The 57,671-nt window shown below is 70.0% G+C and carries 47 protein-coding genes (1 of these 47 cut by a window edge); 20 read left to right on the top strand and 27 right to left on the bottom strand.

Features of this window, described 5'->3' with window-relative positions; genetic code table 11:
• The 4 genes in view from RT323_RS02350 to RT323_RS02335 are tightly spaced (at most 49 nt apart) and all read right to left on the bottom strand, a layout consistent with a single transcriptional unit that may run on beyond the window.
• Positions 1–484: the 5' portion of an ABC transporter ATP-binding protein gene (locus tag RT323_RS02350; protein ID WP_313404666.1), read on the bottom strand. Its footprint begins 311 nt before the window's first position; the window shows 484 of its 795 coding nt (coding positions 1–484); it begins with the start codon at positions 482–484; the stop codon falls past the left edge of the window.
• Complete coding sequence (locus RT323_RS02345; RefSeq protein ID WP_313404665.1) at positions 481–1,332, bottom strand: ABC transporter ATP-binding protein; 852 nt, start codon at positions 1,330–1,332, stop codon at positions 481–483. Before RT323_RS02345 ends, RT323_RS02350 begins: the two co-directional genes overlap by 4 nt.
• Positions 1,333–1,381: 49 nt before the next feature.
• Positions 1,382–2,377 (bottom strand): branched-chain amino acid ABC transporter permease, encoded by a 996-nt coding sequence (locus tag RT323_RS02340; RefSeq protein ID WP_313404663.1) that lies wholly within the window; start codon positions 2,375–2,377, stop codon positions 1,382–1,384.
• A gap of 3 nt (positions 2,378–2,380) precedes the next feature.
• Positions 2,381–3,718: an ABC transporter permease subunit gene (locus tag RT323_RS02335; RefSeq protein WP_313404662.1), complete on the bottom strand. Its 1,338-nt coding sequence runs from the start codon at positions 3,716–3,718 to the stop codon at positions 2,381–2,383.
• Positions 3,719–3,931: 213 nt separating this feature from the next.
• On the opposite strand from RT323_RS02335, the gene RT323_RS02330 reads away from it, so the two are divergent.
• A complete protein-coding gene (locus RT323_RS02330) occupies positions 3,932–4,531 on the top strand; it encodes a GNAT family N-acetyltransferase (RefSeq protein ID WP_313404660.1) in 600 nt (199 codons plus the stop codon).
• 31 nt (positions 4,532–4,562) lie between these two features.
• Positions 4,563–7,226, top strand: a complete 2,664-nt coding sequence (polA, locus tag RT323_RS02325; protein ID WP_313404658.1) for a DNA polymerase I — start codon at positions 4,563–4,565, stop codon at positions 7,224–7,226.
• Between the two features lie 6 nt (positions 7,227–7,232).
• On the opposite strand, the gene RT323_RS02320 is transcribed toward polA, so the two are convergent.
• Complete coding sequence (locus tag RT323_RS02320; RefSeq protein ID WP_313404657.1) at positions 7,233–8,465, bottom strand: polysaccharide biosynthesis protein; 1,233 nt, start codon at positions 8,463–8,465, stop codon at positions 7,233–7,235.
• Between the two features lie 48 nt (positions 8,466–8,513).
• Here RT323_RS02320 and RT323_RS02315 point away from each other — a divergent pair, with 48 nt between their 5' ends.
• Positions 8,514–10,190, top strand: coding sequence for a hypothetical protein (locus RT323_RS02315; protein ID WP_313404656.1), 1,677 nt, complete (start codon positions 8,514–8,516; stop codon positions 10,188–10,190).
• On the opposite strand, the gene RT323_RS02310 is transcribed toward RT323_RS02315, so the two are convergent.
• From RT323_RS02310 to RT323_RS02300, 3 genes are read right to left on the bottom strand one after another with little or no spacing between them, the layout of a single operon-like run.
• On the bottom strand, positions 10,151–10,903 hold the full coding sequence (locus RT323_RS02310; RefSeq protein ID WP_313404653.1) for a decaprenylphospho-beta-D-erythro-pentofuranosid-2-ulose 2-reductase: 753 nt from the start codon (positions 10,901–10,903) through the stop codon (positions 10,151–10,153). The two genes, RT323_RS02315 and RT323_RS02310, sit on opposite strands and share 40 nt — an antisense overlap.
• A gap of 7 nt (positions 10,904–10,910) precedes the next feature.
• Positions 10,911–12,254, bottom strand: coding sequence for an FAD-binding oxidoreductase (locus tag RT323_RS02305; RefSeq protein ID WP_313404650.1), 1,344 nt, complete (start codon positions 12,252–12,254; stop codon positions 10,911–10,913).
• On the bottom strand, positions 12,251–13,120 hold the full coding sequence (locus tag RT323_RS02300; protein ID WP_313404649.1) for a decaprenyl-phosphate phosphoribosyltransferase: 870 nt from the start codon (positions 13,118–13,120) through the stop codon (positions 12,251–12,253). Before RT323_RS02300 ends, RT323_RS02305 begins: the two co-directional genes overlap by 4 nt.
• A 119-nt stretch (positions 13,121–13,239) precedes the next feature.
• Between RT323_RS02300 and RT323_RS02295 the strand changes: the two genes are divergently transcribed.
• Positions 13,240–13,383, top strand: a complete 144-nt coding sequence (locus RT323_RS02295; protein WP_313404647.1) for a hypothetical protein — start codon at positions 13,240–13,242, stop codon at positions 13,381–13,383.
• Between the two features lie 83 nt (positions 13,384–13,466).
• On the opposite strand, the gene RT323_RS02290 is transcribed toward RT323_RS02295, so the two are convergent.
• Entirely contained in the window at positions 13,467–14,567 is a 1,101-nt protein-coding gene (locus tag RT323_RS02290) for a glycosyltransferase family 4 protein (RefSeq protein WP_313404645.1), read from the bottom strand.
• Between the two features lie 97 nt (positions 14,568–14,664).
• Between RT323_RS02290 and RT323_RS02285 the strand changes: the two genes are divergently transcribed.
• Together RT323_RS02285 and RT323_RS02280 are read left to right on the top strand one after the other, a co-directional pair.
• Positions 14,665–15,405 (top strand): class I SAM-dependent methyltransferase, encoded by a 741-nt coding sequence (locus tag RT323_RS02285; protein ID WP_313404643.1) that lies wholly within the window; start codon positions 14,665–14,667, stop codon positions 15,403–15,405.
• Complete coding sequence (locus RT323_RS02280) at positions 15,366–19,229, top strand: alpha-(1->3)-arabinofuranosyltransferase family protein (protein ID WP_313404642.1); 3,864 nt, start codon at positions 15,366–15,368, stop codon at positions 19,227–19,229. The genes RT323_RS02285 and RT323_RS02280 overlap by 40 nt, the downstream gene beginning before the upstream one ends.
• Here RT323_RS02280 and RT323_RS02275 read toward each other — a convergent pair.
• Both RT323_RS02275 and RT323_RS02270 read right to left on the bottom strand, forming a co-directional pair.
• Entirely contained in the window at positions 19,169–20,329 is a 1,161-nt protein-coding gene (locus RT323_RS02275) for an acyltransferase (RefSeq protein ID WP_313404640.1), read from the bottom strand. The two genes, RT323_RS02280 and RT323_RS02275, sit on opposite strands and share 61 nt — an antisense overlap.
• Positions 20,326–21,891, bottom strand: coding sequence for a hypothetical protein (locus RT323_RS02270; RefSeq protein WP_313404638.1), 1,566 nt, complete (start codon positions 21,889–21,891; stop codon positions 20,326–20,328). The genes RT323_RS02275 and RT323_RS02270 overlap by 4 nt, the downstream gene beginning before the upstream one ends.
• A gap of 305 nt (positions 21,892–22,196) precedes the next feature.
• Between RT323_RS02270 and RT323_RS02265 the strand changes: the two genes are divergently transcribed.
• The 4 genes from RT323_RS02265 to rpsA all read left to right on the top strand — a co-directional run bounded on the left by RT323_RS02265 (position 22,197) and on the right by rpsA (position 29,242).
• Complete coding sequence (locus tag RT323_RS02265; RefSeq protein WP_313404637.1) at positions 22,197–23,198, top strand: DUF3068 domain-containing protein; 1,002 nt, start codon at positions 22,197–22,199, stop codon at positions 23,196–23,198.
• 64 nt (positions 23,199–23,262) lie between these two features.
• Positions 23,263–24,519, top strand: coding sequence for a M18 family aminopeptidase (locus RT323_RS02260; RefSeq protein WP_313404636.1), 1,257 nt, complete (start codon positions 23,263–23,265; stop codon positions 24,517–24,519).
• A gap of 15 nt (positions 24,520–24,534) precedes the next feature.
• Entirely contained in the window at positions 24,535–27,654 is a 3,120-nt protein-coding gene (locus tag RT323_RS02255) for a PQQ-dependent sugar dehydrogenase (protein ID WP_313404634.1), read from the top strand.
• A gap of 124 nt (positions 27,655–27,778) precedes the next feature.
• Positions 27,779–29,242 carry a 30S ribosomal protein S1 gene (gene rpsA, locus RT323_RS02250; protein ID WP_313404633.1) on the top strand — a complete coding sequence of 488 codons (1,464 nt, stop codon included), beginning with the start codon at positions 27,779–27,781 and terminating at the stop codon, positions 29,240–29,242.
• Positions 29,243–29,310: 68 nt separating this feature from the next.
• Here the strand turns inward: rpsA and RT323_RS02245 are convergent, their stop codons facing one another.
• Positions 29,311–29,457: a hypothetical protein gene (locus tag RT323_RS02245; protein WP_313404632.1), complete on the bottom strand. Its 147-nt coding sequence runs from the start codon at positions 29,455–29,457 to the stop codon at positions 29,311–29,313.
• A gap of 84 nt (positions 29,458–29,541) precedes the next feature.
• Between RT323_RS02245 and RT323_RS02240 the strand changes: the two genes are divergently transcribed.
• The gene (locus tag RT323_RS02240) at positions 29,542–30,498 is read left to right on the top strand and encodes a helix-turn-helix domain-containing protein (RefSeq protein ID WP_313404630.1); all 957 of its coding nucleotides are present in this window, start codon (positions 29,542–29,544) and stop codon (positions 30,496–30,498) included.
• Between the two features lie 3 nt (positions 30,499–30,501).
• Here RT323_RS02240 and RT323_RS02235 read toward each other — a convergent pair whose 3' ends face one another.
• Positions 30,502–31,830, bottom strand: a complete 1,329-nt coding sequence (locus RT323_RS02235; RefSeq protein ID WP_313404628.1) for a class I adenylate-forming enzyme family protein — start codon at positions 31,828–31,830, stop codon at positions 30,502–30,504.
• A gap of 100 nt (positions 31,831–31,930) precedes the next feature.
• Between RT323_RS02235 and RT323_RS02230 the strand changes: the two genes are divergently transcribed.
• Positions 31,931–32,821 carry an SH3 domain-containing protein gene (locus tag RT323_RS02230; protein WP_313404627.1) on the top strand — a complete coding sequence of 297 codons (891 nt, stop codon included), beginning with the start codon at positions 31,931–31,933 and terminating at the stop codon, positions 32,819–32,821.
• A 10-nt stretch (positions 32,822–32,831) separates the two neighbouring features.
• Positions 32,832–33,431: a dephospho-CoA kinase gene (coaE, locus tag RT323_RS02225; RefSeq protein ID WP_313404625.1), complete on the top strand. Its 600-nt coding sequence runs from the start codon at positions 32,832–32,834 to the stop codon at positions 33,429–33,431.
• A gap of 49 nt (positions 33,432–33,480) precedes the next feature.
• On the opposite strand, the gene RT323_RS02220 is transcribed toward coaE, so the two are convergent.
• Positions 33,481–34,098 carry an NAD(P)H-dependent oxidoreductase gene (locus RT323_RS02220; RefSeq protein WP_313404622.1) on the bottom strand — a complete coding sequence of 206 codons (618 nt, stop codon included), beginning with the start codon at positions 34,096–34,098 and terminating at the stop codon, positions 33,481–33,483.
• Between the two features lie 326 nt (positions 34,099–34,424).
• Here RT323_RS02220 and RT323_RS02215 point away from each other — a divergent pair, with 326 nt between their 5' ends.
• Together RT323_RS02215 and RT323_RS02210 are read left to right on the top strand one after the other, a co-directional pair.
• Positions 34,425–35,339, top strand: coding sequence for an NAD(P)H-binding protein (locus RT323_RS02215; RefSeq protein WP_313404620.1), 915 nt, complete (start codon positions 34,425–34,427; stop codon positions 35,337–35,339).
• Positions 35,340–35,457: 118 nt separating this feature from the next.
• Positions 35,458–36,843, top strand: coding sequence for an NAD(P)/FAD-dependent oxidoreductase (locus RT323_RS02210; protein WP_313404618.1), 1,386 nt, complete (start codon positions 35,458–35,460; stop codon positions 36,841–36,843).
• Between the two features lie 4 nt (positions 36,844–36,847).
• On the opposite strand, the gene RT323_RS02205 is transcribed toward RT323_RS02210, so the two are convergent.
• From RT323_RS02205 to RT323_RS02175, 7 genes are all read right to left on the bottom strand, one after another.
• A complete protein-coding gene (locus RT323_RS02205) occupies positions 36,848–37,750 on the bottom strand; it encodes an ABC transporter substrate-binding protein (RefSeq protein WP_313404616.1) in 903 nt (300 codons plus the stop codon).
• 14 nt (positions 37,751–37,764) lie between these two features.
• A complete protein-coding gene (locus tag RT323_RS02200) occupies positions 37,765–38,448 on the bottom strand; it encodes an ABC transporter permease subunit (protein WP_313404614.1) in 684 nt (227 codons plus the stop codon).
• A complete protein-coding gene (locus tag RT323_RS02195) occupies positions 38,445–39,125 on the bottom strand; it encodes an ABC transporter permease subunit (RefSeq protein ID WP_313404611.1) in 681 nt (226 codons plus the stop codon). The genes RT323_RS02200 and RT323_RS02195 overlap by 4 nt, the downstream gene beginning before the upstream one ends.
• Entirely contained in the window at positions 39,122–39,934 is an 813-nt protein-coding gene (locus tag RT323_RS02190; protein WP_396171757.1) for an ABC transporter ATP-binding protein, read from the bottom strand. The genes RT323_RS02195 and RT323_RS02190 overlap by 4 nt, the downstream gene beginning before the upstream one ends.
• A gap of 196 nt (positions 39,935–40,130) precedes the next feature.
• On the bottom strand, positions 40,131–41,027 hold the full coding sequence (locus tag RT323_RS02185) for a sigma-70 family RNA polymerase sigma factor (RefSeq protein WP_313404711.1): 897 nt from the start codon (positions 41,025–41,027) through the stop codon (positions 40,131–40,133).
• Positions 41,028–41,129: 102 nt separating this feature from the next.
• Positions 41,130–43,262 carry a S9 family peptidase gene (locus tag RT323_RS02180; RefSeq protein WP_313404609.1) on the bottom strand — a complete coding sequence of 711 codons (2,133 nt, stop codon included), beginning with the start codon at positions 43,260–43,262 and terminating at the stop codon, positions 41,130–41,132.
• Positions 43,259–44,596: a DNA polymerase IV gene (locus RT323_RS02175; protein ID WP_313404607.1), complete on the bottom strand. Its 1,338-nt coding sequence runs from the start codon at positions 44,594–44,596 to the stop codon at positions 43,259–43,261. Before RT323_RS02175 ends, RT323_RS02180 begins: the two co-directional genes overlap by 4 nt.
• 112 nt (positions 44,597–44,708) lie before the next feature.
• On the opposite strand from RT323_RS02175, the gene RT323_RS02170 reads away from it, so the two are divergent.
• The 3 genes from RT323_RS02170 (at position 44,709) to RT323_RS02160 (ending at position 48,613) form a co-directional block, all read left to right on the top strand.
• A complete protein-coding gene (locus RT323_RS02170) occupies positions 44,709–45,683 on the top strand; it encodes a DUF4192 domain-containing protein (protein WP_313404604.1) in 975 nt (324 codons plus the stop codon).
• A gap of 61 nt (positions 45,684–45,744) precedes the next feature.
• On the top strand, positions 45,745–47,220 hold the full coding sequence (locus RT323_RS02165) for a glutamate-cysteine ligase family protein (RefSeq protein WP_313404602.1): 1,476 nt from the start codon (positions 45,745–45,747) through the stop codon (positions 47,218–47,220).
• A 103-nt stretch (positions 47,221–47,323) separates the two neighbouring features.
• On the top strand, positions 47,324–48,613 hold the full coding sequence (locus tag RT323_RS02160; protein WP_313404600.1) for an RNA polymerase sigma factor: 1,290 nt from the start codon (positions 47,324–47,326) through the stop codon (positions 48,611–48,613).
• 173 nt (positions 48,614–48,786) lie between these two features.
• Here the strand turns inward: RT323_RS02160 and RT323_RS02155 are convergent, their stop codons facing one another.
• Positions 48,787–50,028: a polysaccharide pyruvyl transferase family protein gene (locus RT323_RS02155; RefSeq protein WP_313404598.1), complete on the bottom strand. Its 1,242-nt coding sequence runs from the start codon at positions 50,026–50,028 to the stop codon at positions 48,787–48,789.
• Positions 50,029–50,132: 104 nt separating this feature from the next.
• Here RT323_RS02155 and RT323_RS02150 point away from each other — a divergent pair, with 104 nt between their 5' ends.
• A complete protein-coding gene (locus RT323_RS02150) occupies positions 50,133–51,668 on the top strand; it encodes a phospholipase D-like domain-containing protein (protein ID WP_313404596.1) in 1,536 nt (511 codons plus the stop codon).
• Between the two features lie 67 nt (positions 51,669–51,735).
• Here RT323_RS02150 and RT323_RS02145 read toward each other — a convergent pair whose 3' ends face one another.
• Positions 51,736–51,969: a hypothetical protein gene (locus RT323_RS02145; RefSeq protein ID WP_396171754.1), complete on the bottom strand. Its 234-nt coding sequence runs from the start codon at positions 51,967–51,969 to the stop codon at positions 51,736–51,738.
• On the opposite strand from RT323_RS02145, the gene RT323_RS02140 reads away from it, so the two are divergent.
• On the top strand, positions 51,968–54,136 hold the full coding sequence (locus tag RT323_RS02140; protein ID WP_396171752.1) for a type IIA DNA topoisomerase subunit B: 2,169 nt from the start codon (positions 51,968–51,970) through the stop codon (positions 54,134–54,136). The genes RT323_RS02145 and RT323_RS02140 overlap by 2 nt on opposite strands.
• A gap of 54 nt (positions 54,137–54,190) precedes the next feature.
• On the opposite strand, the gene RT323_RS02135 is transcribed toward RT323_RS02140, so the two are convergent.
• From RT323_RS02135 to RT323_RS02120, 4 genes are all read right to left on the bottom strand, one after another.
• Positions 54,191–54,685, bottom strand: coding sequence for a carbonic anhydrase (locus RT323_RS02135; protein ID WP_313404592.1), 495 nt, complete (start codon positions 54,683–54,685; stop codon positions 54,191–54,193).
• On the bottom strand, positions 54,682–56,391 hold the full coding sequence (locus RT323_RS02130; protein ID WP_313404590.1) for an MFS transporter: 1,710 nt from the start codon (positions 56,389–56,391) through the stop codon (positions 54,682–54,684). Before RT323_RS02130 ends, RT323_RS02135 begins: the two co-directional genes overlap by 4 nt.
• A gap of 7 nt (positions 56,392–56,398) precedes the next feature.
• A complete protein-coding gene (locus RT323_RS02125; RefSeq protein WP_313404588.1) occupies positions 56,399–57,088 on the bottom strand; it encodes an LppX_LprAFG lipoprotein in 690 nt (229 codons plus the stop codon).
• A gap of 4 nt (positions 57,089–57,092) precedes the next feature.
• On the bottom strand, positions 57,093–57,671 hold a 579-nt coding region (locus RT323_RS02120; RefSeq protein ID WP_313404586.1), incomplete at its 5' end, for a DNA gyrase C-terminal beta-propeller domain-containing protein.

Here is a 57,671-nt window from a genome sequence, read left to right as displayed (position 1 = left end):
CGCCCGACAGGGAGCCCGCACGCTGCTTGGCGCGCTGACCCAGGGTCGGGAACAGGTCGGTGACGAACGCGAAGCGGTCCTTGAACTTCGACGGGTCCTGGTAGCAGCCCATCTCGAGGTTCTCCTCGATCGTCAGGCTGGGGAACACGTTGTTCGTCTGCGGGACGAAGCCGATGCCCCGGCTGACGAGCACGTCGGCGCGCTTGTTGGTGATCTCCTCACCCTTGAGCGTGACCGTGCCCGAGTGGATCTTCACCAGGCCGAAGAGCGCCTTGAGCAGCGTCGACTTGCCGGCACCGTTCGGGCCGATGATGCCGACCAGCTCGCCGGGCTGGCAGTACAGGTCGGCGCCGTTGAGGATGTTGACCCCCGGCAGGTAGCCCGCGATGAGGTTGTCGGCACGCACGACGGCGCCGTCGGCGCCCTCGCGGTGCTTCTGCCGCTCGGACTCGGGCGTCGTGGGAGTGGGGACGGCGTCGCTCATGAATCGGCCTCCTCGGCCTTGATCTCGGCCTCGACCGCGGCTTCGAGCGCGGCTTCGTCCACGGCGCTGAGGTCGGTGTCGTGGTGGGCGCCCAGGTAGGCGTCGATGACGCGCTGGTCGGCCATGACGGCCTCGGGCGTGCCTTCGGCGACGATCTGGCCCTGGGCCATGACGATGACCCAGTCCGAGATGTCGCGGACCATGTCCATGTCGTGCTCGACGAACAGGACGGTGCGGCCCTCGTCGCGCAGCGACTTCACGTGCCCGAGCAGGGACTGCTTGAGCGCGGGGTTCACGCCGGCCATCGGCTCGTCGAGCATGATCAGCTCGGGATCGACCATGAGGGCGCGCGCCATCTCGAGCAGCTTGCGCTGGCCGCCGGACAGCGATCCGGCGAAGTCCTCACGCTTGGCGTCGAGCTTGAACCGCGCGAGCAGCTCGTCGGCGCGCTCGGTGATCTCGTCCTCCTGGCCGCTCCACAGCGACTTGACGATCGCGGGGAAGAACTTCTCCCCACGCTGCTGCGTGGCACCCAGCCGCATGTTCTCGATGACGGTGAGCTTCGAGAGCACCTTGGTCAGCTGGAACGTGCGCACCATGCCCAGGCGCGCGACCTTGTAGGCCGGCACCTTGGCCAGGGAGTTGTCGTTGAACGCCCATGATCCGGAGTCGGGTACGTCGAAGCCCGTCAGCAGGTTGAACAGCGTCGTCTTGCCGGCGCCGTTCGGACCGATCAGGGCGGTGATGACGCCGCGCTGGATCTCGATGTGCTGCACGTCGACGGCCTTGAGGCCGCCGAACGTGCGGGTGATGTCGCCGCCGACGACGATCGGGTCGGGCTTGGACACGCCCGGATCGTTCGGCAGGTTGCGGAGTGCCTCTCTGGCACTGGTGATGTCAACGGGCATCGATCGCGATCTCCCTTCGGTCGCCGAAGATCCCCTGGGGTCGGAAGATCATCAGCAGCATGAGGCCGAGGCCCATGAGGATGTAGCGGATGAGGCTGGCCTGCGTGTCGGTCATGATCGACGCGGGGATCATCGGATCGACACCGCTGGTGGCCTGGCTGAAGAACGAGCCGAGGCCACTGATGAGGAACCAGAAGATCATGGAGCCGACGACGGGGCCGAGCACCCGGGCCGCGCCGCCGATGAGCAGTGCCGTGTAGGCGAAGAACGTCAGGTTGGTGCTGTAGTCCGACGGGACGACCGACGCCTGCTTGAGGGCGTAGAAGATGCCGCCCAGGCCGCCGATCGCGCCACCGAGCATGAGCGCCTGCATCTTGTACAGGAACACGTTCTTGCCCAGCGAGCGGACCGCGTCCTCGTCCTCGCGGATGGACCGCAGCACACGGCCCCACGGGCTGCGCATGAGCGCCCACACCAGCAGGCAGCACAGCGCGACGGTGGCCCAGCCGACGGTCATGGCCCACAGGTCGTTGCGACCCCAGGACGCGATGCCGATGTCGAGGCCGCCCGTGTACGGGTTGAGGTTGTTCCACGACTCGGTGAAGCCGTTGAGGCCGTTGGACCCGCCGAAGACCTCCTTGGTCTCCACGGCGCCGAACACGAGGCGAAGGATCTCGGCCGCGGCGATCGTGACGATCGCCAGGTAGTCGGCCCGCAGGCGCAGGGTGGGGACACCCAGCACGAGCGCCAGCAGCAGCGAGGCGATGATGCCGAACGCGATGCCGACGACGAGCGGGAGGTCCAGCTGGACCATCGCGACGGCCAGGCCGTAGGCGCCGACCGCCATGAACCCGGCCTGGCCGAAGTTCAGCAGGCCGGTGTAGCCGAAGTGGACGTTGAGGCCGATGGCGGCGAGCGCGAACACGATCGCCTGGGGGCCGAGGGCGTTGGAGAACGCCGCGTCGATGATGCTTCCGAAGTCCATGGGTCAGCCGATCCTCTCCGCGCGGCCCAGGATGCCTTGCGGCCTGATGAGCAGGATGAGGATGAGCACGACGAGCGCGCCCACCTCCTTGATGGAGCTCGGCACGCCGAAGAGGGGGCCGACCTCGGTGATGATGCCGATGATTAGAGAGCCCAGCACGGCGCCCCAGACGGTGCCCAGACCGCCCAGGACGGTCGCGGCGAACACCATGAGCAGCAGCTGGTAGCCCATCATGAAGTTGACCTGGCTGTTCACGCCGAGCAGGACGCCGGCCAGCGCGGTGAGCGCGGTGCCGAGGATCCAGACGTTCGAGATCACGCCGTCCACCCGCATGCCCGAGGACGCCGACAGGGCCGGGTTGTCCGACACCGCCCGCATCGCCTTGCCCAGGCGGGTGCGCGACATGATCGTCACGACGATGCCGATCGCCACCGCGGCGATCACCATGATGGCGATCTCCTTGTTCGACAGGTCGAACAGGCCGAAGTCCTTGGCGCGCTGCGAGGTGTACTCGGTGTAGGAGCGGGTGCTGGCGCCGAAGAAGTACTGGAAGAGGTTGCGCAGCAGCAGGCCCAGGCCGATCGACACGATCATCATCGCGATGATGCCGGTGCCGCGACTTCGCAGCGGGCGCCACAACCCGCGGTCCTGGGCCCAGCCGAACACGCCGCCCGCGAGGACGGCCAGCACGCCGGCCAGGATCAGTGGCATCCCCAAGGTCACGTTGAACAGGTAGGCCATCACGCCGCCGAAGGTGATCAGCTCACCGTGGGAGAAGTTCGTGAGGCCCGTCGTGCCGAAGATCAGCGAGAGGCCCAGGGCCGCCAGCGCGATGATCAGGCCGTACTTGAGGCCGGACACGAGGCTGTCGACGAAGCGCTCGGCGAACGGCGTGACCTCGACGACCTTGCCGTTGAGCGGGAACGCGACGTTAAGGCCCGAGGTCAGGTTGACCGTGACGTCGAGGCTCTTCTTGCCCGTCAGCTTCACGCCGGCGGGCAGCGTCTTTTCGTCGATGTTGACCTCGTACGTGCCCTTGCCGGGGATGGCGACGGCGGCGACGCCCATGTCGTTGGTGACGGCCGTGCCGACCTCGGTGCCCGAGTCGTCGGTCACCGAGACCGTGACGCCGGGGACGGGGGGAGGGTTGTCTCCGGCCTTGCCGCCCTGCTGGTCCAGCAGGCGTACCCGGATTGCCGGTCCGGTCACGGGGGCGTCGGGGGCCGGTGCGGTGGCACTGGGTCCGGGGGTGGGGGACGTGGTCTCGGCGAAGGCAGGATTCGCGATGAAAACGAACCCGGCGAGGATCACCGAGAGCAGCGCCGCTGTTCGCAGTCGCACACATTCTCCTGTCGTGTCTGCGCACCGGGGTTGGGCACGCCAGAGTCGATCCCGTTGAGCATAGTCATGGAAACGCTGTGGTGACGGCCTGATGAACCAGCAGTTGGTAACAGTTCGGTTTCGATTCTGGGTCGCCCGGTCCGTTCCCCTGGGAATCGATCGGGGCGTAGGCTGTCGCCCGTCCCACCCGTTCCCCCCGGAGGTGCCAGGCCGATGGCCTTGCGTCAGCCAGTCGAGATTCGCGATGCCGTGGCCGATGACGCCGCACAGCTGATCGATCTGTGGGAGGCGTGCGCGCAAGCGGCCGGCGACGAGGGCTCCGAGACGTTCACGCAGCCCACGCTGTGGCGCCGGCCCACCGAGTCCGAGGCGCGCGATGCGATCGCGTTCAACGCCACGTCGCACCACCGCAGGCTCCTGGTCGCGTTCGTCGGGGGCCAGCTCGTCGGTGCCGCCGCCGTGGACCTGACGACGCTCAACCCGATCTGCATGTCGAAGGTCGTCATCGTGTCCGACCTCCAGGTCGACCCGAGGCACCGCAGGCGGTCGATCGCCTCGAACCTGCTGGCCGTGATCTCGGCGTACGCCGCCGAGCAGGAGTGCGAGCTCGTGCTGGCGTCCGCCGCCGCCTACGCCAAGGATCCGGCGCGCTACCTGACGAAGCTGGGCTTCAACCAGATCGCGGTCCTGCGGGCCATCCCGGTCGGCAAGCTGAACGCGCGCCTCGCCGCGAAGGCGTCCGGCTCGCGTGAGACCGGGCGACTGCTCGCGGTGCGTCGCTCGCTGCGTCGCCGCGCCTCCGTCGGCGGCTGACCTGTCGGACCGGCCCACTAGGGTCTTCGGTGTGAACCGACTCCTGCTGATCGACGGTCATTCGGTGGCGTACCGCGCCTTCTTCGCCCTGCCGGTCGAGAACTTCGCGACCACGACGGGCCAGAGCACGAACGCGGTGTTCGGGTTCACGTCGATGCTCATCAACGTCCTGCGTGACGAGCAGCCCACGCACGTGTGCGTGGCCTTCGACCTGTCGCGCCAGTCGTTCCGCACCGAGGAGTACGCCGAGTACAAGGCGAACCGCTCCAAGTCGCCCGAGGAGTTCTCCGGCCAGGTCGCCCTGGTCAAGGAGGTGCTCGACGCGATGGACATCAGGCACGTCGACAAGGCGGGGTACGAGGCGGACGACATCATCGCCACCCTCGCGACCCGCGCCGAGGCGTCGGGCATGGAGGTGTTGGTCTGCTCCGGCGACCGCGACGCGATCCAGCTCGTCACCGAGAAGGTCACCTTGCTCTACCCGCGCAAGGGGGTCTCCGACCTCGCGCGGATGACGCCCACGGCGGTGCAGGAGAAGTACGGTGTGCTGCCCGAGTTCTATCCCGACATCGCCGCGCTGGTCGGCGAGACCAGCGACAACCTGCCCGGCGTGCCCGGGGTGGGACCCAAGACGGCGGCCAAGTGGATCAACTCCTACGGCACGCTCGAGGCCCTGATCGGACGCGTCGACGAGGTCTCGGGCAAGGCGGGCCAGTCGCTGCGCGACCACCTCGACGACGTGCTGCGCAACCGCCGTCTCAACGCGCTCGTGCGCGACCTCGACCTTCCGCTCGGCCCGGCCGACCTCCAGCTCGACACGGCGTTCGACCGCGAGAAGGTGCACACCGTCTTCGACTCCCTCGAGTTCACCGCCCTGCGCGAGCGGCTGTTCACGACCTTCCCGGCCGCGTCCGACGAGGTCGAGTCGACCGAGGCCGGCTTCGACCTCGACGGCCGCGTGCTGTCGGCGGGCGAGGTCGGCCCGTGGCTCGACCAGCACGGCGCGGGCACCGTCGGACTGCACGTCCAGGGTTCGTGGGGCCGCGGCGGCGGCGACGTCATCGCCCTGGCGCTGGCCACCGACGAGGCTGCGGCCTGGATCGACACCGCCCAGCTGACCCCCGAGGACGACGCGGCGATCGCGGGCTGGATGACCGACCCGCAGCGCGCCAAGGTGCTGCACGACGCGAAGGGCCCGATCCTGGCGCTGGCCGAGCGTGGCTGGACGTTGCGAGGCCTGGCAGCCGACACGGCGCTCTCGGCCTACCTCGTCCGGCCCGACCAGCGCTCCTACGACCTGGCGGACCTGTCCGTGCGGTACCTCAAGCGCGAGCTGCGCGACGACAGCGCGGCCGCGGGCCAGCTGTCGCTGGACACCGACGACGACGCCGAGATCGCGATGCTCCGTGCGCGCGCGACGCTCGACCTGGCGGCCGCGCTGGCCACCGAGGTCGAGCAGTCCGGTGGCACGGCCCTGCTGGCCGAGGTCGAGCTGCCCCTCGTGTCGACCCTGGCGCGGATGGAGCAGGCGGGCATCGCGATCAACGACGACGCCCTGCTCGAGCTCGAGTCCGAGTTCGCCGCGCGCGCGACCGAGGCGGCCGACGGTGCGTACGCCTCGATCGGTGGCAAGGAGATCAACCTCGGCTCGCCCAAGCAGCTGCAGGTCATCTTGTTCGATGAGCTCGGCATGCCCAAGACCAAGCGCACCAAGACCGGCTACACGACCGATGCCGACTCACTGCAGCAGCTGTACGTCAAGACCGGGCACCCGTTCCTGGAGCACCTCCTGGCGCACCGCGACGTCACCAAGCTGCGCCAGACGGTCGAGACGCTGCGCCGCTCGATCTCCGACGACGGTCGCATTCACACGACCTACGCGCAGACGATCGCGGCGACGGGTCGGCTCAGCTCGAACGACCCGAACCTGCAGAACATCCCGATCCGCACCGCCTCGGGACGCCGGATCCGCGAAGCGTTCACGGTGGGCGAGGGGTTCGACGTCCTGCTCACGGCCGACTACAGCCAGATCGAGATGCGCATCATGGCGCACCTGTCCGAGGACGCCGACCTGATCGAGGCCTTCAACTCGGGCGAGGACTTCCACACGGTCATGGCGGCCAAGGTGTTCGAGCGCGATCCCGAGGACATCGGGACCGAGCTGCGCGCCAAGATCAAGGCGATGAACTACGGCTTGGCGTACGGGCTGTCCGCCTACGGGCTCAGTCAGCAGCTCTCCATCACGACCAGCGAGGCCCAGGGCCTCATGGACGACTACTTCCAGCGGTTCGGTGGGGTGCGCGACTACCTGCGCGGGCTCGTGGCCGAAGCCCGCCAGACCGGCTTCACCGAGACGATCATGGGCCGCCGCCGCTACCTGCCCGACCTGCAGAGCGACAACCGCCAGCGCCGCGAGATGGCAGAGCGGATGGCGCTCAACGCCCCGATCCAGGGCTCGGCCGCCGACATCATCAAGGTGGCGATGCTCAACGTCGAGCGTGCGATCGACGAGGCCGGACTGACCTCACGGATGCTGCTGCAGGTCCACGACGAGCTCGTGCTCGAGGCCACGCATGCCGAGTTGGACGGCCTGACGGCGCTCGTCCGTCGCGAGATGGCCGCGGCCGCCGACCTCTCGGTGCCGCTGGACGTCTCGGTCGGCATGGGCCGGACGTGGCACGAGGCCGGCCACTGAGCCGGGTCAGTCGGATGCGGGCTCGCTGACCCCGAGGTCAGCCTGGGCGGGCGAGGCCTTCAGCAGCGGCCACACCAGCAGGACGGCCGCCAGCACCGCCGAGGTGACGGCCATCGTCGTCACCAGTCCGACGATGTCGATGCGATTGAAGTAGGCCACGGCGAAGACGATCGCGGCCGCCACCCACACGAGGATCGCGACGCCGCCCTCGCGCCGGGCCAGCGCGTCGAACACCAGCAGGTACACGATCGCGAGGAACGTGCCCGACACGGCGAACAGCCACAGGTCGCCCGCGATCTCCTCGTACTGCTCGCCGCCCACCAGGATCAACGCCAGGTCGGGCAGCAGGGCGGTGCCCGCGACGACGGCGAGGCCGAGCACGGCCACGAGGCCGGCGGCCCGCAGACGAGTCCGGTGGCTCGAGTCCCGGGCGAGGCTGGGGAAGAACACGACGCTCACGAACTGCGGCAGGAACAGCGTCGACTTCGTCAGGATCAGGCCCGAGGCGTACAGGCCGCTGTCGTGCGGCTCGAAGCCACCACGGGCGACCAGCGCGTCGACGTTGCTGAAGGCGAAGTACGCCAGCAGGGTCGCGGCCGAGGTGACGGTCTCGAACACGAGGGGCCGGCGGCTGTGCGGGTCCTCGTCGGCGTCCGACTTGAGCAGGCCGGCACCGAGCAGGACGGGGAGCCACGCCCCGATCGCGAGCCCGGCCATCGCGCTGGTGGCGGACGCGTCCACGAGCAGCCCTCCGACGCCGCCGAGCAGGCGGCCGAAGCCGTTGCCGACGAAGAGCACCGAGAGGCGCTTCCAGCGAGCGGTTCCCTGGGCGACGCCCATGAGCGCACCGGTCAGGGTGAGCGGAACGATCATCGCGCCGCAGAAGATGACGGACCACATCGAGCTGAAGTCGAAGGCGGGCGTCAGCACGACCGTGGTCGCGGCGCCGGCGGCACCCACGGCCAGGGCGAGGGCCAGGGAGACGCGCGAGGCTGTGTGGATGATCGACAGCGTGTGCTGCGGCGCGACCGAGATGCGGCGCGCGATCGCGGCCTGCAGGGCCAGCGCCACGACATTGGCCATCAGGATCAGGCTGAGCAGCGCCGTCAGCGCACCGAACTCCGCCGGCACCAGCATGCGGGCCGCCACGAGGTTGAAGCCGTAGGTGACGACGTTCATCACCATCATCGCGACGGCGACCACCGACATGCTGGTCATTGCCTTCTGGTGAGTACGCACCCACGGCACAATAGTCAAGAATTCGACTTTGTGACGGAGGGGCCGCTCATGTGTCCATCGCGGCCATCCGCCGAGCCCGGCCGCGCCCTGCGACTGCTGTTGCTGGTGTGGATCGTGGCGCTCTCGGCACTCATCCTGGGCCCCACCCTCGCCCCCGGATACGTGCTCAGCTACGACATGGTCTGGGTGCCCGACCTGTCCGTCACGCGACCCGACCTGTGGGGGCTGGGCAGCGGTCTGCCCCGCGCCGTGCCGTCGGACGCGCTCGTCGCCCTGCTCGGTGTGATCGTGCCCCAGCAGCTGCTGCAGAAGGCGATCCTGCTCGGTTCCCTGGTCGCGGCGGGCTGTGGCGGTGCACGGCTGACGCGGGGACTCGGGACGCCGGCGCAGTGGGCGGCCGCCACCGTGCTGGTGTGGAACCCGTTCGTCGCCGAGCGCCTCGGGATCGGGCACTGGCCGCTGCTCCTGGCGTACGCCGCCGTGCCCTGGCTGGTGGTGGCGGTGCGTGAGCGCCGGTTCGCCGCCGGTGCCCTGCTGCTCGCGGTCACGGCACTGACACCGGCATCGGGCGTCATGGGACTCGTCGTCGCGCTCGTGATGGGTCGCCTCCACGACGCGTGGCGCTGGATCCTGCTGGCCGTCGCGGTGAACGCACCGTGGATCGTGGCGTCGCTCGTCTCGCCCGCGTCCCTGACCAGTGACCCGTTCGGCGTGGCCGTGTTCGCGGCGCGCGGCGCGGGCACGACGCCGGTCTGGCTCGAGGTCGCCACGCTCGGTGGGGTCTGGAACAGCGACGTCCGGCCACCGTCGCGTGAGTCCGTCGTCGCCACCGTGGTCGCCGGTCTCGTCCTGGCGCTGGTCGTCTTCGGTCTGGTGCGCCTGTGGCGGACGGGCGGAGCCGGGCTGCGGCCGCTCGTCGCCCTGTGGGGGATCGGCTTCGTGGCCGCGCTGGCCGGCGTGGTCGCGCCGTCGCTGCTCGCCGAGCTGGTCGGGACGATCCCCGGCGCGGGACTGGTGCGCGACGGGTCGCGATGGGTCGTGCTGATGGCTCCCGCGACGGCGATGGGCCTGGGGGCCGCGGTGGCGTGGCTGACCGAGCGCCCGGCCTCGACCGTCGTGGGATGGATGGTCGCGCTGCTCGTCCCGATCGCGATGGTCCCCGACCTCGGCTGGGGTCTCGCGGGCCGGCTGCAGGCGGTCGACTACCCCGCGGAATGGGACCACGTGGCCTCGGCGCTCGCGGACCAGGAAGGTCCGGGCGACGTGGTCTCACTGCCGTTCTCGGCGTTCCGCGCGCCGGAGTGGAACGACGGCCGTCCGGTCCTGGATCCGGCCGGCCGCTACTTCGACCGGGTCACCGTCACCGACGACACGCTGCGGGTGGGCGCCATCGCCATTGCGGGCGAGGACCCGCGTGCCGCACGCGTCGGCCTGGCCGTCGAGGCGGGGGACTGGCCCTACCTCGCGGCCGAGGGCATCGGCTTCCTGGTCCTCGACTCGTCGGCGCCCGGGCCGGAGTCCGTCGTGCGGCGCGTGTCGGCGCTGCCGTTGCTCGCGCACGAGGGTGACCTGTGGCTGTACGAGGTGCCCGGAGACGTCCGCGACCCGTCGGGCGACGGCCGCACGTCGGCGGTCGTCGTGGGGTGGAGCATCGCCGGGGCGACGGTCCTCGGGGCCGCGGTGGCTCAGATCGGCAGGCGGCGGAAGATCACGCGCGGGACGTGACGCAGGCCGGACATGACGACCCGCATCGTGCCCGGCACCCAGATCTGCTCGCGCCCGGACCTCACGGCCTCGACGACCGCGTCGGCGACGGCCTCGGGCGTGGTGGCCAGGGGCGCCTCGTCCAGTCCCTCGGTCATCTTGGAGCGGACGAAGCCGGGACGGACGACCAGGACGCGGCCACCGACCTCGCGCAGTGCCTCGCCCAGGCCCGTGTAGAAGGAGTCCATCCCCGCCTTGGTCGAGCCGTAGACGAAGTTCGACCGCCGCGGGCGCTCGCCGGCCACACTCGACAGGGCGACGATCACCCCGTGACGCTGCTCCTTGACGCGGGCGGCCAGCGCGACGCCCACGGTCACGGCGCCGAGGTAGTTGACCGCGGCCAGCTCGCGCGCGTGGTCGAGGTCGGTCCAGGCGCGCTCGGGGTCGCCGAGCAGGCCGAACGCCACGACCGCCACGTCGATGTCCTGCTCGACGGACTCGACCAGCGCCGCGTGCGCACCGGTGTCGAGCGCGTCGAAGTCGCGGGTCTCGACGGTGCATCCGAGCCCGGCCAGCTCCGCGGCGGCGGCGTCGCGCCGAGCGCCGGGTCGCGCTGCCACGACGACCGTGAGCGCGGTGGCCTCCTGCCGGTACCGGCGCGCGATCGCCAGCGCGATGTCCGAGGTGCCGCCCACCAGGAGCAGGCAGGACGGGGTGCCGAGTGCGTTCATCATGGGAGCCTCACAGGTCGAGTCGTCGGGCGAGATCGGAGGTGAAGACGCCGGTGGCGCCGACGCGAGCACGGACGGAGCGGAACTCGTCGAGTCGCGGGTAGCCGGCGGCGAGCGTCGCCGGGTCGGTGCGGGAGTCCTTCGCCAGGTACAGGCGGCCGCCGGCCGCGGTGACGAGGGAGTCGAGGTCGGTCAACAACCGGTCGAGCCCGCGACGGACCGGGAAGTCGGCGGCGAGCGTCAGCCCCGCCGTGGGGAACGAGAGCGGCGACGCGTTGGCCTCACCGAAGCGCTTCAGCACGTTGAGGCTCGAGACGTGGCCGGACTCGGCGATCTGCTCGACGATCGGGACGAGGGAGCCACGGTCGGGGACGACGCACTGGTACTGGACGAACCCGCCCGGCCCGTAGACGCGGTTCCAGTCGCCGACGATGTCGAGCGGGTGGAAGAACGCGGTGATGTCCTGCACCTCACCGCGACGGCGAGCGGGCGCCTTGCGGTACCAGAGCTCGTTGAAGGCGCGCGCGGTCCAGCGGTTGACGAAGGAGAAGGGCGGAGCGAACGGGACCGTGCCAAGCCGCGGCGCGTCGAACGCCAGCGGGTCCTGGACCCGAGCCGAGTCGAGCGACGCCAGCGGAGCGGAGTCGCCCGCGGTGAGGACCGCACGGCCAAGCCGGTCGCCGGTCGTGGCCGTGTCGAACCACGCCACGGAGTAGCGGTGGTCGTCGTCGTGCGCGTCCATCAGGTCGAGCAGCCCGTGCACGTCGGTGGTGCGATCGGTGTCGACCAGGAAGTACGAGGTCTCGACGCGATGCAGGGTCAATGTCGCCTCGACGATGACGCCCGTGAGGCCCATGCCGCCCACCGTGGCCCAGAACAGGTCGGGATCGACGGTGGGGGAGACCTGGACGAGGTCACCCCCGGCGACGACGAGCCGCAGCGACTCGACGTGCGCGCCGAAGGTGCCGTCGACATGGTGGTTCTTGCCATGGACGTCGGCGGCGATCGCCCCGCCGACGGTGACCTGGCGCGTCCCGGGGACGACGGGCAGCCACCAGCCGTGCGGCACGATCCGTCGCAGGATCGTGTCCAGGCTGTGCCCGGCCGAGACGGTGAGCCGACCGTCCTCGCGCAGGTCGAACGTCCCGGTGAGCGCGGTCATGTCCAGGACGGCGCCCCCGGCGTTCAGGGACGCGTCGCCGTAGCTGCGGCCGAGGCCACGTGCCGTGATCCCGCGTCGACCGGCGGCCGCGACCTCGCGGCGCACCACGTCGAGGTCGGTGGCCTCGGCACGCGTCGCCGGGAGCGATCGCGGAGCGCGGCCCCAGCCCGTCAGGGGGGTGCGGGACGTCATGACAGCCCCAGCGCGAAGGTGCCCAGCCACAGGGCGGCGAGGCCGAGCAGGACCCGGTCGTGCAGCACGACCTCCTCCGGCTCGCCGGCGGCGCCACGATCGATGTCGGCCCCGTAGCGCAGCATGGCGATCACGAACGGAGCGATGCTGATGGTCTGCCAGGCCACGCCCTCGGGCGGGGCCATCTCGAAGGCCCAGAGGCAGTAGGCCGTGATGGTGATGCCCGCCGCCGTGCCCCAGACGAACCGCAGGAACGAGTCGGAGTACAGCAGCAGGGAGCGCCGCGTGTGGGCCCCGGCGCCGAGCATCTGCAGCTCGGAGTAGCGCTTGCCGGCGACCATGTAGAGCGAGCCGAACGCGGCGACGATCAGGAACCACTGGGACAGTGGCACGTCGGCGGCGACGCCGCCCGCGATCGCCCGCAGGAGGAAGCCGCTCGAGACGACCGCGAGGTCGAGCACCGGCTCGTGCTTCAGTCCCAGGACGTAGCCGACCTGCAGCGCGAGGTAGACCGTGACGACGATCCCCAGGTCGCTCGACAGTGCGAAGGAGCCAGCCAGGGACGACGCGGACAGGACCACGGCGGCCGCGACGGCGACGGTCGGCGACAGCTGGCCCGAGGCCACCGGGCGGCTCTGCTTCGTCGGGTGGTTGCGGTCGGCCTCGGCGTCGGCGACGTCGTTGATCAGGTAGATGGACGAGGACGCGAGGATCATGAGCCCCACCGCGGCCAGCACGCGGGGCAGCACGTCGGCGTCGAGCAGGACTCCCGCGGCCAACGGGGCGGCGAGGACCAGGAGGTTCTTGATCCACTGGCGAGGGCGCGCGGTGCGGAGCACGGCGGAGGCCGTCGTGGCAGAGGACATGGTGCCGCCCAGACTATCGGCCCCAGAACATGCACGACGCGTGATTCGATCAAGCGTGCACGAGGTGTGTGATGTCCGCTATACTCCTGAGTAAGTTGAAGTCGAGAGAGGACGCCCTTGTGGGAACCATGACTGGTGGCATCGCCGCCCTTGCCGTTGGAGTGCTGCTGGCTGGCGCGACCGCGTTCGGTGTCGTTCAGACGCAGGCGAACGCCGGGAACGAGCCCGTCGAGGCTGCGAACGTCAGCTACGGCAACAACTGATCCAGACGTACGAAGAAGGGGCGCCGACCATGGTCGGCGCCCCTTTCGTCATGTCCTGACGCCAGCGGGCGGACGTGCGACCGTCAGGCGTGCTCGGGAACGACGAGCCCGCACACCTCGATGAGGGTCGCGAAGTGCCCCATGGCGTTGTCCCAGCTGAACTGGTGCGACATGGCCAGGGCGCCGGCGCCGAGGCGCTTGCGCTCGTCGTCGTCCTCGATGAGGCGGCGCAGCGCTGCGGTGAACTCAGCGGGCGAGTCGACCAGGACTCCTGACACGCCGTCCTCGATCGACTCGCGGGGCCCGCCCGCCGACCGGTAGGCCACCGTGGGGGTGGAGTGCGCGCCGGCCTCGCCGATCACGATGCCCCAGCCCTCCTTGAGGGACGGCAGCGCCATCACCCAGGACGCGGCCAGCACCTCGTGCTTGACCTCCTCGGAGACGAAGCCGTGGAACGTGACGTGATCGCTCACCGCGCGCTCGGCGGCGTAGCCGACCAGGTCGTCGTGCCACCAGCCGTCGCCGACGAGGTCGAGGTGCAGGTCGGGATGCTGGGGGAGCAACTCGCGCAGTGCGTCGATCGCGTGCTCGACCTGCTTGTGCGGGACGAGGCGCCCCACGACCACGAGGCGCGGCGTCGTGGAGCGACCCGCCGGGATGTAGGGGGCGGGGTCGCTGCCGTTGTGCACGATCGCGATGCGCTCACGGTCGACGCCGAGCGCGACGAGCTCGTCGCGGCTGGCGGTGGACACGGTGACGTACTGCGAGTGCCGGTAGAGCACGGGGGAGAGGCGGCTCTCGATCCACCAGCCGACCTTGCCGATGAGTCCGGGGTAGACGACGGGCCACTGCTCGCGGTGGACGTGGTGGACAAGCAGGACGACCGGGCGCCGGGTGACCAGGCGCGTGAAGAAGGGGAGCCCGTTCTGCACGTCGACGACGAGGTCGACCGCGCCGTACCGGCGGAACAGCAGGCGCAGCAGGACCTGGAGGTAGACGCCCAGCTTGGACCCTCGGCGCACGAAGCGGACTCCGTCGACGATCTCGTCGCGCGGCGCCTGCTCGTGCTCGGCGCACGCGATCGTGACCTGGTGGCCGCGAGCCACGAGCCCACGGGCCATCGCCTCGACGTAGCGCTCGGATCCGCCACCCTCGGGGTTGCGGGTGTCGCGCCAGTTGCACATCAGCACATGCACCGTGCGTCACCTCCTCCCCAACTTTTTCGGACCTGCATCGGGACAGCCTACCCGCGAGTCACTACGCGTTGGATATGTTCTGCGAGTGACCACGGACCTGAGTGCACCGACGCTGCGCCGCGCCTGGCGACTCTTCCGGGCATTTCAGGTCGAGCAGACCGATCCGGACCGTTTCTACGGAACCCTGGCCGCCGACTCGGTCTCGCAGGTGAGCCGCTTCGCGGACGTGTCAGGGGCCTGGGTGCTCGACGTCGGCGGTGGACCCGGCTACTTCGCGCAGGGCTTCCGCGGCTCCGGCGCGCGCTACACGGCACTCGATGCCGACGCGGGGGAGCTCTCCGGTCTCGGCGATCCCGAGCCCGGCAGCGTCCTGGGCAGCGGGATGGACCTGCCCTTCGCCGACGGCAGCTTCGACATCACCTACTCGTCCAACGTGCTCGAGCACGTTCCCGATCCGTGGCGGATGGCCGACGAGATGGTGCGGGTCACGCGTCCGGGCGGCCTCGTCTTCCTCTCCTACACGCTGTGGTGGGGTCCGTGGGGCGGCCACGAGACCGCGCCGTGGCACTATCTCGGGGGCCACCGCGCCGCGCGCCGCTACGAGCGCAAGCACGGTCACCCGCCCAAGAACGTGTTCGGCGCGTCGCTCTTCCCGGTGACGGCGGCCGCCGGCATCGCGTGGAGCCGGCAGCGCGAGGGCGTCGAGGTCCTCGCCGTCATGCCTCGCTACCTCCCCCGGTGGAGCTGGTGGATCCTCAAGGTGCCCGGCGTGAGGGAGGTGCTCACGTGGAACCTGGCGATCGTGCTTCGCAGAGCTTCGGACTGAGGCTCCTCGCGGGATGCGGTCTGCTGACGGCACTGGCGTTCCTGCAGTCACCGGGTTGGACGGTCACGGACACCAAGCTCGACCTCGTGGTCGACCCCGGTCGGTTCCTGTCCCGCGCCCTGGAGATGTGGGATCCCGTCGGCTACCTCGGGCAGGTCCAGAACCAGGCGTACGGCTACCTGTTCCCGATGGGACCGTTCTTCTGGCTCGGCGAGGCAGTGTCCCTGCCGCCGTGGGTCATCCAGCGCCTGTGGTGGGCGCTGCTGCTGTGCCTGGCCTTCACCGGATTCGTCGCGCTCGCCCGCGCCCTGCGGATCGGCGGCCTGACGACGGCGCTGATCGGCGGCTTCGTCTACGCCCTGTCGCCGCGCATCCTCACCGTGATCGGGCCCAGCTCGATCGAGGTCTGGCCGATGGCACTGGCGCCGTGGGTGCTGGTGCCGCTCGTGCTGGGCATGCGCGAGGGCAGCGCGCGACGCGCGGCCGTCCTCAGTGCGCTCGCCGTGGCGTGCGTCGGCGGTGTCAACGCGGCCGCCACCTTCGCGGTCATCCCCCTCGCCGGGCTCTGGATCCTGATGAACAAGGGTCCGCGCCGCACGACGATGCTCGTATGGTGGCCTCCGCTGGTCCTCCTGGGCACCCTGTGGTGGATCGGTCCGCTGTTCCTGCTCGGGCGCTACAGCCCGCCTTTCCTCGACTTCATCGAGAGCGCGTCCGTGACGACTCGACTCGCGTCGATCGACGGAGCGTTGCGTGGCGTCACGAACTGGGTGCCGATCGTCTCGGGACAGGCGCGTGCCGGCGTCGTCTACTTCACCGAGCCCGTCGTGATCGCGAACGCGGGACTGATCGTCGTTGCCGGGCTGATCGGACTGACGTTGCGGGGGCTCCCGGCACGGCGCTTCCTCGTGGTGGGACTCTTCCTCGGACTGGTGATGGTCACGCTAGGTCACACCGGGCCCGTCAGTGGCCTGTGGGGCCGCGACCTGCAGGAGCTGCTCGACGGGGTGCTCGCGCCGCTGCGCAACACCCACAAGTTCGACCTCCTCATCCGGATTCCCGTCACACTCGGGTTCGTCCATGCCCTGCACGTCGCGGCACGTCGGATGGCGGATCGCCCGCAGCGTCTCGGCCTGGGTCTCGCTCTGGGCTCCGTCCTCGTCGGCGCGACGTTCCCAGCGTGGGCCGACAGGCTGGCCACGAGGGGCACCTTCGACGACATTCCCCAGTACTGGCAGGACACGACCGCATGGGTCTCGGACAACGCGACTCCCGGCCGCGGTGCCCTGCTGCTGCCGTCCTCCGCGTTTCCGGACTACCTCTGGGGCAGCACTGGGGACGAGCCGATCCAGCCATTGTCGACGGGCAGCTGGATCCTGCGCAACTCCATCCCGCTCACGCCGGCGGGCACGATCCGCGCCCTCGACGCGATCTCCGACAGTGTGTCGTCCGGACGTGCGGACCCCTCGCTGGCCAACAACCTGGCGCGCAGCGGCGTCGGCTATGTCGTGATCCGCAACGATCTGCAGGTGCAGGTGTCCGAGGGGCGCAACGCCGTCGCCCGCGAGACGCTCATGCGGTCGCCGGGCGTCCAGCTCGTCGCGTCGTTCGGCCCGAAGGTCGGCGGTTCCGGCGTCGCCGTCATCGACGGTCAGCGTTCGTATGCGCGCGGAGGCTGGGCGTCCAAGGCGCCCGCCGTGGAGATATTCCGGGTCAACACGCGCGCCATCAATCGGGTCAGGCCGACCACGGTCGTCGGCTCGGCGGCCGACGTGCTGGGCCTGCGCACATGGGGCGTGCTCAGCGGTGACGCGGTGCTCGCGTCCGACCAGGGCGACCAACCGGTTCGCGATCTCGTGCTGACGGACGGACTGCGCAAACAGGAAGCCGCTTTCGGCGCCGTCGACCGCGTCCGTTCTGCTACGCGGCTGCCAGGCCAGGACTGGAGTCTCGACCGACCCGTGCACGACTACCTCGGCGAGGGGCAGTCCGATTGGCTGACGACGGCAACCCTGACGGGTGTGAGTGGCGTGCGCGCGTCCTCCTCGCGCGCGGACGCGTCATCGCTGCAGCTGCGTCGCACGGATTCGTCGCCATGGGCGGCTTTCGACGATTCCCTGCTGACAGCGTGGCGTGCCGACGGCAAGCGTGGCTGGATCGAATTCGATCTCGATCGGGCTCGCGCGGTCGCGGACGTCACCTTGCGAGGAGGGCTGCCGCCGGGCCGGGTGCAGCAGGCGCTCGTGGTGATCGACGGTGAGCGCCAGGAGGTGACGCTGGCGGGCAACGACCCCGTCGTCGTCCCGCTCGGCCTGGTCAAGTCGGTGCGCATCGAGGTCAGTCGCGCCAGCGGCGACGCGCAACTCTCCGACGTGCAGCTGTCCGGAGCGGGGATTGAGCGACGCCTCGAGTTGCCGATGACGCCCGAGGAATGGTCGGACCCCGACGAGGTCGTGCTGGGACTCGGTGCCGTCCGCCGCCCCGGCTGCGTCGAGTTCGACGACGCGCTGCGCTGCCGCGCCGGCCAGGAGGACCTCTCCGAGGACGCCGGTGGCATCTCGCGTGGCTTCGCCCTGCAGGACCGACAGTCGTGGCAGTTGACCGCCACCATGCGCGCGGTGGCGTCCGAGGGGTTCGAGCGCTTGGCCCAGCGTGGCCGTGCCGTCCAGGTCTCAACGTCGTCCAACGCGACGACCGACCCGGGAGCATCGTCAGTCCAGATGCTCGACGGGTCCAGTGGCACGGGGTGGACCGCGGACCCGCAGGACACTGAACCCACGATTCGGGTCCGCTGGCGCAGGCCCGTGGAGGTGGCCGAGCTCGAATTGACTACCCCCATCAGCCAGCCGGCGTCCAAGGTCGAGCGCGTCATCGTCCGGGCGGGAGACGTGCGGTTCAGTGCCGCGGTGGAGAACGGCCGGGTCGTGTTTCCCCGGCCGATCACGTCCAGCGAACTGTTGATCTCACTCGTCTCGGCCGAGGATGCGCGTGACTATCGCAGCGACGGAACGTTCGGAACGCTCCCTGTTGGTGTGGCCGAGTTGACGATCGGGGAAGCCCTACCGCGGCTGGACACTGACGAGCCGGTTGAGATGACGTGCGAGACTGACTCTCCGCTCGTCGTCAACGACGCGCGGATCCCGATGCGGGGGGCCACGACGCTCGCCGCCCTCTTGCGAGGCGAGGCGTTCACCATCTCGTCGTGTGATCCGGTCCAGACGCTGGCGGGTCGCCAACGGGTCGACTTCTCCCCGATGGCTTCGGTCGTCCCGGAGTCCGTTCGCTTGAGCCGGGCCAGCACGAGGGCCGAGGCCGGGTTCAGCCTCGACGTTCGCCGCTCGAACTTCAATGCGGCTTGGACGGATGCCGGGGGGGCGCCGCCTGCCGTCGTCAACGGGTGGCAGCAGGGATTCTGGACACCGAATCATGCACAGCCCCAGTACGCGGCATCCGGAACCTACACCCTCGCACTGCGGATCGGAGCGGGAGCGGCGGGGCTGTTGCTCCTGATCATGGTCGTCGTGGGCAGCCGGCGCCGGCTCGTGGCAGGGCGCAGCTGGGCGCCGCGCTGGTTCGTCGCAGTCGCCCTGGCGACGGCTGCCGTCACGTTCGCCGGGATCGGAGGCACCGTTGCGGCGCTCGCCGGTTTCACGATCGCTTCGCTGCCGCGAGCCTGGGCCCCGGCTGCCGTCGTGGCGGCGGCCATGAGCGGGTCGCTCGCGGTGACGATCGCCGATGGCGAGATCGTGTCGGCGGGCGCGTCTCAGTTGCTGGCGGCGGTGGCCCTGGGCGCGGTGGCCCGGGCGGCTTTCGCCCGACGATGAACCGCGTCTATCACCGGCTTCTCGATGACGCGGTAGAGGATCTCGGCCACCCCGAGGCTGACCGCCAGCACCAGGACGAACAAAGGGACGGCCGGTGCCCGGAACAGTTCGTAGCCGACGCCGTCCACCACGAGCTCGAGCACGATCATGTGGCAGCAGAACAGTGCGTACGAGGTGTATCCGAGGTGCCGGAACCACGGATGCGAGAGTATGCGCGCGGTGCCGTCGTCGGTGACGAAGACGCAGGGCGCGACGATGAGCACCGCGATTGCAGCGTAGAAGAGGTGGCGCATCACCGACTCCGATGGGGTCAGCGCCACCAGAAGCGGCGAGCCTCCCAGCGGAGTCGAGATGATCACGAAGAGTCCGAAGGCCAGCACCCAGCAGGCGACGCGGTCTGATGCCCAGCGACGCAGGGCACGCACGAGACGGACCGAGTCGCGGTCGATCTCGATGACGGCGAGTGCGATGCCCATCGCAAACCACAGCGCGTAGGAGGGCAGCCAACGCGCCACCAGGGCGTGGTCCTGGGCCGTGAGGCCCAGCCAGACGATTCCCAGCAGGCCGACGCACAGGAGTCCGACGAGCAGCGCGGTTGGTCTCCAGGAGCGCGCGAGCACGGTGATGCCGATGAACGGCAGGACGATGTAGAACGATGCCTCGACCGACAGGCTCCACATCTGGGTGAGCCCGAACGGCAGCTGGCTGTGCACGAAGAAGTCGGTGAGCGTGATGTTCAGGAAGAACCGGTCCCAGCCGAGATCGTCATTGCGTGACAGCAGGATGAACGCCGCCACCACGGTCACGAGGTAGACGGGCATGATGCGGCCGACGCGCTTTAGCGCGTAGATCTGGACCGAGTCCGTCCTCGTTCCCCGTCGGGCACGCATCAGGTAGGGCCGCGACAGCAGGAATCCGGACAGTACGAAGAAGATCGCCACGCCCACCTCGAGCCGCTGGGTGGCGGCGCCCCACGTGCCCTTGGTGTAGACGCCGGCCCAGAAAGCGGTGTGGGTCGCCACGACCATGATGGCCGCGACCGCGCGAATCGAGTCGAGCTGGGCGAACCGGTGGGCCGGCGAGATCAATGGCGTGGTCACGGTACCTCCAGTTGCGCGCCGACACGGACGGATTCGGGGCAGATGGTCGTCGACTCGTCCTCGCTCACCAGCCAGACACGGTCGAATGCTCCGACGGTCCGGAAGGTCAGCCGATGCCGACCGGAGGGTACCTCGAACTCGTGTCGTGCTGTGCCGGCAGTGACGTGCACAGTGGTGCTGGCGTCGAACGATGCGCTGACCGTCGCCCAGAACGGATAGTCGAGTGTCGCCGACTCGAGCATCAGTCGACCAGAACCCACGAAGCACTTCTCGCCGGAGACGTCGAGTTCCATGTCGGCGCTGGCCAGTGCTGGCACTGGTCGACCGAACGGATCAAGAACGTCCAGGTCCACGCCGCCGTCGACTCCTCGCACCTGCCCGGGAGAAGGAGCGAACAAGTAGTTGGGCGTGTTGCTGGGAAACAGGAAGGACGACATGACCGCCCCGGGCGCTGGGTCATTGGCGACCACGAGCTCAGCTCGGGCGTCCGCGGCCTCGGCCAAGGCCGTCGTGACGAACAGCCGCGCAGGGTAGTCCGTGTGCCACGGCTCCACGTACGAGACGGTCGTGGTGAAAGACCCGACGATGTACGCGGCACCGATCGCGAGCACCAAGGGCGGCCGGACGGACGTGGCTTCGGGGGACCGCCGCCGGCGGACCTCAGGAAAGCCGGGAATCGCCATGATCGTCACCCCGAATGCGAGTACCAGATAGGGCAGCGTGTCCGCCCAATAACGGGGCTCAAGAGCCAGGAACGGGAAGCTGGCCGTCCGCAGGCTCGACATGGCCAGGAAGGTCGCGATGAACGCAGGGGCCAGGAAGAGCAGGGGTAGCCACGCGTTGTGCCAGCGCTGAACGGCGAAGGCGAAGGCGCCGACGACCGCGGTGAGTGCCAGGGCCACTCCCAGGTCCGAGGCGTCGGCCAACTGGCGCGGGAATCCACCCACGTCGATCCACGTCCATGGTCCTCCGACCAGCGCTGGAACGAGGTTGCGCAGGACCAGATTCTCGAACAGATCGCTGGCACTGGCCTGGTCCTGGGGGCCGCTGCCAGTTCGGGTCTGCATGAGGTAGGCCGCACCGGTGGCAGCGCCGATGACCGTGTAGACACACCAGACCGGCCACCATCGCCTGACGGCAACCCAGATGCGGCGCGCAGGGCCCCCCGCATCGAGTGCGTAGCAGGCGGTGAACAAACCCAACACCGCGGCAACGACGAGACCCTTGGCGTAGACGCCCGAGACGACCAGCAGCATCAGCGCGATCAGGACCAGCCAACGACGCTCTCGTGTGCGCAGGTACTGCACGTGGCTGCCGATCACGACGAACAAAGGGGCTTGCACTGCGACGAGATTGATCGCCGCCGCCCACCACGTGATCGCCGGTAGCAGGAGGGGACTGAACAGATAGAACGTCAGCGGGGCGATGATGCGGGGGTTCGCCCCGAACACTCGGGTGAGCATCCACCAGCAGGCGACGGCGCCGAGCGCATAGAGGATGGTGATCTCGAGAGCGGCCGCCCACCAAGCGAACCCGCCGAGCAGGGCGACGGGCGTGACCATGAGCAGGCTCAGCGGCATGAAGTGCACGTTGTGCCGGGTGAAGTACCACTCGAGGTCGTTCTCGCCGCGAGCCACGGTGGACAGGAAGTAGAAGTCGTCCTCGTAAAACCACGACCCCGCGACAGCCCAGGCCTTGACCAGGACGCTCACCGCGATGAGCACCATGGACACCGAAGTGACTGGAAAGGCAGGTGATGCCTGAGGGGTCCCAGGGGCCCGCCGTGCCCCGATGGTGGTGTCTGTCACATCGAAAGCCTACTCGGTGGTAGCGTGTGGCCGATCACAGACTGGGAAGGGAGCCCCTGGTGGGTAAAAAGTTCGGAGTTTTCTTGGTGGGCCTGGGCGCATTCGTGCTCGTGCTCGGCCTGTTGTCGAAGTTCTACATGTACGACCGGCTGGCCGTGGTGCCTCTCAACCAGAACACCACGAGCACGTCCGAGACGCTGCCCGGCGCCGATGCCGAGTACCTCGACGTCGCCAACGGCCTCAAGATCACGACCGGACCGCTGCGCTCGGTTCGTGTCGTCACCGGTGACGTCGATCTGTCCAAGGAAGCGTCGGACGAGCTCGACCAGGACGTCGCCGTCTGGAACAGCTACGTCTGTACCGACACGACGTCCTTCGACTGCAAGGAGGGTGTGACTCCGCTCTCGGGAACGAACGACACCCTGGCGTTCGACCGTCACTCGGCTGAGGTCGTCAGCTGGAGCGGCAACGTCAGCGAGTCCGGAGGCGAGACCACCGAGGACCCGTTCCAGGGCCTCTACTTCAAGTTCCCGTTCGACGTGCAGAAGAAGTCGTACCCCTTCTGGGACGGCACGCTGAAGAAGGCCACGCCGGCCGAGTTCGAGGAAGAGACCGACATCGACGGCCTCAAGGTCTACAAGTTCACGCAGACCATCGACCCGATCAAGTCCGGCGAGATCGACGTCCCGGGCAACCTCGTGAACCGTGACAAGGGTGAGACGGTCACCGCCGACCGGATCTACTCCAACGTCCGTACCCTCTACGTCGAGCCGACCACCGGCGCGATCATCAAGGGCGGCGAGGCGCAGGACTCGTACCTCGAGGTCGACGGCGAGCGTGGCGCGACCACGACGAAGGCGACCCTCGAGTACACCGAGGACTACGTCGCGGACAACGTCGAGGAGTACAAGGGCACGGCCTCGCTGCTGTCGCTCGTGAAGACGACGATCCCGCTCGTGGGCATCATCCTCGGCCTGATCCTGGCTGCTCTCGGCGCGCTGCTGATCGCTCGTGGCTCGCGCCAGGACGACGAGGCGAAGTCGGAGTACGCCACCGTCTGATCGACGCAACCCTTCCGCCTGACGCCGCCCCTTCGGGGGCGGCGTCAGTCGTTACAGTGGCGCCATGTCGCCAGCTGCCGCCGACCTGTGCCGTTTCGTCGATGTCTCCCCGACGCCCTTCCACGTCGTCGCCACGGTCGCGACCGCGCTCGAGCGGGGCGGCTTCACTCGGCTGACCGAGACCCAGGCCTGGCCGACGGACGGCGGCGACCACTTCGTCGTGCGGGGCGGGTCGCTCGTGGCGTGGCGCTCCCCGTCCGAGGGCGGCCCCAGCGCGGGTTTCCGCGTGGTCGGCGGGCACACCGACAGTCCCAACCTGCGACTCAAGCAGCACCACGACGCGAAGCGTCAGGACTTGGGTGTCCTGGCGCTGGAGCCGTACGGCGGCCCGATCCTGTCGACCTGGCTCGACCGTGACCTGACGATCGCCGGCCGCCTCGTCACCCGGGACGGGGTCGAGCACCTCGTCGACGCCGGCCGCCCGGTGGTGCGGGTGCCGAACCTGGCGATCCACCTCGACCGCGACCAGGACTCCGCGCCCGACCGCCAGCGCCACCTCGACGGCCTGTGGGCGCTCGAGCCGGCCGAGTTCCTGCCGTGGCTCGCGTCGGATGCCGGCCTGGACCCGGCGACCGTGGTCGGCTTCGACCTGATGACCGCGGACACCCTCGCGTCCGCGCTGGTCGGCGCCGACGGCGAGTTCGTCGCGGCGCCCCGCCTGGACAACCAGGCCACATGCTTCGCGGGACTGCGCGCACTCCTGGACGCCGAGCCGTCGGCGAACGGCCAGATGCTGGCGCTGTTCGACCACGAGGAGGTCGGCAGCACCTCCGAGCGCGGCGCGCAGTCCGATCTGCTGGCGACCGTGCTCGAGCGGATCGTGCTGGCCGCCGGGGGAGGGCGTGAGGACTACCACCGTATGATCGCGGCGTCGGTGTGCGCCTCGGGCGACATGGCCCACGGCACGCACCCCAACCACGTCGAGCGGCACGAGCCGCTGCACCGCATCACGCTCGGCGGCGGACCGGTCCTGAAGGTGAACCAGAACCTGCGCTACGCGACGGACGGTCGCGGCACCGCGGCCTTCGCCGAGGCGTGCGACCGCGCAGGCGTCCCGCTGCAGCGCTACGTGCACCGCGCCGACCTGCCCTGTGGCTCGACGATCGGCCCCCTGAGCGCCGCCCGGACCGGGATGCTGACGGTCGACGTGGGCGCGCCCCAGCTGGCGATGCACTCCGCCCGCGAGACGATGGCGTCCGCCGACGTCGGCCTCTACCACCGGGCCCTCTCGGCGTTCTTGTCGGTGGAGGGCCGTCGGTGACCTAAACTTCGCCTCATGCCTGCACTTCTCTCGGGGCTCAAGGCATGTCTTGCACTGGTCATGGTCCTCGCGGGCCTGACCGTGGTCTCGGCCCCGGCCGAGGCGGCTCCCGCGTCCGTCTCCCTGTCTCGCTCCACCGCGATCGCGAAGGAGACCGTCACCGTCACCGTCCGGGCCGGTCAGCGGCTCAAGCGACCCGTCCGCCTGGAGTACAAGAACGGCAGGACGTGGAAGAAGTGGCGCACGGGCAGGACCAACGCCGCCGGCGTCAAGAAGTTCCGCGTGGCGACCGCCCGTTCCTCCATCGCGATCCGTGCGCGCTTCCCGAAGGCGAAGGTCAAGGGCACGACGCGTCCGGCCCGCAAGAGTCGTGTCGTCGTGCTCCGCACGGTGCGCCAGGCAGTCGCCGTCCAGGTGACCAAGGACGCGGGGACCCGTACCGTCTCGGCGTCGGTCACGAGCACCCCGGCGCGTCAGGGCCGCAAGGCCTCCCTGCAGCGGCGTGAGCCGAACGGCACGTGGCGCACGATCGTCGCAGGACGTGCCACGGACGCTCGCGGGCGCGTCACGTTCGCGCGCTTCGCGACGGACCTCGAGTCCGACGAGCGCCAGTACCGGGTCCAGCTGTGGGCGCGGGGTGGCGCCCCGGCGATCTTCTCGGCGGCCGCCAAGGTCGACTGGCCGCTCTCGATCGACGTCCCCCAGCCCACCATGGGCGTCGACGGTGCGCCGACGGTCTTCGAGGCGTCCACCACCGGTCCCGTCAACTCCGTGCGCTTCTACGTCGATGGCCAGGAGATCTCTCGCGACACCGCCGCGCCGTGGCGCGCCGAATGGGCGCCCGTGCGTGGCCGGCACGACGTCACCGCACGGGCCATCGGGCCCGGCGGCTCGGTGTTGAGCGCGGTCACCGAGTTCGATCAGCCGGGCTTTGCCAGCGACAATTCCACTGGTCTCCCAGCGGGCTTCACGATCGACACGCTCCAGTCCGGCTTCCAGCTGCCGACAGCCTTCGCCGCGACCGAGGAAGGCCGCGTCTTCGTGGCCGAGAAGTCAGGACGCGTCCTGACCTTCATGCGTGCTGGTGAAGGCGGCGGTTCGACGCCGCAACTCGTCGCCGATCTCAGCGAGCGCGTATCCCAGGAGGGCGACCAGGGGATGACCGGCCTGGCGATCGACCCCGAGTTCGGAGACGCGTCCGGCGAACACGACCGCGTCTACGTCTCGTTCGTCCTGAAGGAACCCGGAGCTGGAGACCGGTACCGGGGGCAGCAGGTACAAGTCCTCGACCTGGCGGACTGGAGCGATGGTGACGAGCCGCTCGGCTACGATTCCGACGCGGTCATTCTCGGGCGCTCCGCAGGCCCGGAGTGCGTCACCCAGAACGGACCGTACCCGCAGGACTGTGTTCCGATCATCGGCAACAGCCACACGATCAACGATCTTGTCTTCGACCACCACGGCAAGCTTCTCGTCGGTGTCGGCGACGGCTCGATGTTCTTCGCCGGGCTGGGCGGGCGAAGTCAATCGTTGCGCGCACTCGACCCGACGATTCTCGCTGGCAAGGTGTTGCGCATCGACCCGGAGACCGGACGTGGTGTTCCGGGGAACCCGTACTTCGGCGATCCCGAGCTCGACTCGGTGGACGCGGCTGATCGCGGTGCCTCGAATGCCAGCCGCGTGGTGGCGCTGGGCCTGCGGAATCCCTTCCGACTGTCCGTGCGCGACGACGGACTGGTGATGATCGGGGACGTCGGCGAGGCGGCCTGGGAGGAGCTCAACGTGTTGCCGCACGACCATGGACGGTCGGCGCCCGCCAACTTCGGCTGGCCGTGCTTCGAGGGTGCTGATCGGACCGACGTGCCGGTCTCGGCCGGAGATCCGGATCCCTCTGAGAACCCGTGGGATCAGTGCAAGCTCCTGTGGGAGCGCGGTGAGGCTCAGGTCGTCGAGCCCGTGCACACCTACGCGCACCGAGGCGGGGCATCCCTCACCGCCGGGGTGTTCTACACGGGCGATGTGTACCCGGCGGACTACCAGGACAGCTACTTCTTCGGTGACTACGCGCAGGACTTCGTGCGGACCGCTCGCGTCGACGACGAGGGCGCGGTGTCGGACATCGAGCTCTTCGCACCGGCCGGGGTCGCGGGCGGTCCCGTCAAGTTCGCGCAAGGTCCCGATGACAGGATCTGGTACGCCTCGATCTACGACGGGTCGATTCGGGTGATCGACTACGCCGCTCCGACGTCGCTGGCCAGTTGTCCGGTGGGAACCTTCGCGCGGACCTTCCACGATCTGAGTGACTCGAGTCTGGCGAACGACCCCGCCAGCTACCCGGAGGGATGGAGCTGGCTGCGTTTCGTCGACGCGACGCTCCCCCTGCAGTCCGTCGCCGCGCGGGAATGCGTCGACAGAGTGGACCTGGCCAACACGACCGACCGCCCCCACGCGGACCTGCCCTCGGACCGATACGGGATCCGCTGGCAGGGGCGCCTGCGACTCGAGGGAGGGACATATCAGTTCGCCGCGACCGGCAAGGACTGGGTCCGGCTGTGGGTCGACGACCAGCTGTTGGGGGAGTGGTTCGGCCATGCCTTCGACTTCATCGGCATCGAGGTCGGCAAGGACAAGCCGTTGAGACTGGCACCGGGCATTCATACGGTCAGGGTCGAGCTGGTCCACGACGCGGGACCGGCGTCCGCCGGGCTGACCTGGTCCAAGGTCTCGGCCCTTCCGTCGGTCCACCTGACCGCGCCGGCCAACGGAGCCGTGGTCCGGGGCATCGCCGACAACGGTGTGCGGCGAGGAGCGGTGCCCTTCAGCGTCGACGTCCGTGCCGCGGATGGCGCGCCGGACCTGACGCGTGTCGTCGTCACCGCCGACCTGTTGCACGTCACAGGTCACGACCAGCACGCCCACCCGTGGTCGACGCCCGTCGCGTTCGAGTCCGCTCATGGAGCCGAGCGCGGCGGAACCTACGCCGGGTCGTTCCGCCTCGCGGACGACCACGCCCCGGGCAATTCCGTCTTCCGCATCCGCGCCAGGGTCGAGGACGCCTCGGGCGCCTCACGGCTCAGCGCGCCGGTCTACGTCTGCCTGGAGGGCAACGAGGCGGGCATCTGCTCGGTCTCGTGACGCGGTTTTACGCGAGAGCCGCCGTGTCGTAGACTGAGAGATGCGCTGCGGTTCGGCATGCCCGGACCCGATCGCGTGAATCCTGTCCACACTCAATCCCATCCATCCATCGGAGCCCCTCTACATGACTTCTGGCCTCGCAACTCCTTCTGCGGCCCCGCAGGTTGCGGTCAACGACATCGGCAGCGAAGAAGACTTCCTCGCCGCGATCGACAAGACCATCAAGTACTTCAACGACGGCGACATCGTCGACGGCACCATCGTCAAGGTGGACCGCGACGAGGTCCTGCTGGACATCGGCTACAAGACCGAGGGCGTCATCCCCTCGCGTGAGCTGTCCATCAAGCACGACGTCGACCCGAACGAGGTCGTCCAGGTGGGCGACTCGGTCGAGGCCCTCGTCCTCCAGAAGGAGGACAAGGAAGGCCGTCTGATCCTGTCCAAGAAGCGTGCGCAGTACGAGCGCGCCTGGGGCGACATCGAGAAGATCAAGGACGAGGACGGCGTCGTCGAGGGCACCGTCATCGAGGTCGTCAAGGGCGGCCTGATCATGGACATTGGCCTGCGCGGCTTCCTGCCCGCGTCGCTCGTCGAGATGCGTCGCGTCCGCGACCTGGATCCGTACATCGGCCAGAAGCTCGAGGCGAAGATCATCGAGCTCGACAAGAACCGCAACAACGTGGTCCTGTCGCGCCGTGCCTGGCTCGAGCAGACGCAGTCCGCCGTTCGCCAGAACTTCCTCAACGAGCTCAAGAAGGGCCAGGTCCGCAAGGGCGTCATCAGCTCGATCGTCAACTTCGGCGCCTTCGTCGATCTCGGCGGCGTCGACGGACTGGTGCACGTCTCGGAGCTGTCCTGGAAGCACATCGACCACCCGAACGAGGTCGTCCAGGTGGGCGACGAGGTCACGGTCGAGGTGCTCGAGGTCGATCTGGAGCGCGAGCGCGTCTCGCTGTCGCTCAAGGCGACCCAGGAGGATCCGTGGCAGCACTTCGCCCGGACCCACCAGATCGGCCAGATCGTGCCCGGCAAGGTCACCAAGCTCGTCCCGTTCGGCGCGTTCGTGCGTGTCGAGGAGGGCATCGAGGGCCTCGTGCACATCTCCGAGCTCGCCGAGCGTCACGTCGAGATCCCCGAGCAGGTCGTCCAGATCGGCGACCAGGTCATGGTCAAGATCATCGACATCGACCTCGAGCGTCGCCGCATCTCGCTGTCGCTCAAGCAGGCCAACGAGACCGAGGTCGCGAGCGAGGCCGACGGCTTCGACCCGACCCTCTACGGCATGGCGTCGTCGTACGACGAGCAGGGCAACTACATCTACCCCGACGGGTTCGATCCCGAGACGGGTGAATGGCAGGAGGGCTTCGAAGAGGCCCGCGCCACGTGGGAGCGTCAGTACGCCGAGGCGCACGAGCGCTGGGAGGCCCACAAGAAGCAGGTCGCCGAGGCTGAGAAGGCGAACCTCGAGTCGGGCGACATGGGCGAGTACACCTCCGCCCCCGCGGCCGATGAGCAGAGCACCGGTGGCTCGCTGGCGTCCGACGAGGCGCTGCAGGCCCTGCGTGAGAAGCTGACCGGCGGCGAGTGATCCGCTAGAACGCACGAACGAGGCCCCGACCAATCGGTCGGGGCCTCGTTCTGTGTCGGGGTGTCGTTTCAGGAGTCCACTGGCGCGCCGAACGCGTCGCTCCGGTGGCTGCGGGGGATGGGGCGGAGGCCGAGTCCGTCATGGGTGATGGTCGACCACAGTCCCGCCGTCGAGGCAACGGCGATCGCGGCCAGCAGGATGAGCAGAACGATCATGGCACTAATCCTGCTATCGGTGGTATCCTGCCACCAGTGGCGGGAAAGACAGTGCCCGTCGATATCCTGCCAAGAGGAGTCCCCATGACGAAGGTCGCGATGATCGTGTCCGATCAGGCCGAGCCGTTCGGCATCGGCGTGCTCGCCGAGGTGTGGGGCGAGCAGTACCACCCCCTCGACGACAATCCCGTGTTCGACTTCGTCGCGTGCACGGCCGAGCCCGGCGTCGTCCGCGGCTCCTCCGGGTTCGACTTCGTGATCGCGAACGGCCTCGAGGCAGCCGCCGATGCCGACCTGATCACGCTCGCGGCGCGCCGGAACTACCGCGAAGAGGACCCGCGGGTGAGCGAGCTGCTGCGTGCCGCGCACGCCCGTGGAGCCACGATCATGGCGTCCTGCACGGCGTCTTTCCAGATCGGCTACGCCGGTCTCCTGGACGGGCGCCGCTGCACGACGCACTGGCGCTACGGCGCCGAGCTGGCCGAGCGCTTTCCCGGGGCGCACGTCGACACCGACGTCCTCTACGTCGAGGACGGGCCCGTCGTCACGGGCGCGGGCTCGGCCGCCGGCATCGACGCCAACCTGCACCTCATGCGCCAGTGGTACGGCGCACGCGTGGCCGCCACCGCCGCACGCCGCATCGTGGTGCCGCCGCACCGTGACGGCGGCCAGGCCCAGTTCGTCCGCGCCCCCATGCCGGTCATCGAGGCCGAGACGCTCGCACCGGTGCTCGACTGGGCCGAGGAGCACCTGGCCGAGCCGCTGACCGTCGCCGTGCTGGCGCGCCGCGCCCACATGTCCGAGCGGACGTTCGCGCGGCGCTTCCGCGACGAGACCGGGACGACACCGTGGCAGTGGCTGCTCGGTCGCCGTGTCGCGCTGGCCGAGGAGCTCCTCGAGACGACAGAGCTCCCGATCGAGCACGTGGCCCAGCGCGTGGGCTTCGGCAACGCCGCGACGCTGCGCCACCACTTCGGCGCCGTGCGCGGCACGAGCCCGCAGGCGTACCGGCGCTCCTTCAGCTGCGTCGAGTCCGCCTGAGCCTCACAGCTCGGTCCGGCGCACCTTGCCCGTCGCGGTACGCGGCAGGGCGGTGACGCGCTCGTACTGCTTGGGTCGCTTGGGCGGCGCGAGGCGCTCCGCAGCCGCCGAGCGCAGGTCGTCCTCGGAGGCGTCGCCGACCCAGGCGGCGCACACGCGCTGGCCCCACTCGTCGTCGGCTCGGCCGAACACCGCGATCTCGGTGACGCCCGGGACCTCGACCAGGGCCGCCTCGACCTCGGCGGGATAGACGTTCACGCCGCCGCTGATGATGAGGTCCGTGCGACGGGAGTCGAGGTACACCCAGCCGTCCTCGTCCACCCGGCCGAGGTCGCCCACCGTGAAGGCCGGACCATGCGCCGTCTCGCGCCAGGCCCGGATCGTGCGGTCGGGGTCGTTCCAGTAGGAGAACCGTCCCCACGGGGGCACGACGCACCACAGCTCGTCCTCGTCGTCCACGACGATCACCCGTCCCGGCCGCGCGCGACCGACCGTGCCCGGGTGCGCCGACCAGTCGGAGGCGGAGCACGCCGTGAACTGGCCCTCGGTCGAGCCGTAGAACTCCCACACGACGTCGGAGCCGAACAGGGCGTGGGCACCGCGCCGGACCGGTTCGGGGCACGGTGCACCGGCATGGGCGACCAGGCGGAAGCACGAGAGGTCCGGGGAGTCGTGCTGCTCGAGGTGGGTCAGCAGTCGCTGCAGGTGCGCGGGGACGCAGAACATCGTGGTGGGACGGACGCGTCCGACGGCCTCGCAGAAGCCCTCGGGTGTGAAGGTGGGCAGCACCGACACGGATCCGCCGGCGAGGACCGTTCCGAGCGCGAACCGCAGCGGTGCCGAGTGGTAGAGCGGTGAGACGACCAGGTTCACGTCGGTCTCCGCGAACCCCCACAGCTCGCGCTCCTCGAGGACGGCGGCCGCGGCGTCGTCCGCGTCCCAGAGGCCGGACCAGACGCCCTTCGGACGTCCGGTCGTCCCCGACGTGAAGTGCATCGGTCGGCAGCGCGGCGCGACGTCGAGCTCCGCCTCGTCGTCGCCCAGCAGGTCGTGGAACCGGGCGAGGGAGTCCAGCACGAGGGCGGGGGAGACCTCGTCGAGGATCGGCCCGCGCTCGTGCGGCGTGAGGCGTGGGTCGAGGGGCACGGGGATCCGTCCGGTGCCCAGGCACCCCCAGACCGCCGCCAACAGCTCGATGCTGTTCGGCAGGGAGACGACGACGCGGTCCGATTCACGGACCCCGGCCCGCGCGAGTCCCGCGGCGACGCGCGAGGCCAGTCGGCGCAGATTCGGTGCCGTCATCGCGCCGTCCTGCCGCGTCTCGTATGACATCGCTCACGACCTTCCGCCTGAGTTCGCTCAACCCACTGGGTTCTCGCCCGTCAGTATGGTTGACTGGCAGGCGGCCGTTCCCCCAACCCCATTGGTATCGATGACCCAAGCTTCCAAGCCCGGATCCCGGCGCAAGCCCGTGGTCCGTGACCCTTGGTACGTCCGTGCCCGCCGCCACGCCGCGGTGATGGCCGGGGCGGCCTCCCTCAGTGTCGCCGCAGTGGCGACTCTCGGCTCGACGTCAGGGACCGTCGCCACGGCGTCCGCAGAGACGCAGGTCGCGGCCTCGCAGGGCGACATCGTGACCGAGGCCCTCGACGGGTCGGCTCCTGTTCGCGCCAGCCGCAGCAGCGCCGAGCGCGCCCCGCTGCCCTCGACCGTCCGGGCCGAGGCGCGCATCGAGGGCTCCAAGTACGCGCAGAAGACCGTCCCGGTCCGCGCCGACTCCGCGAAGGACTCGCCGGTCCTGGCCACCATCGCCAAGGGCAAGACGCTCCAGGTCACCGGGGTGACCAGGGGCGCCTGGACGCAGGTCATGCACAACGACCTGCCGCGGTGGGTCTCCACCGAGCTGATCGGCGACTCCGAGCCCAAGCTCGGTCCGACCGAGGGAACGATCTCCACCGCCGCGTGCGCACGTGGCTCCTCGGTCGAGTCCGGCCTGCAGCCCGACACCGTTCGCGTCTACCGCGCCGTGTGCGCCCGCTTCCCGCAGATCGCCAGCTACGGCGGTCTCGCCGGACGCGGTGAGCACGCCACCGGCCACTCGCTCGACATCATGGTCCGCGGCCAGCTGGGCTGGGAGATCTCCGAGTTCCTGCAGGCGAACCGCATCGAGCTGGGCGTCAGCTACCTGATCTACGAACAGCGCATCTGGACGGTCCAGCGCGGCGGCGAGGGCTGGCGCAGCATGAGCAGCCGCGGCGGCGACACGGCCAATCACTTCGACCACGTCCACGTCACCACCTTCGGCTCGTCCGGCACTCTGTGAGGACGCGCTGATGGCGCGCCGTGTCGGGCTGACCGGCGGTATCGCTTCGGGCAAGAGCACCGTCAGTCGCCGGCTGGCCGAGCTCGGCGCCGTCGTGATCGACTACGACCGGCTCGCCCGCGAGGTCGTCGAGCCCGGCAGTCCCGCGCTCGAGCTCATCGCGCAGCGCTTCGGCCCCTCCGTCATCGCCGCTGACGGCACGCTGGACCGCCCCGGGCTGGGCGCGGTCGTCTTCACTGACCCGACGGCCCTCAAGGACCTCGAGGCGATCACCCATCCGGCGATCCGTGACCTGGCGGCACGCCGCGAGGAGGCGGCGGCGCAGGACGGGATCGTGGTGCACGACAACCCGCTCCTGGTCGAGATGGGCGCGGCCCAGGCGTGCGACGTCGTCATCGTCGTCGACGTGCCCGAGGACGTCCAGGTCGCCCGCATGGTCACCGATCGTGGCATGACCGAGGCGGACGCCCGGGCGCGGATCGCGGCGCAGGCGTCGCGCGAGGCACGCCTGGCGGCCGCCGACGTCGTCATCGACAACACGGGCACCCTCGACGATCTGAGCGCCCGGGTCGACGAGGTCTGGTCGACGCTCGTCGTGCCCGCCTCCTGAGCGAACCACGGGCGCCGTCGCGACGAGTCGGTGGCTGCCGCGGCGCTCGTCAGGAGCCGCTGGGGTAGGCAGAGGCGCGCAGCAGGCGTGCGACGTGCGCAGCGTTGGCCGCAGCCGTGCGCATCGCACCGGCCGTGGCCTCCGGGGTCTCGTCCAGGTCGTTGTAGTCGGTGCCCTGCATGGCCTCACCGTTCCAGTACGTGCCACCCTGCGCGGGGATCGTGAAGCCCACGTCGTTCAGTCCCTGGTAGAGGTCGGCGGTGATCTTGTGCGCACCGTCCTCATTGCCGACCACGCCGACCACGGCGACCTTGCCGAACAGTGCCGGGTTGCCGTCGTCGCGGGTCTCGGAGAGCTCGGCGTCGAGTCGCTCGAGCACGCGCTGGGCGACGCTGGACATGTGCCCGACCCACGTCGGAGCGACGATGACGAGGATGTCGGCCTCCGTGACCTGCCGGCGGATCGATGGCCACTCGTCCCCGCCGCCCATGTCGGCCTCGACCCCGGGCCGGACGTCATGGTCGACAACCCGGACGAGTGAGCTCGTCACGTCGTGGGACGCCAGTGCATCGAGGAACTGCTGAGCCATCAGGTCGCTGCTGGAGGGCGCTGGGCTCGGCTTGAGCGTGCAGCTGAGGGCGACGGCTGTCAGGGGGATGTCGGTCATGAGGTCTCCGTTCCGTGCTTCCGTGGTTACCTCAGGGGTACCCGCTCGGGCGGCCTTCACCCGGCGGCGGTCCGAAGCCTCCCCCCGGCGCGTGCGACGGCTTTCGGCGTCCGTCTCCCGGCCCGTCCCGCGCGACCCGTTTCGCGCGGCCCGTCCCGCGCTGCCCGTCCCACTTTTGGTGCGGGATTCCGTCCGATCGGACCGATCGGCCGTAACGGCGCACCAAAAGTGGGGGGCCGGCGCGAGATGAGGCAACCGGACCTCGTGCCGGGCCGGTCCTGACCCGTCGCCGCGACAACGGGCTGCTGCCCGAGCAGACTCCTGTCATGACTCGAACGATCCTGGTGGCCGGTGCGTCCGGGTTCATCGGCTCCCGGCTCACCCGATCGTTGGAGGCGGCGGGCCACGACGTCCGCGCCATGACCCGACGTGCGGGGGAGTACCGAGGATCGGGCACGGCCGTGGAGGCCGATGCCCATGACCGCGCCAGCCTCGTGCGGGCGATGGAGGGCGTCGAGGTGGCCTACTACCTGGTCCACCTGTTGGGCTCCACCGACTTCGAGGAGCAGGACGCACGGGCCGCCGAGAGCTTCGGACAGGCCGCCGGCGAAGCGGGGGTGGAGCAGATCGTCTATCTCGGCGGCCTGGGCCGTGACGACGACGACCTGTCGGCACACCTGCGCTCGCGTCGCGAGGTCGAGGCGATCCTGGGCCAGGCCGGGGTGCCGGTCACGGTGGTACGAGCCGGGATCGTCGTGGGGCACGGCGGGACGTCGTGGGAGATCATCCGCCAACTGGTCGACCTGCTGCCCGGCCTGGTGGCCCCGCCCTGGATGCGCACCCGAACCCAACCGGTCGCTCTCGAGGACGCGGTGCGCTACCTCGTGGGGGTCATCGCTCGCCCCGAGGCGCGTGATCAGGTCTTCGAGATCGGCGGACCGGACGTCCTGACGTACCTCGAGATGCTGCAGCGCGCCGCGAACGTCCAGGGCAAGCAGCTGCCGGCGATCGGGTTGCCCGGGGTGACGTCCCCCTTCGTCCCGCCGGCGCTGTCGACCGGTGTCCTGGCCCTGCTCACCGATGTGGAGGTCACCACCGCGGCACATCTGGTGGACTCGATGGCCAACGAGACCGTGGTCACCGACGAGACGATCCTGGAGGTCGTCCCCGGGGACTGCGTGGGCTATGACGACGCGGTCCGTTCGGCCCTCGCCGAACGTGAAGGCTCGACCAGCGGGTGAGGGGACCCCGCGGCGTGCGGCGCTCGCCGATCGCGACCATGGTGGAGTGGTGGCGAGGGCTGGCACCGTGACCTGCCTGGTCCAGGCCCTGCCGCGGGGACCGGAGGAGAACTGACACATGGATGACGTGGAGAAGGTCGATCTCGTCGTGGTGGGGCTGGGACCCGGGGGAGAGGCGCTCGCCACCGGGGCCGCCTCCGACGGGTTGAAGGTCGTCGCGATCGACAAGCATCTCGTCGGAGGGGAGTGCCCGTACTACGCGTGCATCCCGACCAAGATCATGCTGCGCGCAGCCGACGCGCTCGCCGAAGCCGGCCGCGCGGGCTCCCTGGCCGGCGACGTGTCGGTGGTGCGCTCGTGGCAGCCCGTCGTCGGACGAGTCCACGAGGCGACTTCCGTATGGGACGACCGAGCCGCCGTGGAGCGGCTCGAGGACGCTGGGGTCACGGTGCTCCACGGAACGGGCCGGCTCGACGGCGCCGGACGGGTGGTCGTCGAGCTCGCCGGCTCCGCGGGGAGCCGCACCTTCGTCGCGGACCGTGGTGTCGTGCTGAACCCGGGAACGCGACCGGCGTCGCCGGCGATCCCGGGCCTGGAGGGCACGCCGTATTGGACGAACCGTGAGGCGGTGCAGGCCGAGTCGGTCCCCGAAGAGCTCATCGTCGTGGGAGGCGGCCCCGTGGGCTGCGAGCTGGCCCAGGTCTTCGCGCGGTTCGGGGTCGCGGTCACCATCGTGCAGCGCGGGGAGCGCCTCCTGCCGCACGACGAGCCGGAGGCGTCCACCGCTCTGCAGGACGTGCTGGTGGCCGACGGGATCCGCGTCCTCACCGGCGCGGAGACGACCCGGGTCGCCTACGCCGAGGGCCGGTTCACGGTCACGCTCGACGACGGGCAGCAGCTCGGCGCCGACCGGCTCCTGATGGCGGCCGGACGCACCCCGAACCTCGACGACATCGGCCTGGACACCGTCGGCCTCTCGGCGGACGACCTCGCGGTCGACGACCGGATGCGTGCCCAGGACCGGCTGTGGATCATCGGCGACGTCACGGCCAGGGGCGCCTACACGCACGTTTCGATGTACCAGTCCGCGATCGCGCTGCGAGACGTCCTCGGCCAGGACGGGGAGCCTGCGTCCTACGACGCGGTTCCCCACACGACGTTCACCGACCCCGAGGTGGCGGGCGTCGGCCTGACCGAGAAGGCCGCCCGCGAACGTGGCCTCCAGGTCCAGACCGGGCAGGCCGACATGAGCTCGGCCTCACGAGGCTTCACCCATGGCCCCGGGGCCACCGGACTGGTCAAGCTCGTGGCCGACGCCGACCGCGGCGTGCTCGTCGGCGGCACGGTCGTCGGTCCGGCGGGAGGCGAGGTGCTCTCGATGATCACCCTCGCGGTCCACGCCGAGGTCCCGGTGGATCGCCTGCGCACGATGATCTACACGTACCCGACGTTCCACCGGGCGATCGAGTCCGCGCTCGACGACCTCGGCTCCGGCGCCGCCTAGGCCGTCAGTCGAGATCCTGGTCGGCGAGCCAGTCCGAGGCGATCTTCTCGGCCGGGAGCTCCTCGTCGACGCTGCGCTGGTTCAGCTCGACCAGGTCGTCCTCGGTCATGGCGGCGCTGACCTCGTTGATCGTGCTCTCGGCGTCGTCGTCGACCGCATCGGCCGCGACCGGCACCACGTGCGAGGCGAGGAAGAGGCCCTTCGTGTCCTCGAGGCTGACCAGGTCGTTGGTGCGGATGGACGGATCGGCGGTGTAGATGATCGCGAGCTGGATGTCCCCGTCCTTCAACGCCTTGATGGTGAGCGGGCCCCCGCCGTCCTCGATCGGGGTGAACCCCGCCGTGATCCCATAGGCCGACTTGAGTCCCTTCGGCCCGTTGGGCCGGCTCTCCGCCTCGGAGTTGGCGCCGAGCGTGATCGGCCCCTCGACCTTCGACAGGTCCTCGATCGTCTCGAGGCCCCACTTCTGCGCGAACTCCCGCGTCACGACGTAGGAGTCCTGGTCGGTGGCGTCGGACTGGTCCAGCACACGCAACCCGTCAGGGACCGCCTCCTGCAGGGCGCTGTACACGTCGTCGCTCAGGCGCGCCTCGGTGTCCGCCTCCCAGAACTGCAGGAGCGGGCCGGAGTACTCGGGGAACAGGTCGATCGACCCGGACTCGATCTCGGGGATGTACGCCTCTCGCTGGCCGATCCGGAACTGGCGGTCCACCTCGTGCCCGTCCGCCTCCAGGGCTTGGGCGTAGATCTCGGCGATGATCTCGTTGGAGTAGTAGTCCTGGGATCCGATGACGATCGTGTCGCCGGATCCGCCGTCGCTCGAGAGCGGGTCGGAGCTGCCACACGCGCCGAGGGTCAGGGCTGCGCTCGCGCCGATGGCGATCGTGAGGAGTCGGGTGCTTGTCATGGTGGGTCCTTCGGTCAGGCGTCGAGGGCGACGTCGTGGGTGCGGTGGGCGAGACGTGTGGCGCGATCCTGCGCGACGGCCAGGAGCCGGTCGAGCAGCAGCGCCAGTGCGGCGACGAGCAGTGCGCCGGCGAGCATCTGGGGGTAGTCGCGGGACTTGAGACCGGCGAACAGGTAGCGGCCCAGACCGGTGTCGGCGGTGTAGGCGGCCAGGGTCGCGGTGGCGACGACCTGGATGGTCGCGGCCCGCACGCCGCCGACGAGCACACCGGCGCCGAGCGGCAGCTCGACCTGACGCACGATCTGCAGCTCGCTCATGCCCATCGCACGCGCCGCGTCCACGGCGGAGGGATCGGCCGACTCGATGCCGGCATAGGCCCCGGCGAGGATCGAGGGGAGGGCGAGCGCGACGAGTGCCAGCACGGGAGCCAGCAGGCCGATGCCGAGCATGAGCGCGAGCAGGGTGAGCAGGCCCAGGGTGGGGATGGCGCGGACGGCGCCCACCAGGGCCACGACCGCGCCTCGTCCTCGCCCCGTGTGGCCGATCAGGACTCCCAGCGGGATCGCCGGGAGCGCAGCGACGACGACGACCAGGACCGTCACGGCGAGGTGCTGCAGGAGCCGGATGGCGATGCCGTTTGGGCCGCTCCAGTGGGTCGGATCGAGGATCCAGGCGATCGCCTCGAGGAAGAGACTCATACCGCGACGTCCTGCGGCCGCATGGGCTGCGATTGCCGTCGCACGCGTCGCGGCTCCCACGGCGAGAGCGCCCGGCCGAGCAGCACCAGGAGTCCATCGAGTGCCAGCGCCAGGATCATCGTCACCCCGACGCCGATGACGACCTCACTCATGATGCCGCGCTGGAACCCGTCCGTGAGCAGCGTGCCCAGGCTCGAGATCCCCACCAACGCGCCGATGGTCACCAGGCCGACGGTGCTGACCGTCACGACGCGCAGTCCGGACAGCAGCACCGGTGTCGCCAGCGGCAGGTCGACACGCCAGAACATGGCACGACGGCCGTGGCCCATCGCCTCGGCAGCCTCGCGGACGTGGGGGTCCACCGAGTCGAACGCATCGGCCGCCGTCCCGACCAGCAGCGCGGTTCCGTACAGGGACAGCGCGATCACGATATTGAGCGGCGACCGCAGTGAGATCCCCGCGAGGGCGGGGATCATGATCAGGAGCGGCAGCGCGGGGATGGCGTACACGACGCTCGCGGAGCCCAGCACGGACTGGCGAAGACGCGGGACCCGGTGGGCCGCCCGTCCGAGGGCGACCGCCGCGACCAGGCTGATCAGGATCGAGGGAACGGCGAGTGCGACGTGCTGGAGGCTCAGCTCGACGACCCAGGACCAGTTGTTGCGGAACCACGTCACCGCAGGACCCCGAGCGGCCGGTCGTCCGCGTCGACGATGAGCTCCGTGCCGTCGACCGTGACCCTGCGCAACGTACGGTCGGACCGGTCGGCGCCCACGAACTGGCCGACGAACGCGTCGGCCGGCGTGGCGAGGATCTCCTGCGGCGACCCGGACTGGGCGATCACCCCGCCCTTGCGCAGCACCACGACGTCATCGGCCACGCGGAACGCCTCGTCGATGTCGTGGGTGACGATGATGATGGTCTTGCGGAGCTCGCCCTGCAGGCCGAGCAGCTGGTCCTGCAGTTCGCGCCGCACGATCGGGTCGACGGCGCCGAACGGCTCGTCCATCAGCAGGATGTTCGGGTCGGCGGCGAGCGCACGCGCCACCGCGACGCGCTGCTGCTGTCCGCCGGAGAGCTGTGCTGGATACCGCACGCTCAGGGAGCGCTCGAGCCCGACGAGGTCGAGGAGGTCGTCCGCGGCGACTCGTGCGGCCTTGCGCGGCACGCCGTTCAGGACGGGCACCGTGGCGATGTTGTCCCGGACGGTGCGATGCGGGAGCAGGCCGCCGGCCTGGGGGACGTAGCCGATGCGGCGTCGCAGGCTCACCCGGTCGAGTTCGTGGACGTCCCGGTCGTCGATCAGCACACTTCCCTCGGTCGGCTCGACCATGCGGTTGACCATCCGGAGCAGGGTCGTCTTGCCGGAGCCCGATGAACCCACGAGGGCGACGGTGCGGTGCGACGGCACATCGAAGCTGAACCCCGAGACGGCCACCGTGCCGTCGGGATAGGTCTTGCTGACGTTCCGGAACTCGATCCCCACGACTCGTCCTTCCCTCGACGCATGGGCTGTCCCAACCCTAGGGGCACGAACGCGAACCTTCAGGTCGGTCGTCCGGCGGCAGCGGGGCACGCGACGGTGGTGGGACGACGAAGGCGCCCGCGAGCCGGGACTCGATCCGGTGGAGGACCGGGTCCGGACTCACGGGCGCCTGGTGTCGCCGGTGCGCTGTCGCTGACTACGCGGCCAGCTCGGGGTCGGCGATCTCGCGCAGCTTGGTGATCGCCTGGCGCTCGACCTGGCGCACGCGCTCGGCCGAGATGCCGTGGCGCTTGCCGATGTCGGCGAGCTTCTGCTGGCGTCCGTCGAGCAGGCCGTACCGCGCCTTCACGATGTCGGCCTCGCGGTCGTCGAGACGGTCCACGAGCGCCAGCAGCTGGTCGCGGGCGTCGTGGTCGAGCATCGCCAGGTCGGGACCCGGCGCGCTGTCGCGGGCGATCAGGTCGCCGAGGCTGGTGTCGCCGTCCTCGTCCACGGGGGAGTCGAGGCTGACGTGGTCGCGGCCCCAGGCGAGCAGGTCGATGACGCGCTCGACGTCCATGCCCAGCTCGGTCGCGATCTCGCTGGGGTCCGGGTCGTAGCCCAGCTGGCGCTCGAGGTTGCGGCGGGCGCCGGAGACCTGGTTGAGCTCCTCGACGACGTGGACGGGCAGCCGCACGACGCGAGCCTGCTGGGCCACGCCGCGGGTGATCGCCTGGCGGACCCACCACGTGGCGTACGTCGAGAACTTGAAGCCCTTCGCGTAGTCGAACTTCTCGACGGCGCGGATCAGGCCGGTGTTGCCCTCCTGGATGAGGTCGAGCATCGGCATCTGGGCGCGCCCGTACTTGCGCGCGATCGAGACGACGAGGCGCAGGTTCGCCTGGACGAACTCCTGCACGGCCCGGTCACCCTCCTCGGCGATCCATTCGAGCTCCTCGCGCGAGGCGCGCTTGGGAGCGCCTCCCTTGGCACGGCCGACCCGCCCGGTCTCGAGCAGTTGGCGTGCGAACAGCCCTGCCTCGATCGTGCGGCTCAGCTCGACCTCGCGCTCGGCATCGAGCAAAGGGGTGCGCGCGATCTCGGACAGGTACATGCCGACGCTGTCCTTGCCCTCGAATTCACGGTCTTCCACGGTGATCCTCCTGACGGTGGCTTCACCGGGTACAACGACGTCTGGCCGCTGAGGATTCCGCTCTCAGGACATTCTTGGTTTCGCACCCGTCGCAGCGGTCGCGGTGTCGATGATCCAGGCCAGCTCCCAGGCTCGTTGACGCCACGCGGCGTACCGCCCGCTGACGCCGCCGTGACCCGCGGACATCTCGGTACGCAGCAGGACCTCGCGCTCGGCGCCGGTCACCTCGCGCAGCCGGGCGACCCACTTGGCGGGCTCCACGTACAGCACCCGCGTGTCGTTGAGGGACGTCCCGGCCAGGATCTTGGGATAGGGCAGGTCGGCGACGTTCTCGTAGGGCGTGTAGCCCTTCATGTACGCGTAGACCTCGGCGTCGTGGAGCGGATCGCCCCACTCGTCCCACTCGATCACCGTCAGGGGCAGGGACGGGTCCAGGATCGTCGTGAGCGGGTCCACGAACGGCACGTCGGCGAAGATGCCGGCGAACGCGTCCGGAGCCAGGTTGGCGACGGCACCCATCAGCAGGCCGCCGGCGCTGCCGCCCTCGGCGACGAGCCGATCCGGCGACGTCCAGCCCTCGTCGGCGAGGTGGCGCGCGCAGGAGACGAAGTCCGTGAACGTGTTGCGCTTGGCCAGCTGCTTGCCGTCGTCGTACCAGCGGCGGCCCAGCTCGCCACCACCACGCACGTGGGCGACGGCGTACACGAACCCGCGGTCGAGCAGGCTCAGGCGCGAGATCGAGAAGTCGGGGTCGAGGCTGATCTCGTACGAGCCGTAGCCGTAGATCATCGCGGGCGCCGTGCCATCACGCGGCGTGCCACGGCGGCACACGATCGAGAGCGGGACGAGGGCGCCGTCCTCGGCCCGCACCCAGGACCGGTGCTGCTCGTAGTCGGCCGGGTCGAAGTCGCCCAGGACGGTGGCGCGACGGCGCAGCAGGCGCTCGCCGGTGGCGGGGTCGAGGTCCCAGATCGTGGCCGGCTCGACGTAGGACGCGTAGCCGATCCGCAGGTACCGCGGGTCCCACTCGGCGTTGCCGCCCAAGCCGCACGTGAACAGCTCGGCGTCGAACTCCAGCTCCTGCATGTCGCCGATGCCGTCGTCGTGGATCGGCATCAGCGCCAGACGGGTCGTGGCGTCGCGGCGGTAGGACAGCACGAGGTGGCGAGCGAAGGCGTCGGCACCCTCGAGGCGCAGCTCGTCGGATCCGGGCACCAGGACCGTCGTGTCGGTCGGGTCCTCCAGCGGGGCCAACACCAGCTCGAAGTTCACCGCGCCGTCGTTGTGCAGGATCGCGAGCCGGTCGCGCCCGCCGACGACGAGGTGCTCGACGGAGTAGTCGATGCCCTCGCGCCGGGGCCACACGATCGTGAACTCGCCCGTGGGGTCGTCGGCGTCCAGCAGGCGCACCTCGGAGGTGATCTTCGAGCCGACCGCGATCATCAGGAAGCGCTCGGAGCTGCTGCGGCCGACGCCGACGAAGAATCGCTCGTCGGGCTCCTCGAAGACCAGTGTGTCCTCGGCCGTGCTGCCGAGCTCGTGGCGCCACACGCGGTGCGGCCGCCAGGCGTCGTCGACGGTGACGTAGAAGAGGTGGCGCCCGTCCCGCGACCAGGTGGCGCCCGGAGCGGCGCCCTCGACGGCGTCGGGCAGGACCTCGCCCGTGGAGATGCGCTTCACCCGGATCGTGTAGCGCTCGTCGCCGGCGGTGTCGACGGACCACGCCAGGAGGTCGCCGTCGTCGGAGATGCTGAACGCGCCCAGCGAGAAGAACTCGTGGCCCTCGGCCTCGACGTTGGAGTCGAGCAGGACCTCCTCGCCGGCGATCGTGGAGCCGACCTCGACCGTGGGCGGGTCCCAGTCGTCCGGACCGGCGATCGGTGCGCGGCAGCGGATGGCGTACTGGCTGCCCTCGACGGTGCGCGAGTAGTACCACCAGCGGTCGTGCCGGACGGGCACCGACATGTCGGTCTCGAGTGTGCGTTCCTTGATCTCGGTGAAGATCTGCTCGCGCAGGTCGGCCAGGTGCGCGGTGGTGTCCTCGGCCCATGCGTTCTCGGCCTCGAGGTACGCGATCGTCTCGGGATCGTCCTTGTCGCGCAGCCAGTCGTAGGCGTCGACGACGGTGTCGCCGTGGTGGGTGCGCTCGAGGGGACGGCGCGGCGCGCGGGGGACGGCAGGCCCGGGATCGGTCATTCCTCGACCGTACCGGCCGGGGCCGACACGGACTCTCGATGGCCGGGAACGAGGTCGGGGTCGTCCGCCCGGAGCGTGCGGACGGGCCCGACGGGGGTGTGCCGCGTCTCGAACCGGACGGTCACCAGCCCGAGTCCGCGCCCCCAGACCCAGCCGTCACCGTGCTCGGCGTGGTGCACGTCCATCCCGGGCGACCACTCCTGGGCGCGAGGCGGATCGGCCGGTGTGCGCGGGGCGTCGGGCTCGGGTTCGGCGAGCTCCGGCGCGTCCTGCGTGAACAGGTCGTCCTGGACCCAGTCCGCCAGCCCGCTCACGCCCACGCCGAGAAGGCGCAGGCCGCCGAGGGTGTCGGTGGCGTCCAGCAGTCGCCGCGAGGTCTCCATGATCAGGCGCGGCTGGTCCGTCGGTGCCGCGAGCGTGATGGAGCGGGTGTGGGTGCTGAAGTCGTGGTAGCGGACCTTGAGCGTCACGGTGCGCCCCGAGAGTCCCGCCTTGCGCAGCCGGCCTGCCGTCCGCCGCGCGAGCGCATCGCAGATCAGGCCCAGCTCGCCGCGGTCGACGATGTCGGTCTCGAACGTGTCCTCCGTGCTGACGGACTTGTTCTCGCGATGGGAGCTCACGTCACGGTCGTCGATCCCGCGCGACAGGCGGTGCAGGGAGGTGCCGGACGCCTGGCCGAGCAGGTCGACGAGCTCGGCCTGCGAGTGGCGCCAGACGTCGGCGACGCGATTGATGCCCACATGGTGCAGGCGCGCGGCCGTCGCCGGGCCGACGCCGGCGATCGCCGTGACGGGCATCGGGCCGAGCAGGTCCCGCTCGGTGCCCGGCGCGACGATGAACGATCCGTCCGGCTTCTCGATCTCGCTCGCGATCTTGGCCATCAGCTTCGATGTCGCGACGCCCACCGATGCGGTCAGCCCGTCGGTGAGGCGGGTGACGTCCCGGCGGAGCTCGTCGACGAGATCGGGGACGGCCTGCGGATCGAAGTCCTCACCGGCGGCGAGGTCGACGAAGGCCTCGTCGAGCGAGAGCGGCTCGACGGCGGGGGAGAGCTGGCGCAGGCGGCCCATGACGAGCGACGATGCCTCGCGGTAGGCGTCGAACCGACCCGAGAGGAAGGCGGCGTGGGGACAGCGCGATCGCGCCTCGGCCATGCTCATGGCCGACCTCACGCCGAAGCGGCGGGCCTCGTAGGAGGCGGTCGAGACGACGCCGCGCTGGCCGATCCCGCCGACGATGACCGCCTTGCCGCGCAACGAGGGCTTGTCGCGCTGCTCGACGGAGGCGAAGAACGCATCGAGATCCAGGTGCAGGATCGACGCGGTCGGACGCATGCGCCCATTGTGACGGCCGGCGTCGACCGCCGGACTGTGGATGGCGCGATGGCTGTGCACAGGCCTGTGCGCACCCCTGTTCGCGCGACGCCGCGATCACGAGGCTCGGGTCATGACCCAGCACCGAGCGCCGTACCGCGCCCATTCCTTCGAGGACCTGCTCAACACCCTTCCCACGATCTTCGGGTTCGTCCCGCGCGAGAGCGTGATCGGCGTGTGCGTCCACTCCGACCGCAACGCGTTCGGTTTCCGGCTGCGTCACGACCTTCCTGAGGCGGGTCGCGAGGGCGCGCTGGCGGCCGAGCTGGCGCCGCACCTGGTGCGCAACGGGGGCGACGGCTTCCTGCTGTTCGCGCTCTCGGCCGACGCGGAGCGCGCTCGCACGATGCTGTTCTCCTTGCGGGAAGAGCTGCCGCGCGGGACGTGCCGCGTGGCCCTGTGGGCGGACGACGACCGCTTCTGGACCGACCTGCCGGGTGGCCCCGTCGAAGGAGAGCCGTACGCGCTCAGTGACCACCACGAGGCGCGCCTGCACGCCATCACCGAGGGCATCGTCGTCCTCGGCGACCGTGCCGAGTTGTATGCCGAGGTCGCCGGGCCGACGGGGGAGCGGCTGCGCTGGCTCGACGCCGCCCACGACCACGTCGTCGAGGCCTTCGTCGCCCGGGCGCTGCGGCCGGACGTGGACGACCTGGTCGAGCAGGAGCGCACGCGGGTCGCGTCGCTCGTCGATCGCGCCCTGGCGGGGGAGAGGCTCACCGACGGCGACCTCGTGGAGGTGGCCGTGCTGGTGGCGTCGATCAGCGTGCGCGACGCCGCGTGGGTGCGGATCGACGGTGAGAACGCGCTCGCGATGCACGCCGTGTGGGCCGCGGCCTGCCGGGTCGCCGTGCCCGACTTCGCTCCGGCAGTGCTCAGCCTGGCGGGGTTCGCGGCGTGGCAGGCGGGCGACGGGGCCCGGGCGGTGGTGGCGTTCGAGGAGGCCTTGAGGATCGACCCCGAGTACTCGATGGCGCGGCTGCTGGCCGAGGTCGTGCAGGCCGGCGTGCACCCGGGCCTGTGGGACGCCCCGTCACTCACCGCATGAGGCGACCCACCCGTCACGCTCACCCGGCGGAGTGGGCCGTTCTGGTCCTAGGCTGGACGGCATGGGACAAGACGTCGAAGCCCGCGAGTTCACCGGTGAGGACCGGGCGCGCTATCGCGCCAAGGTGCGTCGCAACCTCGACGTCCTCGCGGCGATGCTCGGACAGCAGGACTTCTCGGTGCCCGACCCCCACGTCGGCATCGAGATCGAGTTCAACCTCGTCGACGACGAGGGCGATCCGGCGCTGCGCAACTCCGAGACCCTCGACGCGATCGCCGACGAGGACTTCCAGACCGAGCTCGGCCGGTTCAACATCGAGATCAACGTGCCGCCCGCCCCCGTCGCGGGACGGGGCCTGGCGACGATGGCCGAGGAGATGCGCGACGACCTGAACGCGGCGCAGGCGAAGGCCCAGACGGTCGACACCGGGCTGATGATGATCGGCATCCTGCCGACCCTCGACCACGCCCACTTCACGCGCGAGACGATCTCGGCCAACCCCCGGTACCACCTGCTGTCCGAGCAGATCCTGACCGCGCGCGGCGAGGACATCCACATCGTCATCAACGGGGTCGAGCGGCTGCGCACGACGATCGACACGATCATCGGCGAGGCCGCCTGCACCAGCACGCAGCTGCACCTGCAGGTCGAGCCCGACGACTTCGCGCCCACGTGGAACGCGGCGCAGGCGATCGCCGGCGTCCAGATCGCGGTGGGTGCCAACTCGCCGTTCCTGCTGGGCAAGCGGCTCTGGCACGAGACGCGGATCGCGCTGTTCGAGCAGGCGACCGACACCCGCACGGCCGAGCTCAAGGCCCAGGGCGTGCGGCCCCGGGTGTGGTTCGGCGACCGGTGGATCACCTCGGTCTTCGACCTGTTCGAGGAGAACTCCCGGTACTTCCCGGCGTTGCTGCCCATCGTCGACGACGAGGACCCGGTCGCCGAGATCGAGGCGGGCCGGATCCCGAAGCTGGGCGAGCTGCGCCTGCACAACGGCACGATCTGGCGCTGGAACCGCCCGATCTACGACGTCGTCGACGGCAAGCCGCACCTGCGGGTCGAGAACCGGCTGCTTCCGGCCGGCCCCACCGTGCGCGACACCGTGGCGAACGCCGCGCTGTTCTACGGCTTGGTGACCGCGCTGACAGAGCAGGAGCGCCCCGTCTGGAGCCAGCTGTCGTTCCGGGCGGCAGAGGAGGGCTTCCACGAGGCGGCCGTGGCCGGGATCGAGGCCGAGGCCTTCTGGCCGGGTGTCGGGGCCGTCCCCGTGCGCGAGCTCGTGCTGCGCCACCTGCTGCCGCTGGCGCACGTCGGGCTCGAGCGCCGCGGCGTGGACGGCGCGGTGATCGACGAGTTCCTCCAGATCATCGAGCGGCGCTGCGTGACCGGCCGCAACGGCTCGACGTGGATGATCGAGCAGTTCGACCATCTCCACGACCGTGGCAAGGACGTCTTCGACACGATGCGCGGCGTCACCCGTCGCTACGCGGAGCACATGCACGAGGGGGAACCGGTGCACACCTGGCCGGTCGACTGAGCCGCTGCGCCGGTAGTGTGGTGGGCCGTGGCACACTGGTGCCAGAGGTTGACCGCAGGCCTCATTGTCATGCCCAGAACGACGTTGTGAGGTTGATGTCCCGGTGACTCGTGCCGCCCAGACCGAAGAGGCTGCGAACACGAAGCAGGCGCCCGCCACGGCAACGAAGAAGGCTCCGGCGAAGAAGGCGGCCGCCAAGAAGGCACCCGCCAAGAAGGCCGCCGCGAAGAAGGCTCCGGCGAAGAAGGCAGCTGCCAAGGAAGTCGTGCTGACCGACCAGGTCGACCTGGCCGACGTCCTCGAGACGCCCGTGCCGGTCGTCGGTCCCGATGGCAAGAAGGTTCTGCCGGACATCGCCGACGAGGTCTTCGAGAAGGATCTGAAGGAAGATCCCACGCTCAAGGAGGACGAGGCGTCCGCCAGCTTCACGCTCTCCAGCGCCGACGAGACCGACGAGCCCGCGGTCCAGGTGACCGTCGCCGGCGCGACGGCCGACCCGGTCAAGGACTACCTCAAGCAGATCGGCAAGGTCGCGCTGCTGACCGCCGCCGAGGAGGTCGAGCTGGCCAAGCGCATCGAGGCCGGCCTGTTCGCCGAGGAGAAGATCGCCAAGTCCAAGCGCGTGGCCGACAAGCTGCGCGAGGAGCTGGACTGGATCATCGTCGACGGCCGCCGCGCGAAGAACCACCTGCTCGAGGCCAACCTGCGACTCGTCGTCTCGCTGGCCAAGCGCTACACCGGCCGAGGAATGCTCTTCCTCGACCTCATCCAGGAGGGCAACCTGGGCCTGATCCGTGCGGTCGAGAAGTTCGACTACACCAAGGGCTTCAAGTTCTCGACCTACGCGACGTGGTGGATCCGCCAGGCGATCACCCGCGCGATGGCCGACCAGGCCCGCACGATCCGCATCCCCGTGCACATGGTCGAGGTCATCAACAAGCTGGCCCGCGTCCAGCGCCAGATGCTGCAGGACCTGGGCCGCGAGCCCACGCCCGAGGAGCTGGCGGTCGAGCTGGACATGACGCCCGAGAAGGTCGTCGAGGTCCAGAAGTACGGCCGCGAGCCGATCAGCCTCCACACGCCCTTGGGCGAGGACGGCGACAGCGAGTTCGGCGACCTCATCGAGGACTCCGAGGCGATCGTCCCGGCCGACGCCGTGTCGTTCACGCTGCTCCAGGAGCAGCTGCACGCCGTGCTCGACACGCTCAGCGAGCGTGAGTCCGGCGTCGTCTCGATGCGGTTCGGCCTCACCGACGGCCAGCCCAAGACGCTCGACGAGATCGGCAAGGTCTACGGCGTCACGCGCGAGCGCATCCGTCAGATCGAGTCCAAGACAATGAGCAAGCTGCGTCACCCGTCGCGTTCGCAGGTCCTGCGCGACTACCTCGACTGAGCTCACTCCGTCTCCAGAACGCCCGCCCGGCATTGCCGGGCGGGCGTTCTGCTGGTGGCGGACGACCTGCCGACCGCCTCACTCCAACATTTGGTGCGCGTTTACCGCTCTGCGCCCTCAGCGAGGTAAACCCGTTCCACAAGTGGGTGGCGCGGGCGGGGCAGACCCATCCCTCAGCCGAGCCGGCGTCGCGCGGCTCGCGCCACGCGTCGCAGCAGCGGGGGAGGGCCGGCATCCGAGCGGACCACCGGCGGATATCCGGGGTCGACCGCCACGGCGGACACGGCGGCATCGAACCGCTCGGCGCCACCGTCCGGGCCGAACCCGTGCCGGAGCTCGTGGCGCTCGAGGAATGCCGCGTACGTGTCGAAGCGGCGCGCGTGCCCGTCGACCAGCGAGGACCAGTCGGCCTGCGCGTACAGGTCCGGCGCCGAGATCTCGTCCGGATCGTGCTCGTCGAGGCGCACGAAGGGGATGGCGTGGTACTTGGCGAGCTCGAGCGTCCGGGAGTCGTGGGCCAGCAGCACCGCCGGCGTGCCCGAGATGAGCGACACGATCGTCCCGTGGATGCGGGTGCCGAAGGTGAAGCGCTGGGTCTGCAGGAACTCCTGCCACGCGGGGATGTTCACGGGGAAGACCGTCCGGCCGGGAGCGAACACCGGGTGGTCGGGGTGCAGGGGGAGCAGCGGATCGTCGCCCGGCAGCGGCTTGCCGTGCAGCAGGAGCCTCAGCGTGCGATGGTCCTGGCCGATGTAGGTCAGGTGGGGGTGCCGGCGCAGGCTCCGGCGCAGGATCGGCCCCATCTCGGTCACGTAGGGCGAGATCGTGACGGCGATGGGATCGTCGTCGGCGATCCGGCCGGGCAGGCGCAGCGGGAGCTCGGGGCCGTGCAGGAACAGCGACGGGCAGCCGATGACGTCGACCTCGGAGTCGTCGAAGCCCAGCCCGAGCAGGTACTCCTTCGTGAAGTCGCCGCGCACGCCGATCGAGGGACCGAGCCGCAGGACGGCGCGCACGAACCGGGTGGTGGCACGGTCGACGGCCTCACGCTCCTCGCGCGGCGCATTGCCGTCGAGGTCGGCCTGCGCGCCGACCCCCAGCACCGTGAACCGCGTCGTGAGCTGCTCGATCGCGGCCGACTGTCGTTCGAGCGCCTTGAGGTTCGACGCGCGGAAGTGATTGGCCAGCGGGAAGACGACGTGGTCGAACTCACGGTTGACCCGCGCCGGATCGGCGAACCACGGTCCCGTGGGCGCGGCGGTCACCTGGTCGCCGGGGTGGCTGAGCAGTCGCTCCGCGGCGTAGCTGAAGGCCAGGTTGCCGACGTTGTTGCCGATCAGGTTGCGGTCCAGGACCGTCGGGGCGTCCGCCGGATCGAGCGCGGGGTGGTGGACCTTCAGGAGAATGCGCGCCACGCCCGTCACTCTACCGGCGCCCCACCGCCGCCGCGTTGACGTGGCGGCCGCGACCGATGGGTTAGTCTGATGCGACCGTTCTTATCGTCTCGGGGAGTTCATCTGTGATCGTCAGCCAACGTCTTCGGCTCGCGTCCGTCGCCGCGATCGGAGCCCTCGTGCTGCCACTCGTCGCTGCCACGTCGACCTTCGGTGCCGACGAGGTGACCCCCGAGAGCACGTCCGACGCCGCCCCGGCCGCGACCGAGACCCAGGCCCCGGCCGCCGAGGCCGAGCCTCGGTCCGCCGAGCCGCAGGCGGTCGCCGCCGCTGCCACGTCCCGGCGTCCGTACGGTGCCGGCTACCCGGTCGACGTCGAGGCCAACTTCTCGCGCCCGTACTTCGACAAGGGCTGGTCGAACCGCGACTTCTCGCTGTTGAACGACCTCGAGCGCCTCATCCGCGGCTCGTACAAGACGCCGGCCGGCAAGCTCAAGTCCAAGAAGCAGCGCCGCGCGACGTGGGTCTACGCCGCCAACTCGCGCATGGAGGAGTCGGTGCGCGTGGGCCGCGAGCTCGTCCGCGCCGCGAAGGCTGGCGTCAACGTCCGGTTCATCCACCCCGACGCGCACCACTCGGGCGCCTCGCGCAAGCTGCGCAGCCAGCTCAACGGCACCAGGTACGGGGCCTACAAGATCTGCGGGAAGCGCAAGTCGATGGCCTGCCTGTCCAGCATCAGCGGCGCGATCATGCACTCCAAGATCGTCATGGTCAGCGACACCTACACGCGCAGCAACAAGCGGGCGCGTGGCGTCGTGTGGACCGGCTCGACCAACTTCGGCGGCCGCAGCGGCGAGCGCACGTACAACAACGGCAGCACCGTCTACAACGACAAGAAGCTGTGGTTCCAGATGCGCGGCGTCTGGAACGACATGTGGGCCGAGCGCAACGTCGGTCGCGACTACATGCGCTACATCGCCAAGCGCAAGACGCGCTACGGCTACCGCACCGCCAAGCGTGACGGCTACACCAGCGCCTACGCCAGCCGCGGGATGCTCTACTCGAACCTGGCGAACTACACGGTCCACGTGACGCCGATCAGGGCCACGCCGACCAACGGCCGTGACCCTATCCTCAACATGCTGAACCGCATCGTGCCGGACCAGCAGTGCCGCATCCGCGTCATGGAGAACCGCTTCAAGTACCGCCGCATCGCGCTGGCGTACAAGTTGGCGGCGCTCAACAACGGCGGCTGCCGCGTCTCGCTCGTCGCGTTCAAGGACGACTGGAAGAAGAACTACCTCGAGCACTGCCGCCACCTGCTGCGCGTGTGCAAGCCGATCCTGGACGTCCTCAAGACGTCGCGGACCGAGGTTGACGCCGCGTACGCCCAGATCCACGACAAGACGATCCTGGTCGACGCGAAGCTCAAGCGGAACGCGATGAACCCCGAGGAGCGCCTCCCCAGCGGTCGCGCCTGGCCGCGCGACGGCGCGCGGGTCAAGCTCGTGCTGGCCGGCTCGGCCAACCTCACCGGCTCGAACCTCGTCGCCAGCGACGAGATGACGACCATCACCACCGACCCGGACGTCTATGACTCGTACGTCGAGCACTGGCGCTCGGTCACCCAGACGAAGGCCTACGGCATCTTCAAGTACTGAGGCCTCAGCCGCCGACGACGAAGGCCCGGTCCCGACACTGTCGGAACCGGGCCTTCGTCGTGGTCGCTCAGACGGTCAGGCGGTCGCTCTCGTCGCGGTAGTCGACAGCGATCTCGCGCAGGCGCGTCTCGTGCTGGCGGGCATGGTGCCCGCAGAAGACCAGGTCCGCGCCGGACGAGAGCTCGACGCGGACGAAGGCCTGGGCGCCACAGCGGTCACAACGGTCGGCTGTGGTGAGGGCGGGGAACTCGGCGGTGGCCGTCACGGTGTCCTCGTTTCGTCGGGGGTCGAACATCTCCATGAATACTCTCTCATCGACCCAAAAGCCCGCGGACACGCGGTGCCGCGTGTCGGTTCGCTCGGTCGCGCTCGATACCGTGGGAGGTCGGGGGACTGACGAGGAGGAGAAGGACATTTCGACCTACGACGCGCGCAATCTGCTCGTCCTCGAGGGACTCGAGGCGGTGCGCAAGCGCCCGGGCATGTACATCGGCTCGACCGACACGCGCGGTCTCATGCACTGCCTCTGGGAGATCATCGACAACTCCGTCGACGAGGCCCTCGGTGGGCACTGCACCAACATCGAGGTCCTGCTGCACGCCGACAGCTCCGTCGAGGTCCGCGACAACGGGCGCGGTGTGCCGGTCGACGTGGAGCCCAAGACCGGGTTGACCGGCGTCGAGGTCGTCTACACGAAGCTGCACGCGGGCGGGAAGTTCGGCGGCGGCTCGTACAACGCGACGGGCGGCCTGCACGGTGTCGGCGCATCGGTCGTGAACGCCCTCTCCGCCCGCCTGGACGTCGAGGTCGACAAGGGCGGCGCCACCTGGGCGATGTCGTTCCGTCGCGGCGTGCCCGGCACGTTCAAGGGCGACGCCATCGACGCCGACTTCACCGAGGACAACACGCTGCACAAGGTCGGCAAGGTCGCCAAGGCCCGCACCGGCACCCGCGTGCGCTACTGGGCCGATCCGCAGATCTTCATCAAGGGCGCCAAGTTCTCGTACGAGGACCTCGTCGCCCGTGCGCGCCAGACGTCGTTCCTCGTGCCGGGACTGCGCATCGTCATCCGCGACGAGCGCGGCGACGAGCCCCAGGAGGAGGAGTTCCTCCACGAGGGCGGCATCTCCGAGTTCTGCGAGTTCCTCGCGCCCGACGCTCCCGTCAGCGACGTCGTGCGGATCCAGGGCGAGGACACGTTCGTCGAGACCGTGCCCGTGCTCGACAGCAAGGGCCACATGACGCCCCAGGACGTCGAGCGGACGCTGGGCGTCGACATCGCGCTGCGCTGGGGCACCGACTACGACACGGTGCTGCGGTCCTACGTCAACATCATCGCGACGCCGAAGGGCGGCACCCACGTGTCGGGGTTCGAGCGCGGCATGACGAAGACCTTCAACGAGGTGCTGCGCACGACGCGACTGCTCAAGAACGGCGATCCGGACGTCATCAAGGACGACGTGCTCGAGGGGATCACGGCCGTCGTGACGGTCAACCTCGCGGAGCCGCAGTTCGAGGGCCAGACCAAGGAGGTGCTGGGCACGCCGGCCGTCACCCGCATCGTCAACAAGATCGTCACGCGTGAACTCAAGGAGTTCCTGACGACGAACAAGACGGCCCAGAAGGCCAAGGCGCGCCTCGTCATGGAGAAGGTCGTCGCCGCGTCCCGCACCCGGTTGGCGGCGCGCCAGCAGCGCGACACCCAGCGGCGCAAGAACGCCCTCGAGTCCAGCGCGCTGCCGGCGAAGCTGGCCGACTGCCGCAGCAACGACGTCGAGCGCTCCGAGCTGTTCATCGTGGAGGGCGACTCCGCGCTCGGCACGGCCAAGTCCGCGCGCGACGCCGAGTTCCAGGCCCTGCTGCCGATCCGCGGCAAGATCCTCAACGTCCAGAAGGCCAGCATCGGTGACATGCTCAAGAACGCCGAGTGCTCGTCGATCATCCAGGTCGTCGGCGCCGGCTCGGGCCGCACGTTCGACATCGACGCCGCCCGCTACGGCCGGATCATCTTCATGGCCGACGCCGACTCCGACGGTGCGCACATCCGCTGCCTGCTGGCGACGCTGTTCTTCCGCTACATGCGGCCGCTGGTCGAGGCCGGACGGGTGTACACGGCGGTCCCGCCGCTGCACCGCATCGAGCTGGTCTCGCCGAAGAAGGGCCAGGACAAGTACATCTACACGTACTCCGACGCCGAGCTGCAGCGCAAGCTGGCCGAGCTGAAGAAGCGCAACATCCGGTGGAAGGACGCCCCCCAGCGCTACAAGGGCCTGGGCGAGATGGACGCCGACCAGCTGGCCGAGACGACGATGGATCCGCGCCACCGCACGCTGCGCCGACTCACGGTCGACGACGCCGAGGTGTCCGCCGAGGTCTTCGAGCTGCTGATGGGCAACGAGGTCCCGCCGCGCAAGGAGTTCATCATCCAGGGCGCGTACGAGATCGACGCCGAGATGATCGACGCCTGATCCCGGTACGCCCCACTCGTTCGTCGGGGCGTACCGAGACCCGGTCGGCGGGTCCTACTCGACGGGCTTGAGCAGGCCCGAGTCGACGTCGTAGAGGAAGCCGCCGACCTCGACGGAGTCGGGCACGAGGGGGTGGCTCTTCACCCGGTGCACGTCGTGGCGCACCGTGGACTCCTGGTCCTCGATGACGCCGATCGTCATCCAGGACGCGTCCGTGCCGGTGAAGCTGGCGATTCCCTCCTTGACCTGCTCCTCGGTGGACGACGCCATGGCGCAGCGCGTGTGCTCGATGACCAGGACGCGGTTGACCTTGAGCAGGCTGACGCCCAGCACGATGGCGACGAGGACCTGGTCGGTGACGCGACCACCGGGATTGCGCAGGATCTTCGCGTCGCCCTCCTTGAGGCCGATCATCGCGAGCGGGTCGATGCGCGAGTCCATGCACGTCACCATCAGGACGCCGGCGCGCGCGATGCCGTCGAAGCCTCCCTCGTGGTCCTGGGCGTAGAGCCGGTTCGCTTCCAGTAGGTCGTCGAAGGTCGTGTTCACGAAGAAAACGTAGCGCGGCGCCGCAGGAGCAGCAGCGCGAGGGCGGCGCCGATGAACGCGGCGATCGCGGCACCGGCGAAGACGGCTTGCAACTGCGCGATCCCGGCTTCGCGCATCGCGCTGGTGTACGCCTTGCACGAGCTGGTGTCGCCGCACAGCTGCTCGATCGGGGGCAGGTCGGAGACAGCGGCATGGAACGCGCGCAGGCCGACCGTGGTGAGGGCCGAGATCCCGATCAGCATGCCGATCATGCGCGCGACCACCAGCAACGCGCTCGCGAGCCCGTGGACGTCGTCGGCCGTGTGCTCGAGCAGTGCCGCGTTCACGGGCGCGATCGCCAGGCCGAAGCCCAGGCCGCAGGCCGCGAGCACGACCGTGGAGGTGAACGACTCCAGGGACGACGCGTCCCACCGCGCCATGACGAGGAAGCAGGCGCCGGAGAGCGCGAGGGCGCCGGCGGTCAGCGGTGCGGCCGACCAGCGCCGCAGGAGCCAGCCGCCCAGCACCGCCCCGACGGGGAGCGCGACCAGGAACCGCACGAGCACGAGCGCCGCCTCGAGCTGGTCGTCGGGCGCGATCGTGAGGCGCGCGAAGAACGGGATGTCCACGAGTGCGGCGATGAGCGCGGCGCCGACGAAGAAGGACACGGTGATCGAGCCCCAGGCGGGCCTCGACGCGAGCGAGCCCCGCGGGATCAGCGGGTTCGCCGCCCGGCGGCCCCGCCACACGAACAGCGCGAGGGCGACGGCGGCGAGAGGCAGCAGGACGATCGCGTCCTCGGACAGCGCGGCCGTCTCGGGCTCGGCGCTGGCGAACGTGACGATGACGGCACCGAGCGCGACCGTGAGCGCGGCGGCGCCCCACAGGTCGGTCTCGCGCGCGATCTCGCCCCACCCGCGCCAGTCCAGCAGCGGCGACGCCGCTGTGGCCTGGCGCAGCACGAAGGCCAGCAGGAGGGCATAGCCCGCCAACGCGACGGGTGTGAGCCAACGGGACTCGCCGGCGACGGGCAGGAACGCGAGTCCGCTCGTGACGCCCGTCGTGAGCCGGTCGGGCTCGAGCATGACGAGCAGGAGGCAGGCCCCGGCCAGCCCCGCGAGCAACAGCCCGATGAGGTCGAACGGAGGTCGCTCGCGGTCGGGGGCGCGGTGCCGCAGGAGGGCGGCGGCGATGACCAGGCCGACGGCCGCGTTGAGCCAGAAGATGTCGTGCCATGTGCCGAAGGCCAGGATCGCCGCGCCCCACAGCGGGCCGACGACGCTGCCCAGCTCCTGCACGGCACCGACGACGCCGAGCGGGAGGCCCCGGCGCTCCGCCGGCCACGTGTCGGCGATCAGCGCGAGGGTCGGCGGGATGAGGCCGCCGCCCCCGATGCCCTGGATGAGCCGACCCAGGACGATCGTCGTGAGGTCGTAGCCGGCGGCGGTGACGACCGAGCCGATGGCGAAGATGATCAGGCAGCCCATCAGGACGGGCACGCGGCCACGCAGGTCGGACACGCGCCCGATCAGCGGCAGCACGGCGACGTAGCCGAGCAGGAATCCCGAGATGATCGGAGCCGCTCGCTGCAGGTCGTCGACGGTCAGGCCCGCCGCCGTCATCATGTCCGGCAGGGCCAGGACGACGACGTAGGTGTCGGCGGCGGCGAAGCCGATCGCGACGGCGGCGAGCGTGAGCAGCCCGCGCGATGCCAGCTCCTTCGTCACCACCGGATCAGGGCGCTTCGATGGCGGCGGCTTCGTCCCGCGGGTCCAGGGTCAGCGTGTAGGTGACGTCCTCGTCGCCGTAGAACGGGCCCTTGATCTGCGCGTCGTGCAGCTCGTCGTCGTCGGTGAGGCGGTACGTGACGGCGAACGTCGCGGCCTCGTCGGCCGTCGGGATCAGGGCCTTGATGCGGTCCCCGGCGATCGTGCCGGTGATCTTGGTCAGCACCTCGTCGCCGTCGCGCGAGCGGTCGCCGGCCTCGACGTCCTCGGTGACGCCGAGCAGCGATCCGACGCCCGAGTCGGAGTCCTGGCCGACCAGGTCGGCCGGGTCGGGCGCGCCGAGCGAGGCGGGGTCGAGCGGCGCCCACAGGGGCGAGAAGCCCGTCTTGGCCCAGACCCTGCCGTCGACGGCGATGACCTCGGCGCCGATCGAGGCGCCGCCCGCGACCACCTTCACGTCGCCCTGGAAGGCGGGGGAGTGGTCGCCGATCCCCGTGGCCGAGAGCAGGCCCTTCGTGCCACTGGGCAGCTCGGGGGTGGTCAGCGAGATGTCGAACGACTCGGCGTCGGCCAGCACCTCAGCGGCGGCGTCCAGCCGCTCGTCGGCCGGGGCCGAGCCGCCGTCGTCGTCACCCGTGCACCCGCCGAGCAGGAGGGCGCCACCAAGGAGCAGGGCAGGCAGTCGTCGTGAAAACACGGCGTCAGTCTGGCACGTCCGCCCCGACGGTGAGGTCATGAGCGGACGCGGACACGCCTGCGATCGGCTGGGCGACCGGCGTGCCCGACGCGTCACGCTTCTCGACGGGCTCGGGCAGGTCGACGGGCGATCCGGACGCGGCGGACGCGATGGGCGCACCGTCGCCGACCCACGCGAACACGAGCGCGTCCTCGTCGCGCAGCAGGCGCTGGCAGCGCACGCCTCCGGTCCCTCGGCCCTTCGCCGGGTAGGCGGCCAGGGGGCTGACCTTGACCGAGCCGGCCTGGGTCCCGGGCAGGGCGTCCGAGCTGCCGGCCACGGTGACGACGTGGGCGGACTCGAGGTCCGAGACCGCGCCGAAGGCGACGACGTGGGCGCCCGCGCCGAGCTTGATGCCGGCCACACCACCGCCGGAGCGGCCCTGCGGACGGACGAGCGACGCGGAGAAGTGCAGCAGCTGGGCCTCGGACGTGACGAACGCCAGCTCCTCCTCGCCGGTGCGCAGCGGCACGGCCCCGACGACCTTGTCGCCGTCCTCGAGGCGGATCAGCTCCCACGAGTCGCGGCCGAGGTGGTCGGGCCG

This window comes from Aeromicrobium sp., assembly GCF_032084975.1.
Taxonomy (GTDB): domain Bacteria; phylum Actinomycetota; class Actinomycetes; order Propionibacteriales; family Nocardioidaceae; genus Aeromicrobium.
Note: the sequence above shows the minus strand (reverse complement) of the source record. Positions and strands in the feature narration are given on the sequence as shown.

Bases quoted from the DNA above. Each gene is read 5' to 3' on its own strand.
- RT323_RS02340 (WP_313404663.1), bottom strand. From the start codon at position 2,377: ATGGACTTCGGAAGCATCATCGACGCGGCGTTCTCCAACGCCCTCGGC.
- RT323_RS02330 (WP_313404660.1), top strand. From the start codon at position 3,932: ATGGCCTTGCGTCAGCCAGTCGAGATTCGCGATGCCGTGGCCGATGAC.
- RT323_RS02315 (WP_313404656.1), top strand. From the start codon at position 8,514: ATGTGTCCATCGCGGCCATCCGCCGAGCCCGGCCGCGCCCTGCGACTG.
- RT323_RS02310 (WP_313404653.1), bottom strand. From the start codon at position 10,903: ATGATGAACGCACTCGGCACCCCGTCCTGCCTGCTCCTGGTGGGCGGC.
- RT323_RS02305 (WP_313404650.1), bottom strand. From the start codon at position 12,254: ATGACGTCCCGCACCCCCCTGACGGGCTGGGGCCGCGCTCCGCGATCG.
- RT323_RS02300 (WP_313404649.1), bottom strand. From the start codon at position 13,120: ATGTCCTCTGCCACGACGGCCTCCGCCGTGCTCCGCACCGCGCGCCCT.
- RT323_RS02290 (WP_313404645.1), bottom strand. From the start codon at position 14,567: ATGTGCAACTGGCGCGACACCCGCAACCCCGAGGGTGGCGGATCCGAG.
- RT323_RS02270 (WP_313404638.1), bottom strand. From the start codon at position 21,891: ATGGTCACGCCCGTCGCCCTGCTCGGCGGGTTCGCTTGGTGGGCGGCC.
- RT323_RS02260 (WP_313404636.1), top strand. From the start codon at position 23,263: ATGTCGCCAGCTGCCGCCGACCTGTGCCGTTTCGTCGATGTCTCCCCG.
- RT323_RS02255 (WP_313404634.1), top strand. From the start codon at position 24,535: ATGCCTGCACTTCTCTCGGGGCTCAAGGCATGTCTTGCACTGGTCATG.
- rpsA (WP_313404633.1), top strand. From the start codon at position 27,779: ATGACTTCTGGCCTCGCAACTCCTTCTGCGGCCCCGCAGGTTGCGGTC.
- RT323_RS02245 (WP_313404632.1), bottom strand. From the start codon at position 29,457: ATGATCGTTCTGCTCATCCTGCTGGCCGCGATCGCCGTTGCCTCGACG.
- RT323_RS02240 (WP_313404630.1), top strand. From the start codon at position 29,542: ATGACGAAGGTCGCGATGATCGTGTCCGATCAGGCCGAGCCGTTCGGC.
- RT323_RS02235 (WP_313404628.1), bottom strand. From the start codon at position 31,830: ATGTCATACGAGACGCGGCAGGACGGCGCGATGACGGCACCGAATCTG.
- RT323_RS02230 (WP_313404627.1), top strand. From the start codon at position 31,931: ATGACCCAAGCTTCCAAGCCCGGATCCCGGCGCAAGCCCGTGGTCCGT.
- coaE (WP_313404625.1), top strand. From the start codon at position 32,832: ATGGCGCGCCGTGTCGGGCTGACCGGCGGTATCGCTTCGGGCAAGAGC.
- RT323_RS02220 (WP_313404622.1), bottom strand. From the start codon at position 34,098: ATGACCGACATCCCCCTGACAGCCGTCGCCCTCAGCTGCACGCTCAAG.
- RT323_RS02215 (WP_313404620.1), top strand. From the start codon at position 34,425: ATGACTCGAACGATCCTGGTGGCCGGTGCGTCCGGGTTCATCGGCTCC.
- RT323_RS02210 (WP_313404618.1), top strand. From the start codon at position 35,458: ATGGATGACGTGGAGAAGGTCGATCTCGTCGTGGTGGGGCTGGGACCC.
- RT323_RS02205 (WP_313404616.1), bottom strand. From the start codon at position 37,750: ATGACAAGCACCCGACTCCTCACGATCGCCATCGGCGCGAGCGCAGCC.
- RT323_RS02200 (WP_313404614.1), bottom strand. From the start codon at position 38,448: ATGAGTCTCTTCCTCGAGGCGATCGCCTGGATCCTCGATCCGACCCAC.
- RT323_RS02185 (WP_313404711.1), bottom strand. From the start codon at position 41,027: ATGTACCTGTCCGAGATCGCGCGCACCCCTTTGCTCGATGCCGAGCGC.
- RT323_RS02180 (WP_313404609.1), bottom strand. From the start codon at position 43,262: ATGACCGATCCCGGGCCTGCCGTCCCCCGCGCGCCGCGCCGTCCCCTC.
- RT323_RS02175 (WP_313404607.1), bottom strand. From the start codon at position 44,596: ATGCGTCCGACCGCGTCGATCCTGCACCTGGATCTCGATGCGTTCTTC.
- RT323_RS02170 (WP_313404604.1), top strand. From the start codon at position 44,709: ATGACCCAGCACCGAGCGCCGTACCGCGCCCATTCCTTCGAGGACCTG.
- RT323_RS02165 (WP_313404602.1), top strand. From the start codon at position 45,745: ATGGGACAAGACGTCGAAGCCCGCGAGTTCACCGGTGAGGACCGGGCG.
- RT323_RS02140 (WP_396171752.1), top strand. From the start codon at position 51,968: ATGAATACTCTCTCATCGACCCAAAAGCCCGCGGACACGCGGTGCCGC.
- RT323_RS02145 (WP_396171754.1), bottom strand. From the start codon at position 51,969: ATGGAGATGTTCGACCCCCGACGAAACGAGGACACCGTGACGGCCACC.